The sequence below is a fragment of the Bacillus sp. cl96 genome, assembly GCF_900100505.1.
In the GTDB taxonomy this organism is placed as follows: Bacteria; Bacillota; Bacilli; order Bacillales; family Bacillaceae_G; genus Bacillus_A; species Bacillus_A cereus.
Genome location: NZ_FNDM01000008.1, coordinates 115,344 through 173,014, shown reverse-complemented (window position 1 = coordinate 173,014; position 57,671 = coordinate 115,344). Strand labels below are relative to the sequence as shown.

Here is a 57,671-nt window from a genome sequence, read left to right as displayed (position 1 = left end):
CCCCGCTGATTATTAGTTGAACCAATCGGGCTTTTACGGGCAGTTGATTTCCAAACTAGCTTCTGCTTATTCATCAATTTTTGAAATAGGAAGCTTACTGCCCGTTAAAACGGGATAAAGTGAAACTTTAACCAGTACAAGATCTATCCTCTAAAGAAATTTATAATAACAGCCGTGCTACCCGTATCATTTGTAACACACTGAAGGTGAAAAGAATGCGAAGGAGGGAATTCACTAATGCTCTACTTATCTCTTTTGTTAATATCCGTTGCTCTTTGGATTACAATTGACCTTTCATACGGGAGACTTCTTCATTTAAAACGAGTAAGCTCTCGCACTTTCCCTTTACGTCAAAGTGATTTTCACCTTTATACATACGGGAAAGATTTGTATGACGCTTTATTTACTGATATAAAACAAGCACAGCATCACATTCATATTTTATTCTTCATTGTAAAAAACGATAAAATCAGTCGTGAATTTTTAAAATTGCTGATTGATAAGGCTCAGGAAGGAATTGAAGTACGACTTTTACTTGATCGATTTGGCAGCCATTCTTTATCAAACGAAGCTATTCGCTCCCTGCAAAAACATGGTGTATCTTTTTCATTTTGTCATAAGGTAAAATTTCCTCTGCCTTTCTTTTCTGCCAATCAACGAAATCATAGGAAAATTACAGTGATTGATGGGAAAACCGGCTATATCGGGGGATTTAATATCGGTGAAGAGTATCTAGGGCATAATGAATATTTAGGATTATGGCGAGACTACCATTTACGTCTTACAGGAGAAGGGGTTCAAGATTTACAAAAGCAATTTTTGCATGACTGGTTTGATGATACGAAACAAAATTTATTAGATGCTTCTCTTTATTTTCCAAAACAAAACCCAGGTACCATCCTGCATCAATTTATTCCGACTGATGGGGCTTATTTACAGCATACTTTTTTACATTTAATTAACGCGGCAAAAAAAGAAATCTGTATCGGTACACCATATTTCATTCCTGGAAAAAAAATTATGAATGCCTTATTAAAAGCAAGAGAAAGAGGGGTTCAAATCACAATTCTTGTTCCAGAAAAAGCTGATCACCCTCTTGTTCGAGAAGCCAAATTTCCGTACTGCCGAAAATTAATACAGGCTGGTTGCAATATTTATGCATTTCAACAAGGTTTTTTTCACGCCAAAATTATTATAGTAGACGATGATATTTGCGATATCGGAACAGCAAACTTTGATATGAGAAGTTTATATATTAACCATGAAATAAACTGCCTGTTATATAATAAACATTTCATTCAAACAGTAAAAAAGAAATTCCATGAAGATCTAGAGAATGCATCTGTACTTTCCTATAGCGATGTAAACCCGCCTTCTCTTATCGATAGAGGAAAGGAATGGATTGGAACAATATTTGCTTTCTTTTTATAGGAAAGACAATGAATAAAAGAGGTGTATCTCATATGCTTATACGGTTTGGATATGTCTCACATGCAATGGCACTCTGGGACTGTTCTCCTGCCAAAACAATGACGTTTACAAGCTTTAAGAAACTCAGCAAGCAAGAGCGAGAAGACAAACTGTACCATGTTATAAGGCAAAATTTAGAGCACACAATACGTATCCTTCATTACAATATAGCGCATGAAATCCCACTATATCGCCTATCGTCTTCCATCGTCCCACTTGCAACACATCCCGAAGTCGAGTTTGACTATATTGGGGTATTCACACCACTTTGGCGTAAAATAGGGGCTTTAATTAAAGAACACAATTTACGAATAAGTTTTCATCCAAATCAATTTACGCTATTTACAAGCGACAAGCCACATATTACTACTAACGCTATTACGGATATGACTTATCATTATAAAATATTGGATGCTATAGGCATTGCAGATTCTTCTTACATTAATATTCATGTAGGTGGAGCCTATGGAAATAAAGAAAAGGCAATTGAGCGCTTCCATGAAAACATAAAAAAACTTCCTACACATATAAAAAAACAAATGACTCTTGAAAATGATGATAAAACCTATACAACCGCTGAAACTTTATCAATTTGCCAAAAAGAAAATATTCCATTTGTATTTGATTATCATCATCATATGGCCAATCTTTGCGAGGAACCACTAGAAGAGTTGCTTCCTGCAATTTTTGAAACTTGGTCACATACAAATATCTCTCCTAAAGTTCACATTTCCTCCCCGAGATCGGAAAAAGAATTTAGGGCTCATGCTGAATATATCGATTTAGAGTTTATTAAGCCTTTCTTACACATTGCAAAAAAACACAATCATAATTTCGATATTATGATTGAAAGTAAACAAAAAGACTTAGCACTATTCCAATTAATAGATGAACTTTCTGCTATAAGAGGAATTAAAAGAATAGGTGGTGCAATGTTACAGTGGTAAATTGTAACTTTGCACCATTTTTTCAAAAAAGTAATTTTTATAGTAAAAAACATCCTATTTTATATGCTATTATTTAAATTAGCATTCCCTCGAGATTCAACTTTATTGAAACGGAGTCATAATATGATTAATCAAAAAAAATATGTACAATTTGTCATAATATACATATCTATATTTGCTCTTTGGATACTCTTTATTCCAAATGAATCGCATATAAAGGAGATTGGAATTCTTTTCTTATTCTGTTTCGCTGCACTTTTTTCTTGTCACTGTTTATATAAAGCTATTAAGAGAATGAAACGCAGCGATAAACTATTTTGGATTTTATTACTATGTACTTGCCTATGTGGGTTAGTTATGGAGATAACCCTATTTCTTAGTTCACTTTCTATACATGATCAATCTATATTTTCATATAAAGCATTACCTTTTTTTATCATACAATATATTTTGCTCTTTGTTGGATTTGCTATAAAGTTTATAAAAAATTATTCTATTAAGGGGCTTTCTCAATTTTCATTCGATAGCATCTTTATTATTATTATGAACATTTATTTCACCTTAACTTTTATCTTAGACCTTTCAAGCTTCCGCATGTTAACAAAGGATACTTGGATTTTAATTGGGTATTTCATTGCACAATCATTAGTAATTTACGCCGTTATTAGCCTATATAGAAGAGAACAATATTCTTCTAGTAGAATTGCATTAATTATCGGTTTCACTATTATACTCGTATACGGTTATATTCATCTGTTTCAATTGAATTTTGGGATGAAAACTTCTGCTGAAATTAATTATTTAATACACACTGCTTCTATTTTATTAATTGGACTTTCTTCCATACTATATATTTTAGATAAACCAATGCAGCATGAAACGAAAACAAAATATTATCGATTCGATTATGTACGTTTTATACTACCTTATTTTAGTATAATTATTACTTTTTCTTTTATTATCATTCAACCTTGGGATGATAAATTCATGTTAATCGGTCTCGTATTATCACTTATTTTGTTATTCTTGCGGCAACTTTACATGTGGAAAGATAATCAAGCACTAATTCATACATATGAACAGTTGACTACACAACTAGAGGACGAAGTTGAAGAAGGTGCATTTGCATTATCAAAAAGTGAACAACGTTATAAATCTTTATTCGAGGACCATCCCGATGCCGTTTTCTCTTTAAATATGAATGGCATTTTTCAACAATCTAATAAGGCGTGCGAAAGCTTATTTACTGCCTATTATTGCGAAGTGGCAAGCTATTCTCTGGTACACTTCATTGATTCAAAAGACCACGAACTACTAAAGAAGGCTTTACAAATTACAAAGGAAGGTAGGCCACAAACGTTAGAAGTTCGTACAAAAGAACAAGAAGGCTATTATTATTATCTCCATATTACACTTATCCCTACTTTTATAAACAAAGAAGTGGTCGGAATGTTTGGGATAGCACGTGATATTACCACCTTATATGAAAAACAAAAACAAGTAGAACATTTAGCCTTTCACGATGCACTTACTGGATTACCAAATCGTCGAAAGTTCGAAAAAGATTTAAAAGCCATTTTAAATACAGCCCAAACTAACGCAAATGATGTCGCCGTCATATTCCTTGATTTAGATCGATTTAAAAAAATTAACGATAGACTTGGCCATGACGTTGGAGATTTATTATTAATTGAAGTAGCAAAAAGATTACGCGGTTGCTTGCGTTCAAAAGATATCGTCGCTCGCCAAGGTGGAGATGAGTTTACAATTCTATTACCAGAAATGTACTCAGAAAAAAGTGCAATTTTTATAGCTGAACAGATTTTAACTATTTTAAACAAACCATTCTTCATTCAAGGCGAAGAACTCTCTATTACACCAAGTATCGGAATTGCGATGTACCCTGATTATGGAACTGATGTAAATGAGTTAATGAAAAATGCTGATATGGCTATGTATCGTGCGAAAGCAAATGGAAAAAACAGATTTGTTTTCTTCTCAAAAGAAATGAGTATCGCTCAAAATGAAATTCAATTCTTAGAAGGTGAACTTTCAAAAGCATTACAACAAAATGAATTTTTCCTTGAATACCAGCCACAAGTAAGCACAAAAACAAAACAAATTATCGGTTTTGAAGCATTAATACGTTGGAAGCATCCAAAACTCGGTATCGTATCTCCTGCCCAATTTATCCCTCTAGCAGAGGAAACTGGTTTTATTATTGAACTTGGCAATTGGATTTTACGTACTGCTTGTTTAGAGGCAAAAAGATGGCATAATCAAGGTTTCTCTCACTTAAAAGTTGGTGTAAATTTATCTGTTGTTCAATTTAACCATGCAGATTTAATCCCAACTATTTCAAAGGTATTGGAAGAAACAGAACTGAAACCAGAAGCACTAGATATTGAAATTACGGAAAGCATCGCAATTAATCAAAATCAATCTGTAGTTGCAAAACTAGAACAACTTCAAAATCTCGGTATTCAAATTTCAATCGACGACTTTGGAACTGGTTATAGTTCTTTAGCTTATTTAACAAAATATCCAATCAACACATTAAAAATCGCTCGAGAGTTTATTTGTGGAATTACAACTAGCCCTTTAGAAGAAGCAATTGTCTCTTCCATTATTACACTATCAAAACAACTAAATTTAGAAGTGATTGCAGAAGGTGTAGAAACGGAAGAAGAATGGGAATTTTTACATAAACAAAATTGTGATCACATTCAAGGATTCTTTATTAGCAAACCTGTTTCTAGTAAAGACGTTTGGATGTTACTCCATAAAAAAACAACCGCCTAAGTAAGACGGTTGTTTTTTAATATTCAAAAGGTAAATCTTTAGCTAATTGTACCTCTTGATCGTTATGAGAAATTATATGGCTTTTCTCTAATGCCGTATCGCCTAATGAAATACCCCATGCCATCGCTAACGTTAATAAACTACCAATAAGTAATTTCTTCATATTCCATCACCCACATTTTTTATTTTAATATATCATGAAAATTTATCTCTATTATATGCAATTATGCATACCCATTTTTTAGGATATTTATCTACTGATTTTATTTACGAGAGCTTCTTTATATGTATGCATTTCTAATATATCAAAAAAGAAGCTTGCCTTTTTATATGCATCTTCAACCTCTGCCCTATCGTACTCCAACTTCCCTAGGCATTCACCTCTTTGATAATATAGCTGTCCAATTAATGCCATACTATTAATTCGGCATGATATTTCAATCGCTTTATTTACTTGATAAAGTGACTCTTCATATTGATTATCTAAATATAATGCTTTCGCATGATTATATCTTACCTTCACTTCAAATTCTTCATTATCATGCAATACCTCTAATTGTTTTAATATATCTTCAAATAACTCAATACTCTTCTTAAAATAGCTATTTTCAGCATAAATATTTGCAATCGCATTTTCTATATAAAGATTTTGGTATACGTCTATTCCAGCTAACTGTTGATTTAACAATTTTTTTAATTCTAAAATACAATATTCGTAATCGATTTTCTTTAATATGTAAGCTGCTACATGATATTGCCATTGAAGAAATTGCTGGAATTCAGGATGATATTCTTCCTTTTTCAGCTCATTCCATACTTTATTATAAATTTCTTTATATCTTTTTTGCTTACAAAGCATAATGATTTGATCTTTAAACTGTTTTTTTCTTTCAATATCGGAATAAATGAGTACCTCATAAAAATGAATAATAGGAACTTGTAATTTTGCTGCGATACCTTGCAATATATCCATACTTGGGTATACCGCACCCGATTCAATTCTACTCACTTCCGATTGATGACATATATTATCGGATAACTGTTTCTGTGTTAATCCTCTCATCACCCTAATTTTCTTAATTTCACTTCCTAATTTTTCTGCGTGCATACTTACTCACCATCCCATTAGAACAATCTAATTTTTTGAGTTGTCATACCACTACAATAATGTGAATTCGACAATTTTTGATATGAAATAATGCATAATATATATAAAATTCGGCAAATTTTTCATACAATTCATCTCACATACAATAATAGATTAGGAGTGTTATAGATGAATTATAGAAAACTTGCTAGTGCTTTCGTTACATTCGGTCTTCTTTGCCCTTTATCAACAGAAGCTATTCATGCTCAAGAATTAGACAAAAGTGCAGTCAAAGTTGAAATTGCTCAGCCTGGTTTAACAATCGGGAAATTAACACAACCTCAAAATGATACGAAAGAAAATATTGCTAAAAAGTATTTAAAAGGTGAGGTAAATGGGGCGAAAGCTCAACAAGAACAAGTCACTACTGAAAAAAATGTAGATTTCCAACCTACAAATAAAGAAACCAAAGAAAATCAAACCGAAGTTCGCCTTGCACAAACATATAAAAACTATAAAGTATATGGCCAAGATCTCATTGTAAAAGTAGATAAAAATGGAGTAATCACAACTGTTAGTGGTAAAGTTGTTCAAAATTTAAATCAACAACCTAATCTTACTATAACAAATTTTTTGTCGAAAAATGAAGTAAAATCTAAATTACGCGATATAGTTCAAATTCCAAGCGATGCAGTTGAGACAGAATTCTCTAGCGAAACCGTTGTTTATAAGAAAAAAGATGGCTATTATACATTCGCAACTGTTATTACATTTACTTATGAAAACAATGAACAAATTATAAACGGCAATGCTATCGTTGATTTAAAAACTGGAGAAGTACTTTTCCAAGAAAAGTTCATTAAAAACAAAGAGAATAAGACTATAAATCAAGTAACATCACCTAGATTATCCCCTGCAAGTGAGCAAGGAACTGGGAAAAATGCACTTCAAGAAAACATCTCTTTCAATATTGCCAAAGGAACTGATGGAAAATTTTATTTAGCGGATTTATCACGCGGAAATGGTATTTATATTTATAATGCAAACTACGCCGATTCCCTTGGAGGATATAGTCAAGCTGGTTATCCAGGGACACTAATTTCAAGTAGTACTCCTAATTTTGCAGATAAAGAAGCCGCGGGCGCTATGAAGAACATGAGTGATATTTACGATTACTTTAAGAAAGAACATAATCTAAAAAGTTACGACAATAAAGATTCAAAAGTTGTTGCTAGTGTACACGGTTTTGATTCTACTGAAGTTAGTGATGGTGTAAAAGAAGACTATGTAAATGCATTTTGGCATCCCGCTTGGAACCAAATGGTATTTGGTGATGGTTTAGACGGAAAACTAACATCCGCTCTTGATGTAACAGCTCATGAATTTGGACATGCTGTATTCAGTGGCACAACGAAAAATAAAGTCGTGAGATATCCAAGCGCTGAAACATCTGCACTAAACGAGGGATTAGCGGATTTCTGGGGTACACAAATCGAATATTACGTAAAGAAAGATAAAGGAAACTGGATTATGGGCGATACATTAGGTGGCCTAACAATTCGTGATATCCCAAGGGAAATTGGTGACGGCGGTCATAAACTATATACAAATTTACAAGATTTCTATAACGATGGTAATAATCAAGAATCACACGTGAATTCTGGTATTATCAGTCACGTATTATATCAATTAGCTGAAGGTAAAACATATAACGGTGTTGCTGTTCAAAAACAAGGAAATGAAAAAGTAAGTAAAGTTGTTATGCGTGCATTGCAAAATTATGCAACTTCCGCTGAAGACTTTGAATCACTTCAATCTCATATCGTACAAGCTGCAAAAGATTTATATGGCACTGCCGTATCAAATGAATTTGCAAAGGCATTTGAAGCACACGGTTACAAACCGTTACAAAAAGTAAATCAAGTAATAGAAGTACAATAATTATAAAAAGAAGGTTACCTCTCATAGGTAACCTTCTTTTTATATCCAACCCTTTTCTTCCGCAATTGTAATTGCCTCAATTCTATTTTTCGCATCAAGCTTCGCTAATACTTCAGAAATATAATTACGTACTGTACCCGGCGAAAGATAAAGTGCCTTCGCAATTTCGTTTGCCGTCTTTCCTTCTTTCGCAAGCAACAGTACTTCCTTTTCGCGATCTGACAACGGATTTTGCTCCTGCCATAAGCCAAACATTAAATCTTGGGAGACCTCTCGTTTCCCCTTCATTACATTACGAATTGCTGCCGCTAAATCTTCACTTGGGCTATCCTTTAATAAATAGCCGTGCACACCAGCTTTCATTGCTCTTTCAAAATATCCCGGCCGTGCAAATGTTGTTAAAATCATTACTTTGCATGATGATTTTTCTTTCTTTAAAGTCTCAGCGACATCCAATCCACTTTGAATCGGCATTTCAATATCCATAATACTTACATCTGGCTTTAACGATTCAATTAATTCTAACGCCTCTTCCCCGTTCGCAGCTTGCCCAATTACTTCGATATCATCTTCTAGATCAAGCAGGGCCCCTAATGCACCACGAAGCATCCGCTGGTCTTCTGCAATAATAATTCGAATCATGCCCTCACCTCATCTTTTCCTGTTCTAATAACAACTGGAACTTTTACCGTTAATAACGTCCCTGGATTGATTGTACCTAGTTCAACAAATCCATCAATAAGAGCAATTCGTTCTTTCATGCCGCGAATACCATTTCCATCATGATTTTGATCTGTTAAACCGATTCCGTTATCTTCTACTTTCAAAATCAGTTCACCTTGTGATTCTAATACAGAAACTGCGCACCGCGTTGCCTTACTATGTTTTACAACATTTGTAACGGCCTCACGTAAACACATCCCGACAATATTTTGTTCAATTGGTGATAACGAGCTCGATCTTGCTTCTTGCCTCACTTCTAATTCAATATTAGCTGCTTGTAAGATCGCTTTTATTTGCTCTAGCTCTTCTTCTACCGTAATCATACGCATATCAGAAATTAATTCTCTCAGCTGTTTTAAGGCTGTACGAGATGTTTGTGTAATTTCCTTCGCTTCCGCACTTGCACGCTCTGGATTTTTCACAATTAACTTCTCTACAAGCTGGCTTTTCAAAGTAATAAGAGATAACGTATGCCCTAATGTGTCATGAAGATCTCTTGCAATCCGCTGCCGTTCTTCACGTTTTACTAAGTCTTTAATTTGCTCGTTCGCCTGATCCAATTGATTTCTTAACATCTTTTTCTGATTAAAATTGCGCATACCAAATGGCGTAAGAAGCATTAAAATAAACATTGGAACGATATTTACTAAACTTGTAGTTGTTAGTTGATTCATATTTACAAATAAAAATGCTCCAAGCATGATAACTAACGAACATAACAGCACTCGAAATACTTTCTTATTTGGCGCAAATCCCATCGCACTTGCTGTGAAAAAGCCAAAAAATATCATAAAAGGATTATAAAATAAAGCAAATAAAAAGATGAGTACCATTTGAATACACGCCCAAAAAACAAACGTCCTCTGAACAAAATAAAGCTGACGGTATGTGACGATAAAAATTATCAACATACCGCTTCCTATTACAAGCTTCCATCCTGATGCCTGCGCTAAGTGATAAATTGGAAATAATAGATAAACAAACCACATATACGGGAAGAATCCCATATGTTTCGGAAAAATCTCAATCCTCTTCTTCTCTATCATTTATACCGCTTCCTGTCTTTTTCTTATATATATTGATACTACAACAAATATAAGGAAATAACCTCCTAATACCGCGATATTTTCCCATCCAATTGATTTTCCAGCTACAATATCCCACGCACCACTTCCGAAATGGTATGTCGGTGTCCATTCACCAATCGTTCTTAATATTTTGGGGAATACTTCAATCGGCATCCATAACCCGCCAACTATAGCTAAACTCATATTTAAAATATTTGCTAAGCCAGCAGCTGCGTCCGCCTTCTTAATGGAACCTATTACTGTTCCTAACGCTAAAAATGGTGTTACCCCTAACAATAACCATAATCCCGCACCAATCCATTGCCCTACCGTTAACTCAACATGATTAATTAGTATACCTGCAATAAAGATAACTAATATTGAAAAAGCATTTACTACTGTTTGAGCGATAATTTTTGCTGTTAAATATGCTCCCTCTGGAAGCGGTGTAATTTTTAGAAGATGTGTCCATCCTTGCCCTCTTTCCTGAGAAAGTCTCACACCGAAACTAAAGAGTGCAGTCCCTACAATACTGAAAGTTGCCATCGAAATTAAATAATGTGCTTTCCACGCATCTCCGTTTTGTGGTACTTGAACAACATTTGTGAAAATGTAGTAAAACATAACAGGCATTAATAATGAGAAAAAGATAAATAATTTATTGCGGAATGTACGTAAAATTTCTATTTTGCATTGCATCCATAATGCTCTCATGCGATTTCCTCCTTCTGATTTGCGACAAACTGTTCGAATGCTTCATCAAGACTTCCACGTTCAACTGAAACATCTGTTACAGGTAAACTCTTTTGATAAATGGCTTTTAAAGTTGCATCCGTATCCTCCGTTGTTAAAATGAAGCGTCCTTCGCTTGACTTTACTTCTGTTACATTTGGTAATTCCTTTAGTAATTTTGTAGGAATGCTTTCCTTCGAGTAAAATGTGATTGTTTTTCGCGAAATCGTCGCTTTCATTTCGTCTGGTGTACCATCTGCGATAATCTTTCCGTTCGCAAATAATAAGATACGATTTGCTAAAGCATCTGCTTCTTCTAAATAATGCGTCGTTAAAATAATTGTTTTCCCTTCACTTGCTAACTTTCGAATCGTTTCCCAAAACATTCTTCGAGACGTAATATCCATTCCGACTGTCGGCTCATCTAAAAATAACAAATCTGGATTTCCCGCAAGTGCAAGCGCAAAATTCAACCTTCTTTTTTGCCCACCTGATAACTTCTCACATCTTTGCTTTCGCTCTGATTCTAAATTTGATAACTGCAGTAACGTTTCTTTCGCTATAGGATTCGTATAATAACTACGGAATAACTCGATTGCCTCTTCCACCGTAATACTATCAATGACACTTACTTCTTGCAGCATCGCACCGAGGCTATTACGAACATCTCTATGCTTTGGACTCTTTCCAAATATAAAGACCTTACCTTCTGTCGGGTCCTTTAATCCAAGCATCATCGACATCGTCGTTGTTTTCCCCGCACCATTCGGACCAAGTAACGCTACTATTTCCCCTTTATTTACATGAAATGAAACATTATTTACTGCGTTTTTATGTTTAAATGTTTTAGAAACACCATTTACTTCAATAATCTTTTCCATCTCTCCACCCCCGCTGTTTCTTATATTTACATTGTATTACTTGGAAAACTTAGGAAACAGTATGATGCGTCATGACATCGATATGACAATTGTCATGTATTCTTTATGAGAGGAATCAACCTGCATGCCGCAAGCGAGTAGCAGGACGAAAATAAACATGATACAATCGGATAAGATATATATTCGAGGAAGGACAGTGGTTTTCATGATTATTCGTAATGAACAAGATTTAGAAGGCTTACGAAAAATCGGCCGCATCGTTGCGCTTGCACGTGAAGAAATGAAAAAACAAGCGAAGCCAGGTATGACAACGAAAGAGCTTGATTTGATCGGTAAAAAAGTATTAGATGAGCATGGTGCTATTTCTGCACCTGAAAAAGAATATGATTTCCCAGGTGTAACTTGCATTAGTGTAAATGAGGAAGTTGCTCATGGTATTCCAGGAGATCGCGTATTAAAGGAAGGCGACTTAGTAAACGTCGATGTATCTGCTGCACTTGATGGCTATTATGCAGATACAGGTATCTCATTTGTTCTTGGAGAAGACGAAGCAAAAGAAAAGCTTTGCCAAGCAGCGGTTGATGCATTTTGGGCAGCAATGAAAAAGGTTAGAGCTGGCTCAAAACAAAATCAAATTGGTCGTGCTGTTTCAAACTTCGCACATAAAAGTGGATACAATGTTATTCAAAACTTAACTGGTCACGGCATTGGTCTTAGCTTACATGAAGCACCAAATCACATTTTAAGTTACTATGATCCAATGGATAATGCGCTTCTAAAAGACGGTCTTGTTATCGCTGTAGAACCGTTCATCTCTATGAAAGCTGATCATATTATTGAACGTGGTGACGACGGCTGGACATTCGTTACACCTGATAAAAGTCTTGTTGCACAATGTGAACATACGGTTGTCGTAACGCGCGGCGAACCAATAATTTTAACAGAAATCTAATACCAAAAACGGCTGTTTTGTAGATTTATTCCACATAAAACAGCCGTTTTTATTTTTGGGAAAATATGTGAACTACTGTTGAACTCTTTATCATTTAAGTATATAATCTTTAGCGGAGGTTACTTAAGCTTATCTTTACTAAAAAGATATTGTAACTAAAAACACCTTCTTTCTTATTGTTTAAACAGTCTCAAAAATGACCGTAGTAACGTGTTAGTCGAATATTCTGTAATTCTTATATTCCTCTAACAATGTAAGAAACTATCATCTTTCAACTTCGGTCCACTAATCGCACAACTCTCTTTAGACAAAATAAATGACTATTTTCAAAGTACGTATTGTCTTCATTCTGACCAAAACCAACCCTATCTAGCTTTTTATCTCCACATAACTTTAAGGCAAAAATAAGCCTTCACAAAGGGATACACTACATTGGTTAGTATGTATCGTAAAACTTACCTTTATAACCATTCTTTTTTACTAGATATACATGAAAACTATCTCACATATAAAGGTCTGATATCATTCTTTATATCAGTATTTTTTTCGACATTTTTTGTCGAATTGTGTATATTTCCATAGAACTGTGTAAATATACATTTTGTTTTACGTTAAACAATTTTACTTTGAACATAATCCTGTTTGTCTGAGAACGCGTATAGAAACGGAGGGATAGCAAAAATAAATAGCTTATAACAAATACTTTTAATATTCCATTTGTTCATGTGGAATAAGTCCCCAATGGACAAATGAATGTTCAGAGGAGGAAAAATGAAAAAACTTTTCAATGTATGTTTAATTGTATTCGTACTATTTTCGCAACTTGCTAGTTTTCCATACAATCAAGTAAAAGCGGAAACCTTAACAGGAGATTCCTTATTTGACACTGTTGAAATGAAAGATGCAACGAATCATATTATTGACGAAGCATTAAATCCTAAAAACTTAATAAATGCCGGATCAATCATTCACCTAGAATATGCTTGGTCAATAAAAGATCATCAAATTGCACAAGAAAAAGATGCAACAGTTCTTCAAATACCTAACGCATTAAAAGTAAAAAATGACCAACAAGGAAACTTGATGGCAGATCAACAAATTATTGGTCAATATTTTGTTACGGCAAACGATAACAAAATGAAAATAGTCTTTAACGATTCAGTAAAAGATTCAAAAGGTGTTAAGGGAAAAATTAAATTTGACACTGTATTCAATCCAGATTTAAAACCTGGCATAAAAGCCGTCCCACTCACTTTCCCTCTAGGTACAGTAGCTAAGACTATCTCAGTTCCTGTTCAAGTAGATAACCCTACTTCACCTACTATTAATAGTGATGATGCTAAGCAGACTACCGAAGAGCAAAAGAACAGTGACGCACAGCAACCTACTGAACAGCCAAAAGATGGTGAAACACAGCAGAAACCTGCGGAACAACCAAAAGACGGGAATCCTCAGCAGCCTGCGAAACAGTCAAAAGATGGTGAGACACAGCAGAAACCTGCGGAACAACCAAAAGACGGGAACACTCAGCAACCTGCGGAACAGCCGAAAGACGGGAATCCTCAGCAGCCTACTGAACAGCCAAAAGATGGCGGGACACAGCAACCTACTGAGAACCCTGGTGATAACACAACAGGGCAACCTGTTGAAAATCCAGACCCATCACCTAAGCAAATTAAAGAAAATATTTTAACAAGCGTAAAATTAACAGATAAAGACGGAAAACCATTTAATGATACAGATAATCGTCCAAATCCTGATTCTGCTGCCAATATCGATTTTACATGGGAAGTTTTAGAATCATTAAAAGTAAAAAAGGGAGATTACTATATTTTCCAACTTCCGGAATATTTTATCGTCCACAACACCATTACACAGCCTTTAGTTGATGGAACAGGACATGAAATTGGGACGTTCGTTGTTGACTTAAACGGAAAAGTAACTATGACTTTTAACGAGTACGTTGAAGACAATCCTAATATAGATGGTCATTTAAAAGTTGGTACGGAATTCAATAAAACAAAAATTAAAGGGACTACGGAACAAAAAATTCCTTTCCCAATTAAAGAACAAGACGTTATTATCGAGCTTGATTTCAAACCTAATGTAAAGAAATCTATGAATAAAAAAGGTATACCTGATAGACCGATTAATACGAATCAAATCAATTGGACAGTCGAAATGAACAAAACAAAAGACATTCTTACAAACGCTGTCTTCCAAGACAATATTCCAAATGGAGCCAGTCTCAATGAAGATTCTATTAAGGTTTATGAGTTAGAAGTAGATATTAACGGGAAAACGACTCGTGGAGCCGAAGTTAGTAAAGAAGAATATACACTCACTTCATCCTCCGATAAATTAAATATCGCTTTTAAAAATGAAACGAAAAAAGCATATCAAATTGAATATGCGACAAAAATTACTGACGAAAGTGTTACTAGTTTCAAAAATGAAGCAAAAGTATCCAGCAAGAATCAAGGAGATGTATCCGCAAATGCAACTGTAACTGTTTCACGCGGTACACATCTAGAGAAAACTAGTAAATATAATCCAAAAACACAAACAATTGAATGGACAATTACTTTCAACGGTGACCAAAGAGATATTAAACAATCTGATGCGCTTTTAAAAGACATCTTGGACAAATCTCATAAAGTTGATGCAAGTTCTATCGTGGTTAAAAATGCTTCTTATGATAATAACGGAAAACTTGTTACAGGTGACAACGCCACAAACTTTACTGTAAAAGAAACCGATGAGGGATTTGATTTACAATTTAATGAAGATATTAATAGTGCCTATGTGATTACTTATACATCGAAAGCCAAAAATGATGTTATACAAGATGGCGAAATTGAAAATAAAATTATTGCAGATGGAAAATGGAGTAAAACAAACAAAGTTACATTACAACAACAAAACATCATAAAGAAACATAATAAAAATGCAAACGATACAGATTACAATAAGAAAACAACGAAATGGACAATTGTTGTAAATGATAACAATTACGTGTTAAATGATGCTGTTATCACTGATACGTTTGACTATGGTGGACTTACATTACAAAAAGATAGTTTTAAAATTACTGATGGATCAACTGAACTGAAATTAGGCTCTGATTACACACTTGATGTAACAGCTGACGGATTCAAAGTAACACTAGCTGGTATTTATAAGTCTAATATGGATAAAACTTTAACCATCACATACACAACAGACTTTAATTACGAGACTCTATCTAAAAAGGATGATAATAAATCATTCAAAAATACAGCTGAGTTATCATGGAAAGATATAAATGGGAACGATAAAAATAGTAAATCTCATGATAGATTCAATCCTGACGGCTATACAAAAGGAAACGGATTTAAATACGGTTCTTACAATGCCCAAACGAAAGAAATCAAATGGGACATAGGGTTTAACTATAATAACAGGACTATTAAAGACCCTTCTATCGTTGACGTACTAGAAAACAATCAAAAACTTATACCAGACTCCATTGAGATTCATCATATGGAATTAACTGGTGGTGCAGACGGTTATAAATTAGGGGCACTTGTTTCCCCTGACGAATATACGGTAGAAAATCCAACGAAAGATAATAAAAATACATTAACGATTCATTTTAAAAATGAAATTAAAACAGCGTACCATATCAGCTTTAAAACTTCACTTGCAGGTGAAGAAATTAATAAGCGCTATGATAATTACGCCAAATTAAAAGATGGATCGGAAACTATCGCCAATATTCATGGTGCATTCGAAATCAAAAATGGTGGTAGCGGCGTTACGAAAAAAGCAAAACAAAATGACAAGTACATTGATTGGAGCGTTTCTATTAATGCAAGTCAATCAACGATTGAAAATGCTGTCGTAACAGACGATCCGACAGACAATCAAATTCTCGATGAAAAGTCATTCCACCTATATGGGACAACAGTAGCCGTGGATGGCACTTTAACGAAAGATACAACAAACGAATTAAAAGAAGGAAAAGACTATAAACTCAAAATAACAACAGACAACAATACGGGGAAACAACAATTTACAATTGAATTTCTTCATACTATTGATCGAGCTTATATTTTAGAATACCGTTCACTCATTAATGCAGATAATAATGAAAAGGTAAGCAATAAAGCGAAGATTACTGGTAATAGTTTGAAATTAACAGAAACTGAAAAAATTGAAGAAATAGTAGTTAAAGTATCTTCTGGATCTGGAGGCGGTTCCGCTACTAAGGGACGCGGAAACCTTCAAATTAAAAAAGTAGATAATGCAGATCCAAATAAAATTTTATCTGGCGTAGTATTTACTTTATTCGATCGCACAGGTACAACTGCTATTCGAACAATTACAACAGACAAAAATGGTATCGCTCAGTTTAACAACTTAAAACGCGATGAATATCTGCTCAGAGAAATGAAAACTCTTGATGGCTATGTCATTAGTAAAGAATTAAAAGCAGGTAAACTTGTTAAGCTTGGTGCAGAAGAAACTACAACATATACTCTTAAAAACGAGAAATTTGTTGGAAAAGTAGTACTTACAAAGACTGATGCTCATAACAAAGAAAAGCTTAAAAATGCAGTTTTCTCTCTGCTTGATCAAAACCATAATGTCATTCCTGAACATAAAGAATTAATAACAAATGATAAAGGACAAATTACTGTAGATAATTTAAAACCAGGAACTTACTACTTAAAAGAAATAAAGGCTCCTGAACATTATCAATTAGATGATCGACTTATTGAATTTACAATCGAGGAAGATCAAACAACAGTAATTAATAAAGAGGCCCAAAACAACTTGATTAGAGGCTCAGTTATCCTAACAAAAGTTGATAAAGAGGGTAATACTTTAGAAGGTGCAGTATTTAGTGTACGGGACCGAAATAACAAAAGAATTCCTGGTTATACAAAATTAACGACAAATGGTAACGGACAAATCGAAGCGAAAAATTTACTTCCTGGAGAGTACCAATTTGTTGAAGAAAAAGCACCTGAACATTATGAAATAGATAAAAAACCGCTTAAATTTACAGTTGAAAAGAGCCAACAGAAAGCACTTACTGTTACAGCGACAAATCACTTCATTAAAGGTGGTGTCACTTTAACGAAAGTCGATGATGTCGATGGCACTGCCCTTGAAGGTGCTGTATTTAAAATTGTCGATGCGAATGACGAGAAACAAGTAATTCGTGAAAATATAAAAACAGGTTCAAATGGAAAAGTTACCGTTAAAGATTTAGAGCCTGGTGCTTATAAATTTATCGAAACAGAAGCTCCTAAGGATTATACGTTAAGTACAAACCCTATCGAGTTTACAATTGATAAAAGCCAACAAGCTCTTGCTACTGTTACGGCAAATAACAGCTTAAAAACGGGCGAGGTTGAATTATTAAAAGTTGATGAGTTTGGTGAGAAAAAACCACTAGAAGGTGCTGTATTCAAACTTGTCGATACAAATAATAATGACGTTTCCCCTCACACTAACTTAACTACTGATAAACACGGTAAAGTTAAAGTTAGTAACCTACGTCCTGGTACGTATAAATTTATTGAAATAGCTGCTCCTGAACATTACGTTTTACGAGCAGAACCTATTGAATTTACAATCGATAGAAGTCAGAAAGAAACTCTACTTGTGAAAGCTGAAAATGCTTTAAAACCAGGAGATGTTGAATTAACAAAAGTTGATGATATCGATGGTACAGCTCTTGAAGGTGCTGTATTTAAAATTGTTGATGCAAATGATGAAAAGAAAGTTATTCGCGAAAATGTAAAAACTGGTGCGGATGGTAAAGCTATCGCTACTGGCTTACGCCCTGGCGATTATAAATTTATCGAAGTAACAGCACCGAAGTATTACGACAAAAATACAAAACCAATTAAATTTACGATTACAGAAAGTCAAACAACTCAGGCTACTGTTACCGCTAAAAACAGCTTAACAAAAGGCGGTATTGAGTTAACAAAAGTGAATGCTGCAGATGAAAAGGAAACACTTGAAGGTGCAGTATTTAAAATCGTTAATAGAGATACTAATGAAGATGTTCGTACGGACCTTGTTACGAATAGTAAAGGAATGCTAGTTGTAGATGACTTACGTCCTGGTAACTATAAGCTTATCGAAACAAAGGCTCCAACTTATTACGATGTAAATGTAGAACCAATTGAATTTACAATCGAAAAAGGACAACAAAAACTCCTTCCACTTACATTTAAAAATAGTTTAACGAAAGGAAAAGTTAAACTTATTAAAGAAGATGATGTGGAAAGTAGTAAAGCTCTTGCCGGCGCTGTATTCACATTGCAAGATGCAACTGGCAAAGAAATTATGAAAGATTTAACAACAGATGATTACGGAGTATTAGTTATTCCTGATTTAGCACCAGGGGATTATCAATTTATCGAAACAAAAGCCCCTGAACATTATAAATTAGACAAAACACCTATTAAGTTCACAATTAAAAAAGGTAGTAAGGAAGATCTTCCTATCCCTGTTACTGTAAAAAACAGTTTACTTACAGGTGGCGTCACTTTAACAAAAGTTGATGATGTTGATGGCACTATTCTTGAAGGTGCAGAATTTATAATCGTTGACGCTCATGATACTAAAAAGGTAATTCGCAAAGATTTAACGACTGATAAAAACGGTAAAATTTCTGCTTCTGATTTACGTCCTGGAGACTATCAATTTATTGAAGTAAAAGCTCCAAAAGACTATACCTTAAGCAAAGAGCCTATTCCATTCACTATCGAAAAAAGTCAAAAAGAGAATATTACTGTTACTGCTACTAACAGTTTAAAGAAAGGTGCAGTAACATTAACAAAAATTGACGACATCGATCGTACGATGCTCGAAGGTGCAATCTTTAAGATTGTTGATATGAATGGTAAGGAAGTTCATACGAATCTTGTTACAGATAAAAACGGTAAAATTTCTGTTTCTGATTTACGCCCTGGAGACTATCAGTTCATTGAAACAAAAGCTCCTGAGCACTATGTATTAGATGAAACAACGATTCCATTTACAATTGAAAGAAGTCAAACGAAAGAGATCAATGTTACAGGCAAAAATGCTTTGAAAAACGGTAGCGTTGAACTAACAAAGATTGACGATATTGATATAAATACAAAACTTGCTAACGCCGTATTTAATTTATTAGATGCAGACGGAGAGCTAGTTAAAGAAGGCTTAAAAACAAATGATGAAGGTAAAATTGTTGTTGAAAACCTACGTCCTGGTACGTATCAATTCGTTGAAACAATTGCTCCTGAACATTACGATTTAGATAAAAGACCTATCGTATTTACAATTAAAAAGAGCCAAACTGAAACTCTTCATGTCACTGCTACAAATACTTTAACAAAGGGTGCAGTTACACTTTCTAAAGTAGACGATGTTGATGGCACTGTTCTTAAAGATGCAGTATTTAAAATTGTTAATATGAATGGTGATGTAGTTCATAAAGACCTTGTTACAAATGAACAAGGAATAATCGAAATTAACGACCTACGTCCTGGTGATTACCAATTTATCGAAACGAAAGCTCCGAAGCATTACGTTTTAGATGAAACACCAATCAAATTCACTATTGAAAAAGGACAGAAGAAAGCTATTTCTTTAACTGCTACAAATAGCTTAAAACAAGGTAGTATCGAATTACTTAAAGTTGATGATTTAAACACTCAAACAAAACTTGCTGATGCGGTATTTAATTTACTGGATCAAGATGGCAAAGTACTTAAAACAGATTTAAAAACAAACAGCGAAGGTAAAATCGTTATCGAAAACTTACGTCCTGGTACGTATCAATTCGTTGAAATAACGGCTCCTGAACACTATGATTTAGACAAAAAACCAATTATATTTACAATTGAAAAAAGCCAAAAAGATATTGCTACCGTTACTATGAAAAATAGTTTAACAAAAGGCGGCGTGGAACTTTCTAAAGTGGATGACGTCGATGGCACTACTCTTGAAGGCGCAGTATTTAAAATTGTGGATATGAATGGTACTGTAATTCGCAAAAATCTTGTTACGAATCAACAAGGTAAAATTAGCGTTTCTGACCTACGTCCTGGTGATTATCAATTCATCGAGACAACGGCTCCGAAACACTACGATTTAAACAAAGAGCCGATTCCATTCACAATTACAAAGAGCCAAGCTGATCCTATCTCCGTTACAGCTACAAATAGCTTAACGAAAGGCGCTGTGGAACTTTCTAAAGTGGATGATGTAGATGGTACTGCTCTTAAAGATGCGGTATTTAAAATTACTGATCTGAATGGTAACGACATTCGTACTGAGCTTACAACAGATGTACACGGAAAAATTTCTGTTTCTGATTTACGTCCTGGGGACTATCAGTTTATTGAAACGAAAGCTCCTGAACACTATAAATTAGATAGTACACCTATTAAGTTTACAATTAAGAAGAGCCAAAAAGAAAAGCTCCAAGTTACTGCTACAAATAGCTTAACTGAGGGTGCTGTAGAATTAGTAAAAGTGGATGATATAAATCCAGATACAAAACTTTCTGATGCAGTGTTTAACATCATCGATGCGAAAGGTAAAATTGTTCGCACTGATTTAACTACTGATAAAGATGGGAAGATTACTGCTACGAACTTACGCCCAGGAGACTATCAATTCATTGAAACGAAAGCTCCGAAAGATTACGATTTAAATAAAACACCTATTAGCTTCACTATCGAAAGAAGTCAACTAACTCACGCTTCTGTTACTGCTAAGAATGGCCTAACAAAAGGTGGCGTGGAATTAACGAAAGTTGACTCTATAGATAAGAAAGAAATGCTAGAAGGTGCGGTATTTAAAATTACTGATCTGAACGGTAACGACATTCGTACGAATTTAGTTACCAATAAAGACGGAAAAATCATCGCTAAAGACTTACAACCAGGAGACTATCAATTTATTGAAACAAAAGCTCCTAAACATTACGACTTAAATGAAGAACCAATTAAGTTCACAATCGAAAGAAGTCAAACAAAGTATGTCTTCGTTACAGCTATTAATAGCTTAACGGAAGGTAGTGTTGAGTTAATTAAAGTTGATGATGCCAAGCAAAACACAACACTTGAAGGTGCAGTATTTAAAATTGTTAATAAGGATGGACACGATGTTCGTACCGATTTAACTACTGATAAAAACGGCCGTTTAGTTGTGGATGAATTACCGCCAGGAGACTATGAGTTTATCGAAACGAAAGCTCCTGAACACTATGACTTAAACAAAACACCTATTAAGTTCACAGTTAAAAAAGGCCAAGAAAAAATCGCCTCTGTTACTGCTACGAATAGCTTAACTAAAGGCGCAGTTGAATTAACTAAAGTTGATGACATCGATGGTACTACTCTTGAAGGAGCAATCTTTAAAATTGTAGATATGGACGGCAAGGATGTTCGTTCTGATTTAACTACTGATAAAGATGGGAAGATTTCTGTTTCTGATTTACGTCCGGGAGATTATCAGTTCATTGAAACGAAAGCTCCAACTGGCTATGATTTAAACATTAAACCAATTCCTTTCACAATTACGAAAGGACAATCTCAGATTACCTCTGTTACAGCTTTAAATAGTTTAACAACAGGTTCAATTGAGTTAACTAAAGTTGATATTGATCACCATGGAACACTTGAAGGTGCCATTTTCAATATTTTAGACCAAGATGGAAAAATCATCCGAGAAGGTTTAAAAACAGACCAACACGGAAAAGTAATCGTAAATGATTTGAAACCTGGTAATTATCAATTAGTAGAAACACAGGCTCCTAAAGGCTATCAATTAGATGCATCACCAATAAACTTTACAATTGATAAAGCCCAAGCTACACCACTACAAATTACAGTTTCAAATAAAAAGATTGAATCTTCGTCAGGTGGAGATGACAAGCCAGTTACTCCTCCAAATAAAGAAGAGAACAAAGGCAATGAAACATCTGAGAAACACGAAAACGGAACTTCCGAAGAAACATCGAATAAAACAGATAACAAACAGCAAGATGATCGAAATACGGATAAACACCTTCCAAATACAGGTCATAAAGAAGACCCTACACAAACAGTAGGTATCCTTCTTCTACTAGCTGGATTATTAAGTATTTTGGCTACAAAACGCAAAAAAAATTATTAATAATTTTTTCACATCCAATCAATCTCTCAATTGATTGGATGTTTTTTTATACAAAAAGGACGATACATAAAGTATCGTCCTTTTAACGGGGTGAGGCTGCCCAAAAGTACGGAAAACCTTTGAACAGCCTCTTATTTTCATATGGATGCCTTACATATATCACTGATAATAATTATGAAATGCGGAAACATAATTACCATCAACTGATTCAAACATGAGAAATGAAACCCTACAGTGGTTCCATTTCTCTACATAATCTAAAGTTTGGGTACACTAGATTCATGCAATGTAGGAGCTTTCAGAGTAGAAAGCGAACCTTCGTTTAAAATGATAGCATACATATCTTCCTCAAAAATATGCAAATATGCATATATTGTTTTTATTTCTCAATGTCAGAATATTGAAAAATAAAAGACTCGAAGGTAAAATAAAGTCATTATCCGTCTTCTTTTGTCAGTCACAGAGAATAGAAGAATAGGAGAGGAAAAAATGAGAAAATCATTGAAACAAAAAATAGTAAGCTCTTTGCTTGCTGTATCACTCGCTGTTAGCTTAGCTCCAATTGGGCAAGCAAAAGCGGATTCCACGTCAGAGGTTACACAAACTCCATCTATTACAAAACAGATTGATCCAAACCGCGCGATTGAACATGTTCGTTTCTTATCTGAAACAATTGGTCCTCGCCCCGGTGGAACAAAATCCGAAGAATGGGCTTCTCGTTACATTGGTATGCAGCTTAAATCAATGGGCTATGACGTAGAATATCAACCATTTCAGGTGCCCGATCAATACGTTGGATTCATTGAATCACCACTATCAACAAAACGTAATTGGCAAGCTGGTGCTGCTCCTAATGCACTCATTTCTACAGAAGCTGTTACAGCCCCCCTTATCTTTGTTCAAGGTGGGACAAAATTAGAAGATATTCCAAATGAAGTAAACGGTAAAATTGTTTTATTTGAAAGAGGAACGACAGTTACAGACTATAATAAACAAGTTGAAAATGCTGTTAGCAAAGGTGCAAAAGGTGTTCTTTTATACAGTTTAATTGGCGGACGCGGAAATTATGGACAAACCTTCAATCCCCGCCTAACGAAAAAGCAGTCTATCCCTGTCTTTGGTCTTGCTTATGCGCAAGGAAATGCATTTAAAGAAGAAATCGCTAAAAAAGGGACAACAATTCTTTCCCTAAAAGCGAGACATGAATCTAAATTAACATCTCTAAATGTTATCGCCAAAAAGAAACCAAAAAAGAGTACAGGTAATGAGAAAGCAGTCGTTGTAAGCTCGCACTATGATAGTGTTGTCGGAGCACCTGGCGCAAATGATAATGCTTCTGGAACTGGATTAGTATTAGAGCTAGCTCGTACTTTTCAAAATGTAGAAACTGATAAAGAAATTCGCTTTATTACCTTTGGTTCTGAAGAAACTGGATTACTTGGTTCCGATTATTACGTGAATAGTCTATCCCAGAAAGAACGCGACCGTATTTTAGGTGTCTTTAACGCCGACATGGTTGCAACAAATTATGATAAAGCAAAGAATTTATACGCTATGACACCTGATGGCTCTACAAACTTTGTAACAGACGCTGCCTTGCAAGCAGGTAAACAACTAAATAATGACCTCGTCCTACAAGGTAAATTTGGTTCTAGTGATCATGTTCCATTTGCTGAAGCTGGTATTCCTGCTGCTCTATTCATTTGGATGGGTGTCGATAGTTGGAATCCATTAATCTATCATATTGAGAAGGTATACCATACACCTCAAGATAACGTATTAGAAAACATTTCACCTGAACGAATGAGAATGGCATTAGACGTTATCGGAACAGGAGTTTATAACTCGCTTCAAAAACCTGTTCCTCAAACTGAACAGAAAGCTGCTTAATCATTTAAAAGACCACTGATTTTATCAGTGGTCTTTTATTGAGAAAAAATATATATGCATAAAAGCATATTTTATCCTACCCATTATCGTATACAATATTAACTGTAACAACACCGATTACAACTAATAAGGAGGCTTTTTCTATTATGAAAAAAATGATTTTAGCAGGTGCATTAACTTTAGCAGGAATTACTGGAGCTACTGCGTTTATTCCTGAAACAAAAGTCGCTGCTGCCGCTCAAGAACAAAGCTTTACAAAATTTTATTCTTTGCAAACTGGAGGTAGTTCTGAACAAGAACCTATTTTCCTTCAAAAAGGACAAGAACTAACAATTCATCCTAACAGCAAAACTCCTAGTTACAGTGTTTATGACTCAAATCATAACCTAATTGGACGTTATTCTGATGGTTACGGCCGAATTTTCACTGCAAAAACAGATGGAAATATGTATGTTCAATTTCATGCACCTTACGTTTACTATAGTCCTGTTAGTTTTTCTGTTACTTATACTATTCAATAAAAAAGAGGTCCTTTATAGGGCCCCTTTTATTTCTCTTGCCAATTCACTTTTACGAATCCATCTTTCACTTTTAATCCACTTATATTCAATACATACTCTTCATTTGCTTTTAAAGTAACTGTAAAACTACCTTTTTTCGATTCACAGATTTCCTTTAACTCTTTTATACCTTCTCCTCGTCTTTCATACACGCTAAAGCATAAGTTCCCTCGTTTTGCATCTGTCTCATAAGAAAATGTCACTTCTGTGTCCTTCTCATACTGAAGTTCAATATCTTTACCGGCAATATCCCATGATGAGAATTTCGCCTCGTAACTTGTCTCCCCTTGCTTCTCATTTTCTAAATATATATCTCCTGCTTTCCACGCGTCATTTAACGTTTGTGCAAAAGCAAAACCACTAAGTAATACAAACATTGTACTTGCCAATATCGCAACTAATGTTACTTTCTGTTTTTTAACAAAGTTCATCTTATATTCTCCTTCAACTTTCTTTTTACTTCTTCTTACCATATATAACAAAAAACCGGTAAAAAATGGAAATATAACTGCTAAGACACTCCATCCTTTACTCATTTGATGTGCTTTAGCATCTGTATATACCCATGATGCAACACATATTAAAAGTGCTATAAAAGCTAAAAACATCGTCACTCCAGCTACTTCAAATAGTACAAACGGATTAGCGAACTCATTCATGTAATTTATACTCCTTCTTTAAAAATGACTGTATTACAACATATATCGGAATGTATACATGCATCATAATCACAATGGCTATTAACATAGGAATTTTATAATCCAAATGAGTGACAAATTGTTCTATAACAATTGTTAGCAAAACAATCCAAATGGTGTGAATACAAATCATCCATTTCCTCTCTAACTTCTGAGCCTTTCGCACGCCCTGCTTCGTGTTATTTATTAGCTCTTCGCTTGGAGTTATCTCTTCTGCTAAACTGCTCTTTATTTTCTGTTCAAATTTATCTTCCTTCATGAACGAACCCCTCCAAATGTTCTCGCATTTTCTTTTTCCCATAATTAAGCCGATACTTTACCGTACCAATCGGTATATTTAATATTTCGCTCATTTCTTTATAAGAGTATTGTTCATAATAGTAGAGTACGAGCACGGTTTTATATTTTTCATTCAATAGCTGTATAACTTCCCGTATCATTTCCGCTTCCACTTTTTGAATAAATTCTTCTGATATATTCACATCATCTGCGAAATCTATTTCTCCACCATCCTCTTTATGAAACAAATCCAATATTCGATCTTTCCACCTTTTTTTCTTACGATAAAAATCATAAAACGTACGAACACAAATTGTAGTAATCCATTTTTTATAATTCTCCACGTAAGAAAGTTGGTGCCGCGATGAAAAAACTTTTATCCATGTCTCTTGAAAAATATCTTCCGCGTCTTCTTTCGTCTTTGCTAACTTATAGCATAAGGAATATATTTGCTTCTTATATATATCAATTAATTCTTCTACCTTTTCTTCCATCATAAGCCTCCTGTCATTTATATAAGACGACGCAAATTCCCTTTTTGTTTGATAAAATTTTATTTTTTTATTATCTCCACATAAAAAGGCAATCACAACATCGTGTGATTGCCTTTTATTTAAAAACGAAAGTCCGCTTCCGCTTTTCTTTATGTCCAGCTCTGCCTCCTAGCCCCTTCTGTCTAAGAACCTTCCCCACTAGAAGATAAAATGCATCTTCTGTGGGAAAGAACCTTAGCCTTCGGGACTAAACGAGCCGCTTCCGCTTTTCTTTATTGTCCAGCTCCAGCGGCTAGAATACTCGGTGGCTTCGCGCCTTCCTCCGAGGCAAAGTACGCCTCTCTGTCAGGAGCTCCATCCCCCTCCTATTCTAAACGAGCCGCTTCCGCTTTTCTTTATTACATTTTTTCTGGTGCAGATACTCCTACGATTGCTAATGCGTTTTGAAGTGTAGTGCGTACTGCTTTCATTAACTCGTAGCGAGCTTTACTTAATTCTAAGTTATCTTGGTTTAATACTTTTTCTGCATTGTAGAAGCTGTGTAATGTTGCTGCTAATTCAAATGCATAGTTTGTAATACGGTGTGGTAAACGTTTTTGTGCTGCATCCGCAACTACTGCTGGGAATTCACCAAGTTTTTTCAGTAACTCTACTTCTTTCTCAGAAGTAACAAGTTTGTAGTTAACGTCTCCGCCTGTAGCTAATCCTAATTCTTCACCTTGACGAAGGATACTGCATACGCGAGCATGAGCATATTGTGCGTAGTATACTGGGTTTTCATTAGATTTTGATACAGCTAAGTCCATATCGAAGTCTAAATGAGAATCACCGCTACGCATTGCGAAGAAGTAACGCATTGCGTCCACGCCTACTTCTTCCATAAGCTCACGAAGTGTAACTGCTTTACCTGTACGTTTACTCATTTTCATTTTTTCACCGTTTTGGTATAGTTGTACCATTTGGATGATTTCTACTTCAAGTGTTTCTTTATCGTAACCTAACGCTTGAATAGCAGCTTTCATACGTGGAATGTAACCGTGGTGGTCAGCACCCCAAATGTTGATTAACTTATCGAAACCACGCTCTAATTTATCACGGTGATACGCGATATCTGGCGTTAAGTACGTGTAAGAACCATCGTTTTTAATTAATACACGGTTCTTATCGTCACCGTAAGTCATTGAACGGAACCAAGTTGCACCGTCTTCTTCAAAAATCTCGTCGCGCTCTTTTAATACAGCAAGAGCTTGATCAATTTTTCCGTTTTTGTATAATGATGTTTCTGAGAACCATACATCAAATTTAACACGGAAGCTTTCTAAGTCTTTTTGAAGTTTTGCTAACTCATATTTTAAACCGTACTCACGGTAGAATTCATAGCTTTCTTTTTCATCAGCTTTCGCATAACGATCGCCAAACTCTTCTGCTAAACGTTTACCGATTCCAATGATGTCCGCACCATGGTATCCGTCTTCTGGCATTTCTTTCTCTAAGCCTAAAGCTTGCATGTAACGAGCTTCAACAGAAAGAGCTAAGTTATGAATTTGGTTACCAGCGTCATTAATGTAGTACTCACGAGATACATCGTACCCTGCTTTTGCTAATAGGTTACATAAAGTGTCACCTACTGCTGCACCACGTGCATGTCCTAAGTGAAGGTCACCTGTTGGGTTCGCAGATACGAACTCAACTTGTACTTTTTCACCTTTACCAGTATTCGTTTCACCGTAAGCTTCACCAGCGTTTACGATTGTTGGAATTAAATCTGTTAAGTAGCTATTATCCATATAGAAGTTAATAAAACCAGGACCAGCGATTTCGATTTTTTCAATAGAAGCTTTTGCTTTATCGAAGTTTGCAACTAGTTCTTCTGCAATCATACGAGGTGCTTTTTTCGCAACGCGTGCAAGTTGCATTGCCATATTTGTAGAGAAGTCACCATTTGTTTTATCTTTTGGAGATTCTAATACAACGTTTGGAATTTGTTCTTCTGTCGCTAATTCTGCCTTTAATACAGCAGCCTGAATTTCTTCTTTAATCAATCCTTTTACCTGTTCTAAGGAATTCATTATTTTGCCTCCTTCAAATTAATTGTAATAGTATATCTGCCAGCTTCTTGTTCACTTAGAAGCAATGCGTACGTTAAGAAGAGTTGTCCTTTTTTCTTTTCATCCGACCATTTAAAAAGAACGTTATCAGTCTTTGTTTGCAATGCAAACGTACCAAGTTCACTCGTATACGTACCAGTTGTCCATTCACCTTTCACATGCGTCTGACGCATAGAAACAGCACCTGAACGCATAATGAGAACTTGTTCATCTTGAATTTTAATAATTGTTTTCACTTCGCCTTGTTCGTTCGGCTCCTGGAATGTTACATATGTACCTTGACCTTTTACATAGTATTGACCATTTGCTTCAAAAGCAACGGTTTCCTTCCTCGCCCCTTCACGGATTTCTGTTACGAAATGAACGTGTACCGGCAAGCCTGCAAGTTGTTTCTCCACGTCTTGCACACCTTTCAAATGTTATAGATATTAAATACTACTTATAATAAATCACTTTTCCTATCATATCAAAAAAAGACTCTGTCTGTCTGCTGAAAAATCAGGAAAACTCCATTTCAAAAAATAATTCACTTCTACTTTATTTCATATGATAAAATATTTTTTAAATCTAAATATTCTTTCAATTAAAGAGGTGAATGTAGTGATACCAACAAAGTTAAAAAAGGGTGCTGAAATACGAGTGATTTCACCATCGTGTAGTTTAAGTATTGTTTCAAATGAAAATAGAAAACTTGCTATAAAAAGATTAACTGACATGGGCTTTCAAGTTACATTCTCAAAATATGCTGATGAGATAGATCGATTTGCTTCCTCCTCTATTTCTTCCCGCATTCAAGACCTCCATGAAGCATTTCGAGACTCTAATGTAAAAGCTATTTTGACTACACTTGGCGGATACAACTCAAATGGTTTATTGAAACATCTCGATTATGATTTAATTCGTGAAAACCCGAAATTTTTCTGTGGTTATTCTGATATTACTGCCTTAAATAATGCAATTTACGCAAAAACAGGGCTTGTTACATATTCAGGACCCCATTTCTCTTCGTTTGGAATGGAGAAAGGGCTCGGATATACAACCGATTACTTTTTAAAGTGCTTAACTTCTAATGAGCCTATTGAAGTCCTTCCATCTGAAACATGGAGCGATGATTCTTGGTATATAGATCAGGAAAATCGAGAATTTATTAAAAATGAAGGATATGTTTCAATTCAAGAAGGAGAAGCTACGGGAGATATTATCGGTGGCAATATGAGCACATTTAACTTACTGCAAGGTACACCATATATGCCAAATTTAAAGGAGAAAATTTTATTTATTGAAGAAGATAGTTTAACTGGAACATCTACTCTTAAAACTTTTGATCGTTATTTACATTCCCTTATGCAGCAGCAAGGTTTTGAATACATAAAGGGAATCGTTATAGGAAAGATGCAAAAAGGTGCAGAATGTACGATAGAAGACATTCAAGAAATGATTGCTTCAAAACCTGAACTTGCACATATCCCTATCATTGCAAACGCAAGTTTCGGGCATACAACCCCGATTTTCACTTTTCCAATTGGTGGACATGCAAAAATTATTTCTCACAAAGAGAAGACATCTATCACTATTTTAACGTACTAAAAAAGGAGCGAATGAGTCGCTCCTTTTATGGTTTTTCTATTTTTTCCAACGCTTTTTGCGGAATGGATTCTTTCGGGATTTCAGCCCATCCTTTTCCTTGCATACCTTTTGCATAAATTTTTATAAACGCCCCCGTATGCAATTCACGGTTCATCATTCTTTTAATAACTTGTAACTTTCCATCTTCTGTATACCCTTTAAAAGTATACAAGTATTCTCCGTCTTTTTTCTCACCTTTATCTATAACCGCATAATAATCTTGTATTTCTTTATTTGAAAAGAAGTTGTCTACAAAAGCATGTACACCTTCTGTTTTTGTGTTCAAATAATACGCTGTTCCACCTAGAATAATGGCGAATACAGCTAAAACTTTAATTACCAATTTCATACATGAACCTCCTGTTTGCACTTCTTTCTCGCTAGTATTATATCTATACTTGTATTATACGGAAAAGAGCATACTATACTCTATCTAAAAGTCTTACACTTTCCTTACATTATTGTAAGGGATTTTTTCTTACAACCAGTTCCCAAGAAAAAATTTTTCCGTTTCATACACTTTTATATTATTATTGAATGATACGAATTTTTATTACAAAAATCAAAGGAGACAGTTTTCAAATGGCTATCTTGCAAGGTTTAGCACTATTACTTGTTGTACTTTGTCTATTTACACTTTTCAGTTACCGTGCGCCTTACGGAATGAAGGCGATGGGCGCTTTAGCTAATGCAGCAATTGCAAGTTTTCTTATTGAAGCATTTCACCGTTATATAGGTGGAGAAATGTTTCATAATGACTTTTTACAATCAGTAGGAGAAGCTTCCGGTAGTATGAGCGGTGTCGCAGCAGCGATTTTAGTCGCATTAGCAATCGGTGTTTCCCCCGTATATGCTGTTTTAATTGGTATCGCTACTAGTGGATTTGGTATTTTACCAGGATTTTTCGCTGGATACGTTTGTGCCTTCGTCGTGAAATTTCTCGAAAAGAAATTACCAGCTGGTGTGGAATTTTTAGCAATCCTATTTATCGCTGCACCAATCTCACGCGGAATGGCAATGCTTATGGATCCGCTCGTTAACGCCACACTTGGTAAAATAGGTTCTATGATTTCAGTTGCAACTACAGAAAGTCCTATCATTATGGGTATTATGCTTGGTGGATTAATAACAGTTATTTCTACCTCTCCACTGAGTTCTATGGCACTAACTGCAATGCTTGGATTAACAGGTTTACCAATGGCAATTGGTAGTCTGGCTGTAGCAGCTTCAGCCCCAATGAATTTTATTTTCTTTAAACGCTTAAAAATTTGTTCAAAGAAAGATACAATTGCTGTAGCAATCGAGCCTTTAACACAAGCCGATGTTGTTTCAGCAAATCCGATTCCAATTTATGCGACAAACTTCGTTGGCGGTGCACTTGCTGGTATTATTACCTCTCTGTTCCAGCTCGTTAATAATGCACCAGGAACAGCATCACCAATCCCAGGACTTCTTGTCTTATTCGGATTTAATGACGTTGTAAAAGTAACAATTGCTGCTATATTATGTGGGATCGTTACCACTATTGTCGGATACATTGGATCTATTGTGTTCCATAAATATCCGATCCGCTCTGCTGATGAAATTCGCGGAGTTACTTCGGAAGAGAAGGTTGCATAAGAAAAAGAGCTATTCCCATCGTTTAGGAATAGCTCTTTTTTGTGTCGCGTAACAGTAAATGAAATTATATCGGCGATTTTTTTAATATATCGACTTACCGACACATAACGAAAAAATAAGAGCCCTCTAATCATATAGAGGGCTTTTATTTTATCTAGCTGCAGTGGCTAGAATGATCGGTGGCTTCGCTTCTTCCTTCGAGGCAAAAAGAGCCTCTACGTCTGAAGCTCCATCCCCCTCACATTCTGAGCGAGCCGCTTCCGCTTTTATTTCTATCCAGTTACGCCTCCTAGACCCTTGCGTCTAAGAACCTTCCCTGCCAAAAGGTAAAAAGCACCTTTTGCAGGAAAGAACCTTAGTCACCGGGTCTAAACAGTCGGCTTCACTTTTATTTTACCCAACCGAGCAGCATTTCCCGCACGAATTTGCTTGCTGCGACTGGTGTTTGATCACTATGGTCGTAGACTGGAGCTACTTCTACCAAGTCTGCTCCAACTACATTTATATTTGAATTTGCAATTGCTACGATGGAATCTAATAATTCTTTAGATGTGATACCGCCAGCTTCTAACGTTCCTGTTCCTGGAGCGTGAGCTGGGTCTAATACATCAATGTCGATTGTGACATAGACTGGGCGGCCAGCAAGTTTCGGTAATACTTCTTTTAACGGTTCTAATACGTCAAATTTGTATAAGTTCATACCTACTTCTTTCGCCCATTCAAATTCTTCCTTCATTCCAGAACGAATTCCGAAAGAATATACGTTTTCCGGACCAATTAAATCACACACTTTACGAATTGGTGTAGAGTGGGATAAAGGCTCCCCTTCATACGATTCACGTAAATCAGTATGAGCATCCATGTGGATGATTGCTAAATCCGGATATTTTTTTGCCATTGCCTTAAAAATTGGCCAAGACACTAAGTGCTCACCGCCGAGACCTAGTGGAAACTTATCGGCATCTAAAAGTTTTGATACATACTCTTCAATCATGTCTAAGCTGCGTTGTGCGTTTCCGAATGGTAATGGGATATCACCCGCATCAAAATATTTTACCTCTTCTAGTTCACGATCTAAATACGGGCTATATTCTTCAAGACCGATTGATACTTCACGAATACGTGCAGGGCCAAAACGAGATCCCGGACGGTAACTTACTGTCCAATCCATAGGCATCCCATAAATAACTACCTTTGACTCTTCAAAACTTGGATGACTTTTAATAAATACTTTACCTGAATAAGCTTCATCAAAACGCATATTCTTTTCCTCCTTATGTGGAACTTAAGGTATCCCAACCTTTCACTATTTCTCAAATTTGGAGCGAATTGCTCCTCTTTCTCGATTTACCGGGTCTTCTTTTTAACAACAAGAAGACGATTTTCTCTACAGAAGTGTAAGTAGCTAGCATGTTCAAGTCTTCTGGACAAACACCTTAAATGAGCTACTTACACTTTATTTGTTTGATACAATTCTCTTACTTAATTAAATCGCCAACAAATTTCGGTAATGCGAATGCTGCATTGTGTAATTCTTTTGTGTAGTATTTCGTTTCGATTTCGTGGAAACGCTCTTCACTTACTTCTAATGGATCATGTTTTTTAGATCCAATTGTGAACGTCCAAAGACCACTTGGGTAAGTTGGAATGTTTGCTGTGTATAAACGAGTGATTGGGAAGATCTCTTTTACGTCTTTAAACACAGTTGTAATTAACTCTGGTGTGAACCAAGGGTTGTCCGTTTGTGCAACGAAAATACCATCTTCTTTTAACGCTTTTGAAATTCCAGCGTAGAAGCCTTTTGTAAATAGGTTTACTGCTGGTCCTACTGGCTCAGTAGAATCTACCATAATTACATCGTATTCATTTTCGCTTTCTGCGATATGTAGGAAACCGTCTCCTACTTTTACTTCTACACGCTCATTATCTAATGCGCCTGCAATTGATGGTAAGTATTGTTTAGAGTACTCAATTACTTTTCCATCGATTTCAACAAGAGTTGCTTTCTTTACACTTGGGTGTTTTAACACTTCACGAATAACACCACCATCACCGCCACCAACAACTAATACGTTTTCAGGGTTTGGATGTGTAAATAAAGGTACGTGCGCTACCATTTCGTGATAAACGAACTCGTCCTTTTCTGTTGTCATAACCATGCCATCTAAAATAAGCATGTTTCCGAACTCTTCCGTTTCAACCATATCAAGTTTTTGGAATTCTGTTTGCTCCGTATGTAATGTGCGGTTAATACGCGCCGTAATCCCAAAATGTTTTGTTTGTTTTTCAGTGAACCATAGTTCCATCGTACAATCACGCCTTTCAATGCAAATTTATAATAGGGACATCATTAATGTCCCCTAACAAAAATAAAACAAAACATCCAAAATGTATAGTTAAAAGTACAAAAATACCGAAAATATATTTTAGTCAGAGGGTTCTAACATATGTGCGGAAAGGGTTTGCACCGTAAAAGGAAAGAAAACCCTTTCTTAAGAAAGGGCTTTTGTCTCTATTTCTACTGGTTTACGAATTGGAATTAGGATCATAATACAACCAACTAACACCACAATTCCACCTACTAAAAACGGACTTTGTGGTGAAACAGTATGACCGATAATTCCTGATAAAATCGGAGCAATCGCACCACCTAACCAACGAACAAAGTTATAAACACCTGACGTAACAGATCTTTCATAAGGTGAAATATCCATTACATAACTTGTGTATAATGCATTGTTTAAGCCAGACGCCAATCCTGATAAAACGATAAGAGTAATTTGTAACCACATAATTTTCACAAAGAATAGTGCAATTAAGAAAATCGCAAATACGAGTAAACTACCCTTCAATAATGTTTTTGGTTCATATTTCCCTTCTAGCTTATGTGCTAAAATTGCAGAACCGTAAGCTAACGCGAGTCCCCATCCGCAAAATACAAAGCCTAATTGAATAGCTGATAAATGCATAATAAGTGGTGAATATGCTAACACGACAAAAAATCCGTAGTAGTATAGCATCCCTGAAATGGCACCTTGCATAAATGGTTTATACTTCACCAGGTTAAGTAATTCCCCTACGCCAGCAGCCTTACGCTTCACTTTTCGTTCTGGTTCTTTTACAAAAAAGAATACTAAAATAAATGCTAAGAAAATTAAAATACTCGTCGCGAAAAACGGATAACGCCAAGAATGACCACCTAATATCCCGCCTAATAACGGTCCGCCAGCCATACCTAAGCCGATAGCTGCTTCGTATAATCCTACTGCTTCATGAACTTCTTTACTTAATGCAATCAATAAAGTCATCGCCGTCGCGAAGAACATCGCATTCCCTAATCCCCATCCAGCGCGGAAAAGAGATAATTGAGCAATCGTTTGTGACATACCACATATAAACGCAAATACAGTCACAATCGCAAGACCGATTGTCATCATCCGTTTATCACCAAATCTCGATGCAAATATACCAGCTGGTAACATCATAATTGCCATCGTTAAAATATAAGCGGTAAATAACATTTCAACTTGCCAATGCGATGCACCAATTTTCTCTGCAATAATCGGCAAAATTGGGTCGACTACTCCTATACCCGAAAAGGCAAGGAAGGTAGCCACCACTGTAATCAATCTCCCTAGTTTTTGTTTGCTCTCCATTTTGATTACTCTCCTTTTGTGCTCTCTAAAAATGTTACTGCACGATGTAAACTATCTTCTAGTTCTGCCTTTACACGTTGCATTTGCTCCATTTTTTCGTCTAACGTTTGCACTTGTTTTTCAAGCATATCTTTAATTTCTTGAATCACTTCACGATCACGAGGATTTTCGCTATTTCTTCTTTGCTCCATTCTTTCTTTTAGTGATAAGAAATGCTGCATTTCTTGAAGTGTGATTCCTAGCACTTCTTTCGCTTCTACAATTCTTTTAATTCTGGCAATATCCTCATCCGTATACAGACGGATATTTCCCTCACTACGTTCTGGGGGATGAATTAAACCAATTTCCTCATAATAACGAAGTGTACGTTTTGTTAAACCGACTTGCTTTGTTACTTCATCAATTTTATACATGTTTATTCCTCCCTTCACTTGATTATTACATTTTACGTTAACGTTAACTTTTCTGCAACTGTTAGACTTTTGTAAATGTTTGTCATATTCAATTGTATTTTCCCTAAAGCAGTTTCATAATAAAAGAAAAGAGATAATAAGGAGAATTTCACATGAGTAAACCACTTATTTTCGCTCACCGCGGAGTAAAAGGAACACATCCCGAAAATACGATGATTGCCTTCCAAGAAGCAGAACGCATTGGTGCTCACGGAATTGAACTCGATGTCCACTTATCAAAAGATGGTGAACTTGTCGTAATTCACGATGAAACCGTCGATCGTACAACAAATGGCGTTGGACTTGTTTCTGAAAAAACGGTAGAGGAACTACAATTATTGGACGCTGGTAGCTATAAAGACCCTTCTTTCCATGAAGCAAAAATCCCAACGTTGCGTGAGGTTTTCATTTGGCTTTCCACAACGAACTTACAACTAAATATTGAATTAAAGACAGATGTTATTCATTACCCAAATATTGAGGAAAAAGCTGTTGCACTTGTGCGTGAATATCATCTTTCTAATCAAATTGTATTTTCATCATTTAACCATGACTCTGTTTCATTATTAGCAGAAATTGCTCCTGAAATCCCAAGAGCAATTTTATATGATACACCACTTACTGATCCAATTTCCGAAGCAAAACATAGAGAAGCAAGTGGATTACATCCAAACTTCCAGTTATTAACGAAAGAATTTGTGCAGTTAGCACAAGAGCAAGGATATGTTTTCCGTCCATATACAATTAACGAATACAAAGATTTACAAACTATGATTGATTATGGTGTAGATGTCATCATTACCGATTGGCCAGCACGTGCCTTTGAGCTCCTTTCTTAATGGAAGGAGCTTTTTATTTTCGAAATTTCATTGTTTAAAATAAACGAAAACCCTCAATACTAATACAATAACGCTTGTATTAATGAGGGGCTGAAAAAAGATGGATCAGACTATGAATCCAAAACTTAAAAAATATAAACGTCTTTTCTTCACCGCAATGTTTTCTTGCGTCCTTTTCTTCGTTTTTTCTTTTTTTGTTATTATTATAGTTGCAAAAATTATGGGACCTCCTCCTGTTGCGGTCCCGCAAACAAGCGTCTTTTACGCAAACGATGATACTGTTATTGGACAAAGTAACGAAATTCAAAAACGTTACAATGTCTCTCTTAATGAAATTTCACCTTATGTAAAAGAAGCGACCCTTTCTATTGAAGATCAAAGATTTTATAAACATCACGGCTTCGATGTGAAACGGATTGCAGGTGCAATTGTTGCTGATTTAAAAGCGATGGCAAAGGTACAAGGAGCTAGTACAATTACACAACAATACGCGCGTAATCTGTATTTAGATCATGATAAAACGTGGAAACGAAAATTATTAGAGGCAATGTACACTATCCGCCTTGAAGTAAACTATAATAAAAATCATATTTTAGAAGGATATTTAAATACAATTTATTACGGACATGGCGCTTATGGCATCGAAGCTGCGTCCCGTCTATATTTCGATAAAACGGCAAAAGAGTTAACATTAGCAGAAGCTAGTATGCTGGCAGGTATCCCGAAAGGGCCAAGTGTCTATTCTCCCTTTTTGAAAGAGGATCGCGCTAAAGGACGACAAGCTCTCATATTAGATGAAATGGTGAAGCAAGGATATATTACGAAGCAACAAGCAACCTTAGCGAAGAAAGAGACACTAACTTTTGCCTCATTAGATACGAAAAAAGTAGCAGAGGTCGCACCATATTTCCAAGATGCTGTACAAGCTTCGCTTCTTCGTGATGTTGGATTAGACGAACAAGCTTTACAACGAGGTGGCTTACGAATTTATACAACGCTAGACCCTAAACTACAAGCTGTAGCAGAACAAGCTGTAAAAGATCATATACCTGACACAACAAACATACAAACTGCTCTCGTCTCTATGAATCCAACGACAGGTGAAGTGGCTGCTCTTGTTGGTGGAACTGATTATAATATGAGTCAATTTAACAGGGCTACACAAGCTGTTCGTCAGCCTGGTTCTACATTTAAGCCATTTCTATATTATGCGGCATTAGAACGAGGATTCACGCCTGCTACGCGCTTAAAAAGCGAATATACTGTATTCACCCTAGGTGACGGCGTTTCAAAGTATAAACCGAAGAACTATAAAGATTATTATGCAGATGATTTCGTAACGATGGCACAAGCTCTCGCAGTCTCTGATAACATTTATGCTGTGAAAACGAATTTGTTTTTAGGAGATGACACGCTAGCAAAAACAGCGAAACAATTTGGAATTAAAAGTGCATTAAAAGATGTGCCTTCTCTAGCTCTCGGTACATCACCAGTAAAACCAATTGAAATGGTTAACGCTTATAGCATGTTCGCAAACGGTGGAAAAGAAGTAAAACCTACTTTCATTCGCCGCATTATGGATCATGAAGGAAATATATTATACGATGCTCATTTAGAGAGTAAACAAGTTCTCGACAAGAGCAAAGCGTTTGTAATGGAAGAAATGATGACTGGTATGTTTAATAAGAAACTAAGCAGTTATGCTGCTGTAACTGGTCAATCGATGTTATCAAAATTATCAAGAACATATGCCGGCAAATCTGGTTCTACTGAAACGGATAGTTGGATGATCGGATTTACTCCGCAAATCGTAACAGGTGTATGGGTCGGATATGATCAACCTAAATCTATTTCAAACGTAGCAGAACAGGGGTATGCGAAGAAAATATGGACTGATACGATGGAGAAGGGCTTAGATGGACAGCCTAAAAAAGAATTTAAACAACCAAGTGACGTCGTAGCGGTTAATATCAATCCAGAGAACGGTAAAATTGCTACAAAAAATTGTCCTATTTCTGTGAAAATGTATTTCGCTAAAGGTACCGAACCGACTGAATATTGTATGGATCACGTCGATGATAAAGAAGAATTTGAAAAAACAACTGAAGAAAAGAAAAAAACAAGTTGGTGGAAAAAATATCTTCCTTGGTAAAAAAAATAGCTGACGGGCATCCGTCAGCTATTTTTTATTCACTTAATAATGCACGGCGCAATTCTTCACTAGATTCGTTCCAAATCGCTTCATTATGTTCTTTCAAGAACGTACCAAGTACCTTTTTAGATGATTCATCCATATGGTCAACCATAATGTGACGCTTCAATGATTTATCCATTTTATTTACGTGTTCTGGAAGTGATTTATATCCGCGGCGAATCTCACGGTCAACTGTCATTTCACAAGCTGTTACACCTGCGTAATACGCACCTGTCGCAGTTCTTTCAATTGTTACCCAAACAAGCCAAAATGGTTTTCCATTTGGAACTTCATCTTTATTTGTTAAAAACTTAATACCTTTTTCTACTGTACTACGCGCATGCATCGCACCGATATCAACGAATGCAGTCTTCTCTAGTACATCAACAAATACAGGTGAAATGTTTTCTAAGCTTAATGCTCCAACACCAAACCCACCATGTCCATCTGTTGAATCATTTTTCACGATATTAAAACCGATTTTTTTCTTTTTCTCTGTCATATGTAAAATCCTCCTCACTTAAAAATTATAAAAGGCCAAAAATAGGCGCAATGATGCTGTCTAAAAATACAAATACATGCGGAATAACTACCTGGAAAATAGGTTGAATTGTGTAATTACTAAGCGGTGTAATAACGAGAATTAATAACGCAATTGCCCCGTATTTTTCATACTGTGTCATTTTTGCGCGAATATTTGCTGGCGCTAAATCTTCCACTACGCGATACCCATCAAGTGGCGGGATCGGTAATAAGTTAAATACAAGTAAAACGATATTCAGCATAATAAAAATCTGGAAAAATTGAGCTAACGTATCTGCCACTGCAGATGGAATTGAGTATAATACACCAAATTTTAATAAGCTATACCAAATAATTAAACCAATTGCACTCAAAATTAAGTTACTAATCGGCCCTGCAATTGAAACTAATATACCTGCCAGACGCGGTCTTTTAAAGTTATATGGATTAACAGGAACTGGTCTTGCCCAACCGAATCCAAGAATTAATACTGCAATCAAACCGATAGGGTCTAAATGGGCCATCGGTGATAACGTTAAACGCCCTTGTCTCTTTGCTGTATCGTCCCCAAATTTATATGCAACATATGCATGTGCAAATTCATGAACGGATAGTGCAATAATAATTGCCATTGCTACTAACGGAATTTCGTGCAATGGATATCTAAATAACTGATCCATACTTCATCTCCTCTTCCATATGTCAAAAAAAGAAATTATTTGTTTTTTCGATTGTTCTTCCCCATAATCCGCTATAATAAGAGTGTAACTTACATAAAAGGAGCGATTGTACATGCCATACGTAACAGTGAAAATGCTAGAAGGACGCACAGAAGAACAAAAGAAAGCTCTTGCTGAGAAAGTAACAGCAGCAGTAAGCGAAACAACTGGTGCTCCTGAAGAAAACATCGTTGTTTTCATCGAAGAAATGTCTAAAAACCATTATGCAGTTGGCGGAAAACGCTTAAGCGACAAATAATTTCAAGTTTTTTCATAAGAAGCAGCCATTAGCTGCTTCTTATTTCTTTCCTTCTAACAACTCAATAATTCTCTCTTTATATTTTCCTTTTCTTCCATCTTCATAGATTAAATCATGTGGATAGAATAGCTTTTGATCCGTTCTTTTCTTACCTGTAATCGCCTCAACAATATCCGACTCACGTGAAAGCTCTCTAAGCTCTCCGTTTGGCATAAGAAGTAGGATTGGTAGACGCTCTTCTTCTTCTCCTGCACGATAAAAGTCATACGGTAAGTCTGATGTTGAATCAACTACTAAATAATACTCCGGATCAAGTCCAATCTTTTTAAATAAACTACTTAATTCCATCCAATTATCTAAACCGTGTTTATCTGTAAACTCTACATATTTAAATAGATTTCGATTCATAAAACGGCGGCATAAATCGCTTAAAATTGGATCTTCTTCTTCCTGCCATACTTGGAAGTAGTAATACATAACGTTCTCGTCTAACTTTAAATAATCCTCTACTGTTACTTCTTCTTCAAATAAAGAATAGAAATGAACAGGATGATTTTTGAATGTATAATACTTCTCGTGCAGTGATTTCGCACGGTGTAAAATCTTCGTTAAAATAACTTCTGCACTTCGCGTTACTGGGTGGAAATATACTTGCCAATACATTTGATAACGACTCATAATGTAATGCTCAACAGCATGCATACCACTATTTTTAATGACTACTTGATCCCCATACGGGCGCATTACACGCAGTATACGTTCCATATCGAAGTTTCCGTACTTTACGCCTGTAAAATAAGCATCTCTTAATAAATAATCCATACGATCCGCATCAATTTGGCTCGAAATCATACTAATTGCTAATTTATTAGTAGACGTTTTTGCAATTACATCTGCTACCTTTTGTGGAAACTCCTTATCAACACGACTTAATACATCATTAATCTCCGTATCGCCAACGATAATCTTTTGCGTAAATTTCTCATGATCTAATGAAAATACTTTTTCAAACGAGTGAGAAAATGGGCCGTGGCCGACATCATGAAGTAATGCCGCACATAAACATAACAATCTATCTTCAGCATTCCAATTTGGTCTGCCATCAAACACATCATCAATCATACGACGAATAATTTCGTATACACCTAACGAATGAGTAAAGCGACTATGCTCTGCACCGTGAAATGTAAAAAATGTCGTTCCAAGCTGCTTAATACGGCGCAAGCGTTGAAATTCTTTCGTTCCGATTAAATCCCAAATAACACGATCACGCACGTGCACATATTTATGTACTGGGTCTTTAAACACTTTTGTTTCGCTGAGTTTGTCGTTTAAATATACCACTTTCCGACATCCCCCTTTCTTTACTACATTCTTACTTTATATTATAAACGAAATGAGAAACAGAAAGAAATGAAAGACTGTATTAATTCCCTTTATAAAAAGAAAAAATCACCTTTACCGAAGTAAAAGTGATTTCCTTTATACATTATTTACCTAAAACGAATTCAGCAACTTCGTCTAAGATCATATCTTTCCCAAGTGGGAAGTAACCTTTGTTTAAGTCTTCATTTTTAATTGTAAATACGTGGTTGTTTTTAACAGCGTTCATGTTTTTCCAAATTGATTCTTCTTGGAATTCTTTCAAGCGCTGAGAACCGTCACCAGTTGTAAACACGAATAAGTAATCTGGGTTGTAATCAATTAAAGCTTCTTTTTGTACTTGTACTAACGGTTTATCAGTTGGTGTACCTTTAACTGCTGGTAGTTTTAAATCATTAAAGATTACGCTACCGTAACCGTAGTCACCGTATACACGGAAAGCATTTGGATATGCAGCCATTTTCATAAATGTTGCTTCACCAGTTTTAGCGACGATTTTGTCATGTAATTTGCTTGCTTTTTCATCATACTTTTTGAACCATTCTTTTGTTTCTTTTTCTTTACCGAAGATTTGACCTACTTCTTCAAATTTTGGACGCCATTGATCTAATGGAGTGTTTAACATAACTGTTGGTGCAATTTTAGATAATTGATCATAAATCTTTTCTTGACGATCATTTACAAGAATTAAATCTGGTTTTGCAGCAGCTACTGCTTCGATGTTAATTTTATCGCCCCAAGCAGAACCAACTGGTTTAACGTCTTTTAGTTTCTTTTCAATATGTGCATCAATTTTTTCTTGAGATGTATTAGCAGTAATAACCGGTTTCATACCGAAAATTAATAATTCTTCTGTTGAACCACTAAGGTCAGCAATTTTCTTTGGGTTTGCAGGAATTTTAATTTCCCCTTTTGCATGTTTTACAGTGCGCTCTTCAGTCTTTGCATCTACTTTCTTTTCTTCTTCTTTGTTAGAACAAGCTGCAAATAGTACAGAAGTCACAACTAGTACCATTGCTAATAGTGCCATTTTAAAATTCTTCATGTTCCCACTCCTTCTAGCTGTATTTATCTTATAAGTTACAACGAACTATAAGAAACAAAGATAACAATTAATTAATATATATTTATTAATTGTTGTTAATAACCCATTCTAACGGGCGTTCAACTTCCCATTCTTATATAAGAAGCTCAACGTCCATTAGAAGTCCCCCTCTTCACGAGGGGGTTCTACTTATGCTTTTTTACGCAATTGATTACTAATCATCGCTAAATCATATGTTAAACAAATTGGCTTACAGTTTACTGGACATGGAACGATTTGAGCTTCAATCTCAAATACGTTACGAAGTGTTTCACTTGTCATAACTTCATCTGGCGTTCCTTGTTTCATTAACTTACCTGCTTTTAATGCAATCATATGATCGGAGAAACGAGAAGCGTGATTTAAGTCATGGATAACCATAACAATCGTTCTACCTTCTTCTTCATTTAACTTTTTCAATAAGTTTAATACTTCTAATTGATGAGCCATATCTAAGTACGTCGTTGGTTCATCCAATACAAGTAATTCTGTTCCTTGTGCAAGAGCCATTGCAATCCAAACACGTTGACGTTGACCGCCTGATAGCGCTTCTGCTGGACGATTCGCAAATTCTTTCATTCCTGTCACTTCAAGTGCCCAGTTAATGTAGCGATAATCCTCTTCTTTTAACGTGCCAAACCCTTTTTGATGAGGGAATCTTCCATATGACACAAGCTCAAATACAGTAAGACCCGTTGGCACTTCTGCAGTTTGTGGTAAAATCGCCATTTTCTTTGCAATTTCTTTCGTTGGCTGTTTCTCAATTGCTTTTCCGTCAAGATAAACAGTACCTTGCTTTGCCTTCAAAATACGAGACGCCGTTTTTAATAATGTGGACTTCCCACAACCATTTGGTCCAATAATTGTTGTAATTTTCCCTTCCGGAATTTCAACTGTTAATCCATCAATAATTAAACCTTCATTATAGCCAACCGATACCGCATCCACCGCTAAAGTTGCCATACGAAAAGCCTCCCTTTATTTTGTCCTCATAAGTAAATAAATAAAATACGGTGCACCAATTACAGAAATAACAAGACCGACTGGTATTTCTGAAGTTGTTAGTACACTTCTTGAAATTACGTCTGCGAATAAAAGTAAAAACGTTCCTATTAGCGCAGCTGTGGGCAACATAATTTGATGTTTACCACCAACAAGGCGCCTTGCTAAATGCGGGGCCATTAAACCGATAAAGCCAATTCCGCCGGCAACAGCAACAGATGCCCCTGCTAAACAAACTGCAATAAATAATAATTTACGTCTTTCTTTTTCTACGTTTACACCAAGGCCAACTGCTGTAGAATCGCCTAGGTTCATTACATTTAATATGTGTGCTTTACTTATAGCAAGCGGTAAGAAAATAACCATCCATGGAAGTACACTTAATACGAATTTCCAATCTGTACCCCATAGACTTCCCGCCAGCCAAATCGTAGCAAAACGAAAATCGTTAGATGTCATCTTCATAGAGAAAATTAAACTAACAGCTCCAAATCCAGCTGCAACGGCAATACCCACTAGTATTAATCGAGTCGATGAAACGCCGTCTTTCCATGCTAGTAAATAAATAATTACCGCTGCTAATATCGCTCCAACTAGTGCGAAGAATGGGAGAATGAATACAGATAAAAATGTACCAGTCCCTACTTTCCCGAAGAAGAAGTAGACGAATATAACAACTGTTAATCCCGCTCCAGCATTAATACCTATAATACCTGGATCAGCAAGAGGATTTCGTGATAAACCTTGCAAAATCGCGCCTGACATAGCTAAAGCAGATCCGACTAGTATAGCAATTACCATACGCGGCATACGGAATTCAAATAAAATAACAGACTGATCTTCAGCCCCTAGTCCAACCAATGACTTTAATACGTCCATTGGCGGGATTTTAAAAGTTCCTGTATTTAAACTAATAAGAAATATAGAAACGATTAGTCCTACTAAAATCGTTAATATAGAAATGTTCTTTTTTGTTAAGACACTCGTCCTCACATCTTTCCTCTCCCTTCATTACGTGCTAAGTAGAGGAAGAATGGAACCCCAATTAGCGCTGTAATTGCTCCAATTGGCGTTTCAAATGGCGGGTTAATAACGCGAGATAACATATCTGCACATTCAATTAACAGCCCACCTAAGACCGCAGAACATGGAATAACCCATCTATAGTCCGAGCCTACGAGGAAACGAGTCATATGCGGAATTACAAGACCAACAAATCCAACTGATCCTGCCATGGAAACTGCGGAACCCGTTAAAACAAGAACAAGTACTGTTCCGATAAATTTAATCAATGTCGTATTTTGACCAAGTCCAATCGCAATTTCTTCACCGAAGCTCAAAATTGTAATATATCTCGACATCATAATTGCGATAAAAAGACAAATAAGGCCAATTGGCACTAACATATTAATACTTTGCCATTTCACTCCAGCGACTCCGCCTGCATTCCACATACTCACCTCTTGGGCAAGATTGAAATACAATGCGATTCCAGATGAAATTGCCCCTAATAAAGCACTAATAGCTGCACCTGCTAAAGCTAATTTCACAGGTGTTAATCCACCTGGTGAAGAAGATCCAATTCCATATACAATGCTTGCACCAAACGCAGCTCCAATAAAAGATGCGATAACAAACATTAAATAAGGTGAATTAGGGAAAAATGCATACATAATTGCAATTCCAAATACAGCTCCATCTGTAATCCCCATTAACGATGGTGAAGCAAGTGGATTTCGCGTCATACCTTGCATAATTGCTCCTGATACCGCTAAAAAGGCACCTGCAACTACGCCCCCTATTGCTCTAGGCATGCGAAGCTCTTGAATTACGTTATGATGTGTAATAGATCCATCAAACTGAAATACAGCTTGCCATACAGTCTTTAAACTAATATCTGCAGCCCCAAAAGAAATAGAAACTGCCATGCTTAAAGCTAACAAAATTGTACCCGCTACTAAAATAATAGAAGCGATGAGCGGTCTGCTCTTAATCTCTTTAACATTCTCTTCTTGCTGTTCTATACTGCTTGCGCTCGCTTCCATCCCTCAACCATCCTAACCAACAACATATATTTATTGAAATGAAATTTATTCTCAAATAGTAATAAAAAAATTAGGTGAATTGTTATTTCCCTGATAATGATTCTCAGAATCAGACACTTCTATTCTACCTATCGCTTTAAAAGACTGTCAACCATTATTTTGAAATATAAATTTATACAAATTGGTATTTTAATACAAAAGTTATGTTCATCCTTTAGAAAATGTTCGTCCACACAAGAGTACTTTCGCAGAATAAATCATTCCTCTTATGGGCATAAAAAAAGAAGAGTAATCTTTTCACTCTTCTTTTTCTTACTTATTTAACTTTGCTTCAATTTTCACGATTAACTCATCTTCTGTTGGAGCCGCAACTGGACGGTTATTTACAAATGCGAATGATTTTTTACGACCAGGACCACAGTAAGACTGACATCCAACTTCAATCGTTGCACATGAATCTACTTTTTTTAACTTCGGAACTAACGTTTTAATGTTCGTTGCCTGACAGTCATCGCACACGCGAAACTCGTTTCCCATTACATAACACTTCCTCTATTTTCAACTTTTCTCAAGTACATTTAAAAATAAACACTAAATGGTATTTTACCGCTCTTTGAAGCTCGTTGCAAGTTTCCCTACAAAGCCTATTCTCTACATAATGATACATATTTATATGCTCTCCTACAGAAGCGCTCACCATTCATGGGAAAATTTTTACCTTTCATCGAAATCTACCATATTTTTAAAAGCTTTGTATAAAAGTTTATTTTTTTGCCCATTATAAAAATAGGAAGTTCATAAAAAGAAAGGGAGTTGAATCTATGAAAGTAAGACAAGATGCTTGGACAGATGAGGATGATTTATTACTTGCTGAAACGGTACTTCGTCATGTTAGAGAAGGAAGTACGCAATTAAATGCATTTGAGGAAGTAGGGGATCAGTTAAATCGTACATCTGCTGCTTGTGGTTTCCGCTGGAATGCTGTTGTTCGCTATAGCTATGAACAAGCTCTTCAACTAGCAAAAAAACATCGTAAAGATAAAATGCGTGCTGCAAGCGGTGAACAAGCGAAAAAACGTTTACTTTATACACCACCAGCTTCAGATTCGATAACTGATTATGAAGAATTAGTACAAGAAGAATCAATCGTACAATATAAAGAAGCTATTCCATATCAAGAATCTACTGCTCCTGCTGCAAGAAGCTCTATGACAATGCAAGATGTTATTTATTTTTTACAAACAGTCGGATCTTCAAATATAAAAGTGACAGCTCTTGAAAACGAGAATACGAGATTGAAACAAGAAATTAAAGCACAAATCCTTCGGAATGAGGAACTAGAAAAGAAACTAGAAAAATTAGAAAAGCAATCTCATACTGTACAAGAAGATTACGAAACACTTATGAACATTATGAACCGTGCTCGTAAATTGGCAGTCATGGATGACGAAGAACGTTCTCAAACATCTTTCCGAATGGACCGAAACGGTAATTTAGAAAAAATTGCAGAATAAGAAGGATGCATGCAATGCATCCTTTTTATTATTTCACCTCTAAGCTCCCCCTTTATATGTGAGAAAACTCCATTCTTCATTTTTTGCTATAATAGAGATTGTCATTTTAAAGATAAGGGGTTAGTTATATGAGCAATTCCCGTTCCATTTTATCTCAGCCAGAGTGGCGCATTGTAGATCAGTCTAGTTTGGGACCAACATTCCATGCACTTCAGTCATTCGCAATGGATGACACATTATGCACAAGCATTGGAAATGGCAAGTCAGCCGCAACAATGCGTTCTTGGGTTCATCACAATACAATTGTCCTTGGCATTCAAGATTCACGCCTTCCGCATTTAGAAGAAGGTATTTCTTTTTTAAAACAACACAACTTCAATGTTATTGTTCGTAATTCTGGCGGGCTTGCAGTCGTGCTTGATGAAGGTGTTTTAAACGTATCACTTTTATTCCAAGAAACAGAAAAAGGTATCGATATTGATCTTGGATACGATACAATGTGGCATTTGATTAAGGAGATGTTAAAGGATTACGACGTTACTATCGAGGCAAAAGAAATTGTTGGCTCTTACTGTCCTGGTAGTTATGACTTAAGTATTCGCGATCAAAAATTCGCTGGTATTTCACAACGTCGTATTCGCGGGGGGGTCGCTGTCCAAATTTATCTCTGTGCTACCGGAAGTGGCTCTGAGCGTGCCGCACTCGTTCGTGATTTCTATAACCTAGCAATTCAAGGAGAAGAAACACGCTTTACGTACCCTGAAATTGTACCAAGTACGATGGCCTCACTCTCAGAATTACTTGGCGAAACCATTACAGTACAAGATTTAATGATGCGTCTTTTAAAAACATTGCAGCAATTCGCTCCAAAGTTAACACCATCTCAATTAACAATAGATGAGATTCCTTTATATGAGACGAATTTACAACGTATTATTGATCGTAATAATAAAGCACTTGGCTTAGAAAAATAAAGACCGTCGCTATTATAGCGACGGTCTTTGTTTCAATTCATTATAGAATTAAAGTGCTTGAGCTGCTGTAATTAAAGCTAACTTGTACACTTCTTCTTCGTTACATCCACGAGACAGATCATTTACAGGCATGTTTAAGCCTTGTAAGATTGGTCCTACTGCTTCGAAGTTACCTAAACGTTGAGCGATTTTGTAGCCAATATTACCAGCTTCTAAGCTTGGGAATACGAATACGTTAGCATCACCTTTAATTGTAGAACCTGGAGCTTTTTTCTCAGCTACAGATGGTACGAATGCAGCATCGAATTGGAATTCTCCATCTAAAGTTAACTCAGGAGCCATTTCTTTTGCAATGCGAGTTGCTTCTACAACTTTTTCTGTTTCTGGAGATTTCGCAGAACCTTTTGTAGAGAAGCTTAACATAGCAACGCGTGGATCAATGCCGAATAACTCAGCTGTTTTCGCACTTTCGATACCGATTTCAGCTAAATCTTGGCTGTTTGGTGCAATGTTAATTGCGCAATCAGCGAATACATATTTCTCTTCTTCACGTACCATGATGAATACGCCAGAAGTTTTTGTAACGCCTGGTTTTGTTTTAATAATTTGAAGTGCTGGACGAACTGTATCAGCTGTAGAGTGAGCTGCACCACTTACTAAACCGTGTGCTTTGCCCATGTATACAAGCATTGTACCGAAGTAGTTTTCGTCTTTAAGGATTTTGCGAGCGTCTTCTTCAGTTGCTTTACCTTTACGGCGTTCAACGAAAGATGCTACCATTGCATCCATTTCTTCGTATGTAGCTGGATCGTAAATATCAACGCCTGCTAATGTTAAATTCATGCTAGCAGCTTTTGCGCTAATTTCTTCCTTATCACCAACTAAGATTGGTTTTACTAACTCTTCTTTCGCTAAACGCTCTGCAGCGCCTAAAATTCTTTCATCAGTTCCTTCAGGAAGTACGATAGAAATGCCTTTTCCTTGAACTTTTTCTTTTACTGTTGTAAATAAGTTGCTCACGAATAAACCCTCCTACATATGTTAAAAAAACTCTATCTTTAAGAATACTGCTTTTCTTCTATATTTTAAACTTATAGCTCCCAAAAAATAGATAAAATAAAAATGATTATATTTTCATAAAATTCAGCCGTTAAATTCACCTTGCTTAAACACTTAAATGTGACAATTTTATGCGCCAAGGTTTTATATAGATGATTTTAAAACTATATATGCTATATTTAACGTGTAAAACTATCATTAACTGAGGTGAATAGAATGAGTGAAGCAACAACAACGTTAGATGGCTGGTATTGTTTACATGATTTACGTTCTATTGATTGGGCTGCATGGAAAACATTATCTAGCGACGAACGCGGACAAGCAGTGTCTGAATTTTTAAATGTCGTTGAAAAATGGAACGAAGTAGCTACTGCGAAAAAAGGTAGTCACGCAATGTATACAGTTGTTGGCCAAAAAGCTGATATTATGCTTATGATTTTACGTCCAAAAATGGAAGAGTTAAATGAAATTGAGACAGAATTGAATAAAACAACTTTAGCTGAATATATGGTTCCTGCATATTCTTACGTATCTGTTGTTGAATTAAGCAACTACCTTCCAGCTGATGAGGATCCATACCAAAACCCGCAAATTTTAGCTCGTTTATATCCTGAATTACCGAAAGCAAATCATATTTGCTTCTATCCAATGGATAAGCGTCGCCAAGGTGATGACAACTGGTACATGCTTCCTATGGAAGAACGTAAAAAAATGATGTACAGCCATAGTAAAATTGGTCGTCAATACGCAGGTAAAGTACGCCAAGTGATTTCAGGATCTGTTGGATTCGACGATTTCGAATGGGGCGTAACATTATTCGCTGACGATGTTCTTCAATTTAAGAAACTTATATACGAAATGCGCTTCGATGAAGTAAGTGCTCGTTATGGTGAATTTGGAACATTCTTCGTTGGAAACATTTTACCAGACGAAAAAGTAGAGAAATTTTTACACATATAAATGGTGAAAAGGAACGAAATTCGTTCCTTTTTTTATTCTTCTCTATATTTATCCTCAAAAATCTCCTTTTTTCTACACTTTTGAAGAAAAACCAACATTTTTTCAAATTTCTTGTAAAATTGTAACCTTTTTATATGTAAAGATATGCTAAAATGATACGAGCTATATGCTAAATAACTGATGCGAAGGTGATAATCTATATGAAAAAAATCTTGTCTATTTTACTATTGCTTGTATTGTCAATTTCTTCCTTAGGAGTAACAACATCCCATGCGGAAGAAAAAATACATATTGAGGCGGCTGCTGCACTTTTATTTGATGCAGATACAGGAAAAATACTTCACGAGCAAAATCCAGATGAATTGCTAGCTATTGCTAGTATGTCAAAATTAATTGTTGTTTACGCTGTTTTAGAAGCAATTAAAGAAGGAAAAATCACATGGGATACGAAAGTAAATATTTCTGATTACGCTTATGAAGTCTCTCGTAATAATGAATTCTCTAATGTACCGTTCGAAAAAGGACGTCAATATACTGTAAAAGAATTATATCATTCTATTGTTATATTCTCTGCAAATGGATCTAGTATTGCTTTAGCAGAACTTCTTGCAGGAAGTGAGAAAAACTTCTTAAATCTTGCAAATGAACATGCTAAAAAGCTAGGATTAAAGAAATATAAATTTGTAAACGCTACTGGCTTAAATAACGCTGACTTAAAAGGAAAACATCCTGAGGGTACTGATCCAAATGCAGAAAACTCTATGTCAGCTCGTGATATGGGTATGCTTTCAAAAGCAATGATTACAAAGTATCCAGAAATGCTAGAGGATACAAAACAAAGATTTAGAAACTTCCCAGACAATCACCCAAAACCAATTCGTATGGAAAACTGGAATTGGATGTTACCAGGAGCTGCTTTCGCTTATGAAGGTACTGATGGTTTAAAAACCGGAAGTTCTGATACAGCTGGATACGGATTTACCATTACTGCTAAACGTGGTGATGTACGTCTTATCTCGGTTATTATTAAAACAAAATCAATGGATGAACGTTTCACGGAATCTCGTGAATTAATCGAATATGGATTTAATAACTTTGAAAAACAAAAACTAAAAGTTAATAAAAACAATACAATCTCTGTAGTAAAAGGGAAAGAAGACCAAGTAACTGTTGCACCCGAAAAAGAAATAACAGTAATTGCGAAAAAAGGTAGCAAAGAGCCTTATAAAATTGGAACTGAATTAGATAAATCTCTTTCTGAAGATGGACATTTAGTTGCCCCTATTAAGAAAGATACCAAAGTAGGCTCAATTACTTTAGAATCAACTGATAAATATGGTTTCTTAGACGGTAGTAAAAGTATGAAAGTTACTGCAAAAACGACAGAGGAAGTTGAAAAAGCAAATTGGTTTGTGTTAACAATGCGCTCTATTGGTGATTTCTTCTCAAACTTATGGTCTAAAATTTTTTAATAAAAAAGCTGGCTCACGCTAGCTTTTTTTATTTTCCACTCTCAATGTAAAACTTCGTTTGGTTGTCATATCTGAGTCCTTTTTCTCATACGTATGAACTAGTAATTGTTACACACTTCATCTAGAGATAAAGTGAAACTTTAATCAGTGGGGGAATCCCCCGCTGATTATTAGTTGAACCAATCGGGCGTTTACGGGCAGTTTGATCTCCCATCTAATTTCTTTACTTCAACCAAATTTTAGGGCAGGAGTCTTACTGCCCGTTAATGCGGGATAAACCTCTTTCCAAAAGGTATTACAAAAAGAGAGGTGACACATAATGGGCGTTATTGCTTATAACGAAGAAGATGTAAAGTTGTTGGCTAGACTGATGCGTGCTGAAGCCGAAGGAGAAGGGCAACAAGGAATGTTAATGGTCGGAAACGTTGGAGTAAATCGTGTCCGCGGAAATTGTTTAGATTTTAGAAAAATACGTAATTTACGTCAAATGGTTTATCAAAATCCTGGTGGTTTTGAGGCAACACAAAAAGGGTATTTTTATCAAAGAGCCAGGGAACAAGATATCGCCTTAGCAAGGCGAACTATTCAAGGACAACGTTTTTGGCCCGCTAACTTTGCCTTATGGTTCTTTAGACCTGAAGGTCCTTGTCCGCCAACTTGGTATAACCAACAAAACTCTGGTCGCTTCAAAAAGCACTGCTTCTTCCAACCATCTGGCGAAGACTGCCCTAGCGTATATTAAGAGATGAAAATGAGGAGGGATTTTTGAATGGCACAGCAACAAAATCCGTACTATGGAACAGGTTTTTATCAACCATCTGGAACTTATGTACAACCGCAACAAATGACTCAACAACAGCAGCAAGCGATGCAACAACAAACAGCTCAAGCTGCGCAAGCTCAATATGCAATTTCTCAAGGCATGTTACCTCTAGAGCAATCCTATATTGAAAATATCCTTCGTTTAAACAAAGGTAAGCAAGCTACAGTTGTAATGACTTATGAACGTGGCAGTTCCCTTGGTACACAATCTTATACAGGTATTATTGAAGCAGCTGGCCGTGACCATATCGTTATTAGTGAACCGCAATCAGGAAAACGCTATTTACTATTAATGATCTACTTAGATTACGTAGAATTTCCAGAAGAAATTACGTATTTACCTAGTCAACAAGCAACTTATACTCCAAGACCATAAAAAAAGCTGGCAAATGCCAGCTTTTGTTTTTTATAATCCTTTTACAACTGCAGTCCCTACTAGAATCCACGCCACAATAAACGCTACACCACCAAGAGGTGTAATTGGGCCAAAGAACTTAATGCCTGTCGTACTTAATGCATACAAACTACCTGAGAACATAATAATCCCAGCTACCATTAGCCAACCAGCAGTAGTTAAAAGTGATGATTGAACCTTATCCATCAATAAAGCAACTACGAATAATCCACCTGCATGAAACATCTGATATGTAACGCCTGTTTTCCAAACTTCTAACATTTTCGCAGAAATTTTATTTTCTAAACCGTGTGCTCCAAAGGCCCCTAACGCAACAGATAGCCCCGCTGCAATACAACCTAGTAAAAAGAAAATTTTCATCTTAATTCCCCTTTTTTACCTTTATCATAAGCAATTTTTTCATATAAGCCAAACGATTTATCTTCTAAAAATCAAATAAAGAATTACCGTTTGCATCACTTTCTTTTATATATACCGGCTCCCCAGAAACAGGTGCAATTGGTTGCATAGTTGTTACTGGTTGTGATCCAATTACTTGCGATGGAATTTGCGGTTCTCTATATGTAGATGTTTCAACTTGTTCATCTAATAATAAGTCACATAAAGCACGCACAACTAATAAATGTTCTTTTGACTTTTGTCCTTCACTACTTTTTGCCTTCGCAATTTCATTCGCCATTTTATTTAAAATCTTGTCGCTAGATATTTGCATTCCTTCTCACCTCGTACTTTGTAATTCTTTCTCGAATTGCCCCAATTTCTCTACTGAACCAAATACTATTATCATATCACGTTCTTTCAATTTTTCCTGCCCTGCTGGATTATGTATAATATCCCCATTTCTTGAAATCGCTAATATTGTTACATCAAACTGATTCCTTACATTACTCTCTAGTAACGATTTACCAACTAATATTGAATCTTTTCCAACTAGAATTTCTTCAATGACAAATGACTGTTCTATTCCATACAACACTGTATCAATATAATGAACGGTTAATGGATTTGCAATACCTTTTGCGATATGAATACCCGCCATACTAGATGGATTAATAACCTTATTTGCACCGGCACGCCTTAATTTCTCTTCAGTTTCTGGCTTTTCAGATCTCGCCACAATTTTAATCGTATCGTTTAACCCTCTTGCTGTTAATGTAATAAATACATTTTCGGCATCATTTGCAACAATAGCAACTAAACCAGCTGCTTTTAAAATTCCGGCATTATGTAATACTTGATCTTCTGTTGCATCTCCATGTACAAATAAAAGCTTTTCCTGCTCCAATATACTTTCATCTTTATCAACAACGACAAATGGAATATTCTTTTCTTGCAATTCATGTACAACTTGAAGCCCCACTCTACCGCAACCACATACTATAATATGATTTTTCAACTGCGCTATTTGTTTATCCATCTTCTTCCTCCGTACTGCATGAAATAAATTCCCTTCAATAATCATAGCGGCCACTACCCCAATTGCATACGTAACAATACCTACGCCAACAGGAATAATAAGAAGCGCAAATACTTTCCCCGCTTGCGTTACAGGAACAGCATCTCCGTATCCAACAGTCAATACAGTAATCATTGTCATCCAAAATGCTTGAAACAAACTAATCTCTTCAATCGTCATAAATCCTATCGTTCCTAGAATTACAACAAAAGTCATACATATAACTGCTATCCATAATTGCTTACGTGCATTCATACCGTGTTTCAACTCTTTTCTCTATCTACAATCTTTGCCAGTGGAAATAAAATACGTATATACTAGATACGGAATCTATGAAAGAGGTTGATATAATGAAGACATTTCTTTCCGCCTTACAATGGGCACTATTTATTTTAGCTGGAAGCCTTATTGTACCAATTAGTGTCGCAACTAGTTATGGTCTTAATGGCGCTGAAGCTATCGCATTCGTACAAAGAACGTTATTTGTTCTAGGCTTTGCTGGTCTCTTGCAAGCTATATTTGGGCATAAACTTCCTATTCAAGAAGGTCCTGCTGGCCTTTGGTGGGGAATTTTCTCCCTTTACGCAAGTTTAGGCGTCGTATTATTTGGATCAAGCAATGAGACACTTAAAGTTCTTCAATATGCTTTCTTATTAAGCGGTATTATTTGTATTATTCTTAGCGTTTTTGGACTTATTGATAAACTTGTTCGCTATTTTACACCGACAGTCATTGGAACGTATTTATTTCTTCTTGTCGCGCAGCTTAGTGGCTCCTTCTTAAAGGGAATGTTTGGCCTTGATGGAAAACATACAGAAGTACAACCTAACGTATTTATTCTTTCACTCATTGTTATTTTACTATCCTTTTTCATCATGAAGCTACCTATTATTGGACAATATTCCGTTCTTTTCAGTATCGTATGCGGCTGGATATTATTCGCATGTTTCGGATTATCTAATCCAATAACACCAGTGACAGACATAATCCGTTTTCCATCCTTATTTGTTTTCGGAATGCCTCGTGTTGAATGGAACATGGTAATTACGGTCATTTTCGTTACACTCTTACTTCTAACAAATATGTTAGCAAGTATTCGCGTTGTACAAAAGGTTGTCTCTAAATATGAAGAAAACGCTGCATCAGATCGTTTTAAACAAGCTGGCATTATAACAGGAATCAACCAATTGCTAGGCGGCCTATTTTCAGCTATTGGGCCTGTCGCTATTTCTGGATCAGCAGGTTTTATTGCAACGACTAATATTTATAAACGTCTCCCGTTTATATTAGGGTCAAGCTTTATTATTGTCGTTAGTATATTTCCAAAGATTACTTCATTCTTTGCAGCAATCCCTGTTGCAGTTGGTTATGCCGCTATTTATCCTGTATTCGCAAGCATGATTGGTCTCGCCTTTCGAGAATACGAAACTGTCCAGGATAAAGAACGATTATTTAAAGTAGCCGGTCTTTCAATCTTTACAGGAGTCGGAGTTATGTTTGTTCCAGCAGGAGCATATTCCACACTTCCACCATTTCTAGCATCGTTTTTAAGTAATGGTCTCGTTCTTGGATCTGTAATGGCAATCTTGCTAGAAATACTATTTTCTCGTTCCGCTGCAAAACAAATATCGTAAATTGGAAAACTTCCATTATTGCACTCTACCTTTAGAGTTGTTACGATAAAATCAAACTTTAATCATTGGGGTTTTATTCTTCCCCAATGATTATTAACCAATATTATGAGCAACAACTCATAATAATTTATCTACTTCTTTTCAAAGAGGTTTGATGTCTTACTATTATTCCTCAACATCTTCATGAACATGTATTTTGATTTCAATTAAAGAAAGGAATTTTCTATATGACTTATAAAATGATTGTTTTAGATTTAGATGATACTTTATTACGTGATGACCATACTATTTCACCTCGTACGAAAGAAGCGTTAATGACTGCACAAGAGCAAGGGGTAAAGGTTGTACTTGCTTCTGGACGTCCAACATTCGCAATGCGTACAATCGCAAAAGAACTACATTTAGAAGAGTATGGTAGCTTCATTCTTTCATTTAACGGTGCAAAAATTATTAACTGTAAAACAGATGAAGAATTATTCAGTAGTACGTTATCTCCTGAAATCGTTCACAGTCTATACGATATTAGTAAAGAAGAAAACGTCTGGATCCACACATACATTGGTGACGATATTATTACTGAAAAAAACAACTCTTATACAGAAATTGAAGGTCAAATTACAGGTATGCCAATTGTAGAAGTAAATAATCTGAAAGAAGCTGTACAACAACCAGTTGTAAAAGTATTAATGGTAGAAAATCCGGAACACTTACAAATAGTAGAATTAAAACTACAAAAACAACTAGAAGGCCAATTAAGCGTGATGCGTTCGAAACCATTCTTCTTAGAATTTACTGAAGCCGGTGTTACAAAAGGAACGAGCTTAAACAAACTGATTCAAAAGCTTGGCATTAAGCGTGAAGAAGTTATCGCAATGGGCGATAGCTATAACGACCAAGCAATGATTGAATTTGCTGGTCTTGGCGTTGCAATGGGCAATGCACCTGATGATATTAAAGAAATTGCGAACTACGTAACAGATACAAATATGAACGATGGTGTTGCAAAAGTTGTAGAGAAATTCGTTTTAAAAACGGATGTACTTGTTTAATATTTTCATTCACAAAACCTATTTGAAGTCAAATACTTCAAATAGGTTTTTATTTAAATTCTCATGCTTTTGTGACTATATTTTGAACTTTGCACTATTCTCGTAGTGTAA

Annotated in this window: 49 protein-coding genes; 21 read left to right on the top strand and 28 right to left on the bottom strand. The window is 35.8% G+C overall.

Annotation, left to right across the window (positions count from 1 at the left end):
* Window positions 1-237 precede the first annotated feature (237 nt).
* The 3 genes from cls (at window position 238) to BLT20_RS18550 (ending at window position 5,219) form a co-directional block, all read left to right on the top strand.
* Entirely contained in the window at window positions 238-1,431 is a 1,194-nt protein-coding gene (gene cls / locus BLT20_RS18560; RefSeq protein WP_000966422.1) for a cardiolipin synthase, read from the top strand.
* 32 nt (window positions 1,432-1,463) lie between these two features.
* Window positions 1,464-2,417, top strand: coding sequence for a UV DNA damage repair endonuclease UvsE (gene uvsE, locus BLT20_RS18555; RefSeq protein WP_002184090.1), 954 nt, complete (start codon window positions 1,464-1,466; stop codon window positions 2,415-2,417).
* A 123-nt stretch (window positions 2,418-2,540) separates the two neighbouring features.
* Window positions 2,541-5,219, top strand: a complete 2,679-nt coding sequence (locus BLT20_RS18550; RefSeq protein ID WP_002184091.1) for a DUF4084 domain-containing protein — start codon at window positions 2,541-2,543, stop codon at window positions 5,217-5,219.
* A 16-nt stretch (window positions 5,220-5,235) separates the two neighbouring features.
* On the opposite strand, the gene BLT20_RS18545 is transcribed toward BLT20_RS18550, so the two are convergent.
* A complete protein-coding gene (locus BLT20_RS18545) occupies window positions 5,236-5,382 on the bottom strand; it encodes a quorum-sensing peptide PapR (protein WP_000734730.1) in 147 nt (48 codons plus the stop codon).
* 87 nt (window positions 5,383-5,469) lie between these two features.
* Window positions 5,470-6,327, bottom strand: coding sequence for a transcriptional regulator PlcR (gene plcR / locus BLT20_RS18540; protein WP_000542913.1), 858 nt, complete (start codon window positions 6,325-6,327; stop codon window positions 5,470-5,472).
* A 168-nt stretch (window positions 6,328-6,495) separates the two neighbouring features.
* Here plcR and BLT20_RS18535 point away from each other — a divergent pair, with 168 nt between their 5' ends.
* Window positions 6,496-8,247, top strand: coding sequence for a M4 family metallopeptidase (locus tag BLT20_RS18535; RefSeq protein WP_001109512.1), 1,752 nt, complete (start codon window positions 6,496-6,498; stop codon window positions 8,245-8,247).
* A gap of 39 nt (window positions 8,248-8,286) precedes the next feature.
* On the opposite strand, the gene BLT20_RS18530 is transcribed toward BLT20_RS18535, so the two are convergent.
* The 4 genes from BLT20_RS18530 to BLT20_RS18515 are packed head-to-tail and all read right to left on the bottom strand — an operon-like array spanning window position 8,287 to window position 11,650.
* Window positions 8,287-8,889, bottom strand: coding sequence for a response regulator transcription factor (locus tag BLT20_RS18530; protein ID WP_000619237.1), 603 nt, complete (start codon window positions 8,887-8,889; stop codon window positions 8,287-8,289).
* The gene (locus tag BLT20_RS18525; protein ID WP_000570607.1) at window positions 8,886-10,016 is read right to left on the bottom strand and encodes a sensor histidine kinase; all 1,131 of its coding nucleotides are present in this window, start codon (window positions 10,014-10,016) and stop codon (window positions 8,886-8,888) included. Before BLT20_RS18525 ends, BLT20_RS18530 begins: the two co-directional genes overlap by 4 nt.
* Window positions 10,017-10,751 carry an ABC transporter permease gene (locus tag BLT20_RS18520; RefSeq protein WP_001202431.1) on the bottom strand — a complete coding sequence of 245 codons (735 nt, stop codon included), beginning with the start codon at window positions 10,749-10,751 and terminating at the stop codon, window positions 10,017-10,019.
* A complete protein-coding gene (locus BLT20_RS18515) occupies window positions 10,748-11,650 on the bottom strand; it encodes an ABC transporter ATP-binding protein (RefSeq protein WP_000411127.1) in 903 nt (300 codons plus the stop codon). Before BLT20_RS18515 ends, BLT20_RS18520 begins: the two co-directional genes overlap by 4 nt.
* A 157-nt stretch (window positions 11,651-11,807) precedes the next feature.
* Between BLT20_RS18515 and map the strand changes: the two genes are divergently transcribed.
* The 4 genes from map to BLT20_RS18495 all read left to right on the top strand — a co-directional run bounded on the left by map (window position 11,808) and on the right by BLT20_RS18495 (window position 25,186).
* Complete coding sequence (gene map / locus BLT20_RS18510) at window positions 11,808-12,602, top strand: type I methionyl aminopeptidase (RefSeq protein ID WP_003313889.1); 795 nt, start codon at window positions 11,808-11,810, stop codon at window positions 12,600-12,602.
* A gap of 771 nt (window positions 12,603-13,373) precedes the next feature.
* Window positions 13,374-22,775 (top strand): SpaA isopeptide-forming pilin-related protein, encoded by a 9,402-nt coding sequence (locus tag BLT20_RS18505; RefSeq protein ID WP_061685355.1) that lies wholly within the window; start codon window positions 13,374-13,376, stop codon window positions 22,773-22,775.
* A 489-nt stretch (window positions 22,776-23,264) separates the two neighbouring features.
* Complete coding sequence (locus tag BLT20_RS18500) at window positions 23,265-24,665, top strand: M28 family metallopeptidase (protein ID WP_001232219.1); 1,401 nt, start codon at window positions 23,265-23,267, stop codon at window positions 24,663-24,665.
* A 146-nt stretch (window positions 24,666-24,811) separates the two neighbouring features.
* On the top strand, window positions 24,812-25,186 hold the full coding sequence (locus BLT20_RS18495; protein WP_000738221.1) for a hypothetical protein: 375 nt from the start codon (window positions 24,812-24,814) through the stop codon (window positions 25,184-25,186).
* Between the two features lie 26 nt (window positions 25,187-25,212).
* On the opposite strand, the gene BLT20_RS18490 is transcribed toward BLT20_RS18495, so the two are convergent.
* The 5 genes from BLT20_RS18490 to BLT20_RS18465 form a co-directional block, all read right to left on the bottom strand.
* Window positions 25,213-25,884 (bottom strand): hypothetical protein, encoded by a 672-nt coding sequence (locus tag BLT20_RS18490; protein WP_001001601.1) that lies wholly within the window; start codon window positions 25,882-25,884, stop codon window positions 25,213-25,215.
* Window positions 25,877-26,182, bottom strand: a complete 306-nt coding sequence (locus BLT20_RS18485) for an ECF-type sigma factor negative effector (protein ID WP_000656684.1) — start codon at window positions 26,180-26,182, stop codon at window positions 25,877-25,879. Before BLT20_RS18485 ends, BLT20_RS18490 begins: the two co-directional genes overlap by 8 nt.
* Window positions 26,169-26,696, bottom strand: coding sequence for an RNA polymerase sigma factor (locus BLT20_RS18480; RefSeq protein WP_000391642.1), 528 nt, complete (start codon window positions 26,694-26,696; stop codon window positions 26,169-26,171). Before BLT20_RS18480 ends, BLT20_RS18485 begins: the two co-directional genes overlap by 14 nt.
* Before the next feature lie 398 nt (window positions 26,697-27,094).
* Window positions 27,095-28,765 (bottom strand): arginine--tRNA ligase, encoded by a 1,671-nt coding sequence (argS, locus tag BLT20_RS18470; protein ID WP_001086456.1) that lies wholly within the window; start codon window positions 28,763-28,765, stop codon window positions 27,095-27,097.
* Window positions 28,765-29,202: a YwiB family protein gene (locus BLT20_RS18465; RefSeq protein ID WP_000414867.1), complete on the bottom strand. Its 438-nt coding sequence runs from the start codon at window positions 29,200-29,202 to the stop codon at window positions 28,765-28,767. The genes argS and BLT20_RS18465 overlap by 1 nt, the downstream gene beginning before the upstream one ends.
* 202 nt (window positions 29,203-29,404) lie before the next feature.
* Here BLT20_RS18465 and BLT20_RS18460 point away from each other — a divergent pair, with 202 nt between their 5' ends.
* Window positions 29,405-30,391: a S66 family peptidase gene (locus BLT20_RS18460; protein ID WP_000613224.1), complete on the top strand. Its 987-nt coding sequence runs from the start codon at window positions 29,405-29,407 to the stop codon at window positions 30,389-30,391.
* 25 nt (window positions 30,392-30,416) lie between these two features.
* Here the strand turns inward: BLT20_RS18460 and BLT20_RS18455 are convergent, their stop codons facing one another.
* On the bottom strand, window positions 30,417-30,779 hold the full coding sequence (locus BLT20_RS18455) for a YxeA family protein (RefSeq protein ID WP_000779921.1): 363 nt from the start codon (window positions 30,777-30,779) through the stop codon (window positions 30,417-30,419).
* A gap of 233 nt (window positions 30,780-31,012) precedes the next feature.
* On the opposite strand from BLT20_RS18455, the gene BLT20_RS18450 reads away from it, so the two are divergent.
* A complete protein-coding gene (locus BLT20_RS18450) occupies window positions 31,013-32,050 on the top strand; it encodes a PTS sugar transporter subunit IIC (RefSeq protein ID WP_000996316.1) in 1,038 nt (345 codons plus the stop codon).
* Between the two features lie 388 nt (window positions 32,051-32,438).
* Here BLT20_RS18450 and speB read toward each other — a convergent pair whose 3' ends face one another.
* The 4 genes from speB to BLT20_RS18425 form a co-directional block, all read right to left on the bottom strand.
* A complete protein-coding gene (gene speB, locus BLT20_RS18440; protein ID WP_001209831.1) occupies window positions 32,439-33,311 on the bottom strand; it encodes an agmatinase in 873 nt (290 codons plus the stop codon).
* Window positions 33,312-33,528: 217 nt separating this feature from the next.
* Complete coding sequence (gene speE / locus BLT20_RS18435) at window positions 33,529-34,356, bottom strand: polyamine aminopropyltransferase (protein ID WP_000424696.1); 828 nt, start codon at window positions 34,354-34,356, stop codon at window positions 33,529-33,531.
* 186 nt (window positions 34,357-34,542) lie between these two features.
* Entirely contained in the window at window positions 34,543-35,706 is a 1,164-nt protein-coding gene (locus BLT20_RS18430; RefSeq protein ID WP_000444228.1) for an MFS transporter, read from the bottom strand.
* A 5-nt stretch (window positions 35,707-35,711) separates the two neighbouring features.
* Complete coding sequence (locus BLT20_RS18425) at window positions 35,712-36,119, bottom strand: MerR family transcriptional regulator (RefSeq protein ID WP_000276560.1); 408 nt, start codon at window positions 36,117-36,119, stop codon at window positions 35,712-35,714.
* Window positions 36,120-36,271: 152 nt separating this feature from the next.
* Between BLT20_RS18425 and BLT20_RS18420 the strand changes: the two genes are divergently transcribed.
* Both BLT20_RS18420 and BLT20_RS18415 read left to right on the top strand, forming a co-directional pair.
* Window positions 36,272-36,997, top strand: coding sequence for a glycerophosphodiester phosphodiesterase (locus tag BLT20_RS18420; protein WP_000042779.1), 726 nt, complete (start codon window positions 36,272-36,274; stop codon window positions 36,995-36,997).
* A 100-nt stretch (window positions 36,998-37,097) separates the two neighbouring features.
* On the top strand, window positions 37,098-39,149 hold the full coding sequence (locus tag BLT20_RS18415) for a transglycosylase domain-containing protein (protein WP_000372958.1): 2,052 nt from the start codon (window positions 37,098-37,100) through the stop codon (window positions 39,147-39,149).
* 34 nt (window positions 39,150-39,183) lie between these two features.
* On the opposite strand, the gene BLT20_RS18410 is transcribed toward BLT20_RS18415, so the two are convergent.
* Entirely contained in the window at window positions 39,184-39,693 is a 510-nt protein-coding gene (locus tag BLT20_RS18410) for a YwhD family protein (RefSeq protein WP_000136678.1), read from the bottom strand.
* A 25-nt stretch (window positions 39,694-39,718) separates the two neighbouring features.
* Window positions 39,719-40,393 carry a site-2 protease family protein gene (locus BLT20_RS18405; protein ID WP_000372445.1) on the bottom strand — a complete coding sequence of 225 codons (675 nt, stop codon included), beginning with the start codon at window positions 40,391-40,393 and terminating at the stop codon, window positions 39,719-39,721.
* Between the two features lie 112 nt (window positions 40,394-40,505).
* On the opposite strand from BLT20_RS18405, the gene BLT20_RS18400 reads away from it, so the two are divergent.
* Complete coding sequence (locus BLT20_RS18400) at window positions 40,506-40,691, top strand: 2-hydroxymuconate tautomerase (RefSeq protein WP_001147171.1); 186 nt, start codon at window positions 40,506-40,508, stop codon at window positions 40,689-40,691.
* A 39-nt stretch (window positions 40,692-40,730) separates the two neighbouring features.
* On the opposite strand, the gene BLT20_RS18395 is transcribed toward BLT20_RS18400, so the two are convergent.
* The 6 genes from BLT20_RS18395 to BLT20_RS18370 all read right to left on the bottom strand — a co-directional run bounded on the left by BLT20_RS18395 (window position 40,731) and on the right by BLT20_RS18370 (window position 46,742).
* Window positions 40,731-42,035, bottom strand: coding sequence for an HD domain-containing protein (locus BLT20_RS18395; protein WP_000262728.1), 1,305 nt, complete (start codon window positions 42,033-42,035; stop codon window positions 40,731-40,733).
* Between the two features lie 145 nt (window positions 42,036-42,180).
* Window positions 42,181-43,119 (bottom strand): ABC transporter substrate-binding protein, encoded by a 939-nt coding sequence (locus BLT20_RS18390; protein WP_000787734.1) that lies wholly within the window; start codon window positions 43,117-43,119, stop codon window positions 42,181-42,183.
* Between the two features lie 189 nt (window positions 43,120-43,308).
* The gene (locus BLT20_RS18385; protein ID WP_000212068.1) at window positions 43,309-44,121 is read right to left on the bottom strand and encodes an ABC transporter ATP-binding protein; all 813 of its coding nucleotides are present in this window, start codon (window positions 44,119-44,121) and stop codon (window positions 43,309-43,311) included.
* 15 nt (window positions 44,122-44,136) lie between these two features.
* Window positions 44,137-45,153, bottom strand: a complete 1,017-nt coding sequence (locus BLT20_RS18380; protein ID WP_001260757.1) for a FecCD family ABC transporter permease — start codon at window positions 45,151-45,153, stop codon at window positions 44,137-44,139.
* Window positions 45,150-46,205: a FecCD family ABC transporter permease gene (locus tag BLT20_RS18375; protein ID WP_000388293.1), complete on the bottom strand. Its 1,056-nt coding sequence runs from the start codon at window positions 46,203-46,205 to the stop codon at window positions 45,150-45,152. Before BLT20_RS18375 ends, BLT20_RS18380 begins: the two co-directional genes overlap by 4 nt.
* 312 nt (window positions 46,206-46,517) lie before the next feature.
* Entirely contained in the window at window positions 46,518-46,742 is a 225-nt protein-coding gene (locus tag BLT20_RS18370; protein ID WP_000526071.1) for a YuzB family protein, read from the bottom strand.
* A gap of 284 nt (window positions 46,743-47,026) precedes the next feature.
* Here BLT20_RS18370 and BLT20_RS18365 point away from each other — a divergent pair, with 284 nt between their 5' ends.
* Window positions 47,027-47,719, top strand: coding sequence for an RsfA family transcriptional regulator (locus tag BLT20_RS18365; protein ID WP_000868358.1), 693 nt, complete (start codon window positions 47,027-47,029; stop codon window positions 47,717-47,719).
* A 128-nt stretch (window positions 47,720-47,847) separates the two neighbouring features.
* Window positions 47,848-48,693 (top strand): octanoyl-[GcvH]:protein N-octanoyltransferase, encoded by an 846-nt coding sequence (locus BLT20_RS18360; protein ID WP_000071943.1) that lies wholly within the window; start codon window positions 47,848-47,850, stop codon window positions 48,691-48,693.
* A 48-nt stretch (window positions 48,694-48,741) separates the two neighbouring features.
* Here the strand turns inward: BLT20_RS18360 and pta are convergent, their stop codons facing one another.
* Window positions 48,742-49,713, bottom strand: a complete 972-nt coding sequence (gene pta / locus BLT20_RS18355) for a phosphate acetyltransferase (protein WP_000067212.1) — start codon at window positions 49,711-49,713, stop codon at window positions 48,742-48,744.
* Between the two features lie 255 nt (window positions 49,714-49,968).
* Between pta and hemQ the strand changes: the two genes are divergently transcribed.
* The 4 genes from hemQ (at window position 49,969) to gerQ (ending at window position 53,382) form a co-directional block, all read left to right on the top strand.
* A complete protein-coding gene (hemQ, locus tag BLT20_RS18350) occupies window positions 49,969-50,712 on the top strand; it encodes a hydrogen peroxide-dependent heme synthase (RefSeq protein ID WP_073339269.1) in 744 nt (247 codons plus the stop codon).
* Window positions 50,713-50,912: 200 nt separating this feature from the next.
* Complete coding sequence (locus BLT20_RS18345; protein ID WP_000722869.1) at window positions 50,913-52,184, top strand: serine hydrolase; 1,272 nt, start codon at window positions 50,913-50,915, stop codon at window positions 52,182-52,184.
* Between the two features lie 319 nt (window positions 52,185-52,503).
* The gene (gene cwlJ, locus BLT20_RS18340) at window positions 52,504-52,926 is read left to right on the top strand and encodes a cell wall hydrolase CwlJ (protein WP_000538169.1); all 423 of its coding nucleotides are present in this window, start codon (window positions 52,504-52,506) and stop codon (window positions 52,924-52,926) included.
* Between the two features lie 27 nt (window positions 52,927-52,953).
* Window positions 52,954-53,382, top strand: a complete 429-nt coding sequence (gene gerQ, locus BLT20_RS18335) for a spore coat protein GerQ (RefSeq protein WP_000068652.1) — start codon at window positions 52,954-52,956, stop codon at window positions 53,380-53,382.
* A 30-nt stretch (window positions 53,383-53,412) separates the two neighbouring features.
* Here the strand turns inward: gerQ and BLT20_RS18330 are convergent, their stop codons facing one another.
* The 3 genes from BLT20_RS18330 to BLT20_RS18320 all read right to left on the bottom strand — a co-directional run bounded on the left by BLT20_RS18330 (window position 53,413) and on the right by BLT20_RS18320 (window position 55,132).
* Window positions 53,413-53,781 (bottom strand): DUF423 domain-containing protein, encoded by a 369-nt coding sequence (locus tag BLT20_RS18330; RefSeq protein WP_000688315.1) that lies wholly within the window; start codon window positions 53,779-53,781, stop codon window positions 53,413-53,415.
* 64 nt (window positions 53,782-53,845) lie between these two features.
* The gene (locus BLT20_RS18325) at window positions 53,846-54,133 is read right to left on the bottom strand and encodes a YwdI family protein (protein ID WP_001167352.1); all 288 of its coding nucleotides are present in this window, start codon (window positions 54,131-54,133) and stop codon (window positions 53,846-53,848) included.
* Between the two features lie 6 nt (window positions 54,134-54,139).
* The gene (locus tag BLT20_RS18320; RefSeq protein ID WP_000993980.1) at window positions 54,140-55,132 is read right to left on the bottom strand and encodes a potassium channel family protein; all 993 of its coding nucleotides are present in this window, start codon (window positions 55,130-55,132) and stop codon (window positions 54,140-54,142) included.
* Between the two features lie 95 nt (window positions 55,133-55,227).
* On the opposite strand from BLT20_RS18320, the gene BLT20_RS18315 reads away from it, so the two are divergent.
* Together BLT20_RS18315 and BLT20_RS18310 are read left to right on the top strand one after the other, a co-directional pair.
* Window positions 55,228-56,511 (top strand): purine/pyrimidine permease, encoded by a 1,284-nt coding sequence (locus BLT20_RS18315; RefSeq protein WP_000847046.1) that lies wholly within the window; start codon window positions 55,228-55,230, stop codon window positions 56,509-56,511.
* A gap of 227 nt (window positions 56,512-56,738) precedes the next feature.
* Window positions 56,739-57,560, top strand: coding sequence for a Cof-type HAD-IIB family hydrolase (locus BLT20_RS18310; RefSeq protein WP_000221371.1), 822 nt, complete (start codon window positions 56,739-56,741; stop codon window positions 57,558-57,560).
* Window positions 57,561-57,671: the final 111 nt, after the last annotated feature.

Excerpts from the sequence above, each read along its gene's own strand:
- cls (WP_000966422.1), top strand. The coding sequence starts at position 238 with ATGCTCTACTTATCTCTTTTGTTAATATCCGTTGCTCTTTGGATTACA.
- uvsE (WP_002184090.1), top strand. The coding sequence starts at position 1,464 with ATGCTTATACGGTTTGGATATGTCTCACATGCAATGGCACTCTGGGAC.
- BLT20_RS18550 (WP_002184091.1), top strand. The coding sequence starts at position 2,541 with ATGATTAATCAAAAAAAATATGTACAATTTGTCATAATATACATATCT.
- BLT20_RS18545 (WP_000734730.1), bottom strand. The coding sequence starts at position 5,382 with ATGAAGAAATTACTTATTGGTAGTTTATTAACGTTAGCGATGGCATGG.
- plcR (WP_000542913.1), bottom strand. The coding sequence starts at position 6,327 with ATGCACGCAGAAAAATTAGGAAGTGAAATTAAGAAAATTAGGGTGATG.
- BLT20_RS18535 (WP_001109512.1), top strand. The coding sequence starts at position 6,496 with ATGAATTATAGAAAACTTGCTAGTGCTTTCGTTACATTCGGTCTTCTT.
- BLT20_RS18530 (WP_000619237.1), bottom strand. The coding sequence starts at position 8,889 with ATGATTCGAATTATTATTGCAGAAGACCAGCGGATGCTTCGTGGTGCA.
- BLT20_RS18525 (WP_000570607.1), bottom strand. The coding sequence starts at position 10,016 with ATGATAGAGAAGAAGAGGATTGAGATTTTTCCGAAACATATGGGATTC.
- BLT20_RS18520 (WP_001202431.1), bottom strand. The coding sequence starts at position 10,751 with ATGAGAGCATTATGGATGCAATGCAAAATAGAAATTTTACGTACATTC.
- BLT20_RS18515 (WP_000411127.1), bottom strand. The coding sequence starts at position 11,650 with ATGGAAAAGATTATTGAAGTAAATGGTGTTTCTAAAACATTTAAACAT.
- map (WP_003313889.1), top strand. The coding sequence starts at position 11,808 with ATGATACAATCGGATAAGATATATATTCGAGGAAGGACAGTGGTTTTC.
- BLT20_RS18505 (WP_061685355.1), top strand. The coding sequence starts at position 13,374 with ATGAAAAAACTTTTCAATGTATGTTTAATTGTATTCGTACTATTTTCG.
- BLT20_RS18500 (WP_001232219.1), top strand. The coding sequence starts at position 23,265 with ATGAGAAAATCATTGAAACAAAAAATAGTAAGCTCTTTGCTTGCTGTA.
- BLT20_RS18495 (WP_000738221.1), top strand. The coding sequence starts at position 24,812 with ATGAAAAAAATGATTTTAGCAGGTGCATTAACTTTAGCAGGAATTACT.
- BLT20_RS18490 (WP_001001601.1), bottom strand. The coding sequence starts at position 25,884 with ATGAATGAGTTCGCTAATCCGTTTGTACTATTTGAAGTAGCTGGAGTG.
- BLT20_RS18485 (WP_000656684.1), bottom strand. The coding sequence starts at position 26,182 with ATGAAGGAAGATAAATTTGAACAGAAAATAAAGAGCAGTTTAGCAGAA.
- BLT20_RS18480 (WP_000391642.1), bottom strand. The coding sequence starts at position 26,696 with ATGGAAGAAAAGGTAGAAGAATTAATTGATATATATAAGAAGCAAATA.
- argS (WP_001086456.1), bottom strand. The coding sequence starts at position 28,765 with ATGAATTCCTTAGAACAGGTAAAAGGATTGATTAAAGAAGAAATTCAG.
- BLT20_RS18455 (WP_000779921.1), bottom strand. The coding sequence starts at position 30,779 with ATGAAATTGGTAATTAAAGTTTTAGCTGTATTCGCCATTATTCTAGGT.
- BLT20_RS18450 (WP_000996316.1), top strand. The coding sequence starts at position 31,013 with ATGGCTATCTTGCAAGGTTTAGCACTATTACTTGTTGTACTTTGTCTA.
- speB (WP_001209831.1), bottom strand. The coding sequence starts at position 33,311 with ATGCGTTTTGATGAAGCTTATTCAGGTAAAGTATTTATTAAAAGTCAT.
- speE (WP_000424696.1), bottom strand. The coding sequence starts at position 34,356 with ATGGAACTATGGTTCACTGAAAAACAAACAAAACATTTTGGGATTACG.
- BLT20_RS18430 (WP_000444228.1), bottom strand. The coding sequence starts at position 35,706 with ATGGAGAGCAAACAAAAACTAGGGAGATTGATTACAGTGGTGGCTACC.
- BLT20_RS18425 (WP_000276560.1), bottom strand. The coding sequence starts at position 36,119 with ATGTATAAAATTGATGAAGTAACAAAGCAAGTCGGTTTAACAAAACGT.
- BLT20_RS18420 (WP_000042779.1), top strand. The coding sequence starts at position 36,272 with ATGAGTAAACCACTTATTTTCGCTCACCGCGGAGTAAAAGGAACACAT.
- BLT20_RS18415 (WP_000372958.1), top strand. The coding sequence starts at position 37,098 with ATGGATCAGACTATGAATCCAAAACTTAAAAAATATAAACGTCTTTTC.
- BLT20_RS18410 (WP_000136678.1), bottom strand. The coding sequence starts at position 39,693 with ATGACAGAGAAAAAGAAAAAAATCGGTTTTAATATCGTGAAAAATGAT.
- BLT20_RS18405 (WP_000372445.1), bottom strand. The coding sequence starts at position 40,393 with ATGGATCAGTTATTTAGATATCCATTGCACGAAATTCCGTTAGTAGCA.
- BLT20_RS18400 (WP_001147171.1), top strand. The coding sequence starts at position 40,506 with ATGCCATACGTAACAGTGAAAATGCTAGAAGGACGCACAGAAGAACAA.
- BLT20_RS18390 (WP_000787734.1), bottom strand. The coding sequence starts at position 43,119 with ATGAAGAATTTTAAAATGGCACTATTAGCAATGGTACTAGTTGTGACT.
- BLT20_RS18385 (WP_000212068.1), bottom strand. The coding sequence starts at position 44,121 with ATGGCAACTTTAGCGGTGGATGCGGTATCGGTTGGCTATAATGAAGGT.
- BLT20_RS18375 (WP_000388293.1), bottom strand. The coding sequence starts at position 46,205 with ATGGAAGCGAGCGCAAGCAGTATAGAACAGCAAGAAGAGAATGTTAAA.
- BLT20_RS18370 (WP_000526071.1), bottom strand. The coding sequence starts at position 46,742 with ATGGGAAACGAGTTTCGCGTGTGCGATGACTGTCAGGCAACGAACATT.
- BLT20_RS18365 (WP_000868358.1), top strand. The coding sequence starts at position 47,027 with ATGAAAGTAAGACAAGATGCTTGGACAGATGAGGATGATTTATTACTT.
- BLT20_RS18360 (WP_000071943.1), top strand. The coding sequence starts at position 47,848 with ATGAGCAATTCCCGTTCCATTTTATCTCAGCCAGAGTGGCGCATTGTA.
- hemQ (WP_073339269.1), top strand. The coding sequence starts at position 49,969 with ATGAGTGAAGCAACAACAACGTTAGATGGCTGGTATTGTTTACATGAT.
- BLT20_RS18345 (WP_000722869.1), top strand. The coding sequence starts at position 50,913 with ATGAAAAAAATCTTGTCTATTTTACTATTGCTTGTATTGTCAATTTCT.
- cwlJ (WP_000538169.1), top strand. The coding sequence starts at position 52,504 with ATGGGCGTTATTGCTTATAACGAAGAAGATGTAAAGTTGTTGGCTAGA.
- gerQ (WP_000068652.1), top strand. The coding sequence starts at position 52,954 with ATGGCACAGCAACAAAATCCGTACTATGGAACAGGTTTTTATCAACCA.
- BLT20_RS18330 (WP_000688315.1), bottom strand. The coding sequence starts at position 53,781 with ATGAAAATTTTCTTTTTACTAGGTTGTATTGCAGCGGGGCTATCTGTT.
- BLT20_RS18325 (WP_001167352.1), bottom strand. The coding sequence starts at position 54,133 with ATGCAAATATCTAGCGACAAGATTTTAAATAAAATGGCGAATGAAATT.
- BLT20_RS18320 (WP_000993980.1), bottom strand. The coding sequence starts at position 55,132 with ATGAATGCACGTAAGCAATTATGGATAGCAGTTATATGTATGACTTTT.
- BLT20_RS18315 (WP_000847046.1), top strand. The coding sequence starts at position 55,228 with ATGAAGACATTTCTTTCCGCCTTACAATGGGCACTATTTATTTTAGCT.
- BLT20_RS18310 (WP_000221371.1), top strand. The coding sequence starts at position 56,739 with ATGACTTATAAAATGATTGTTTTAGATTTAGATGATACTTTATTACGT.